This window comes from Arthrobacter sp. AFG20, assembly GCF_002892795.1.
Lineage (GTDB): Bacteria > Actinomycetota > Actinomycetes > Actinomycetales > Micrococcaceae > Arthrobacter.
Genome location: NZ_PJMC01000007.1, coordinates 1 through 56,360, shown reverse-complemented (window position 1 = coordinate 56,360; position 56,360 = coordinate 1). Strand labels below are relative to the sequence as shown.

Genomic DNA, 56,360 nt, shown 5'->3' with positions numbered 1-56,360 from the left:
GGGGCAGAGAGCGTGCGGATCCCCGTGACCGCTGACGGGCGCCATGACCTTGACGCCATGGCCGCGGCCGTGACCGCGCGAACCAGGGTGATCCTGCTCTGCACCCCCAACAACCCCACCGGCCCCATCCTGACCGCCGAAGAAACGGAGCGCTTCATCAAGGCGGTGCCGTCGGACGTTGTGGTGGTCATCGATGAGGCCTACCAGGAGTTCGTCCGGGCGGAAGACGCGGTGGACGGCATCCGGATGTACCGCGAGTACCCGAATGTGGTGGTGCTCAGGACGTTCTCCAAGGCACACGGCCTCGCCGGCCTCCGGGTCGGCTACAGCGTTTCCCAGCCCCAGCTCACCCAGCACCTGCGCGTCGCCGCCACACCGTTCGCTGTCTCACAGATCGCCGAACAGGCCGCCGTGGTGTCCCTGCAGAATTTTGGCCAGGTTGTAGAAAGGGTACAAAGCCTGGTGGCGGAACGGGACCGTGTAACGGCCGGTCTCCGGGACCTCGGCTGGTACGTTCCGGACGCCCAAGGGAACTTTGTCTGGCTCGATCTTGGCGAGAACAGTGCGGAGTTCGCCCAGCTCGCCGGGGAACGGGCGCTGTCCGTGCGTGCGTTCGGAAACGAAGGTGTCCGGGTCAGCATCGGCGAAGTGGAAGCGAACACGCGATTCCTGGAACTCTGTGCGGTTTACACAAAACCGCCACGCCGTTCCTAGCGCTTAACAAACAGCCGGCGCTACCTACGCCGGATAAAGTAAGGAACAGTAAGTCAAATACATATGCCTCGCCGGGAATGCATTCCTTGTGAGGCATATATCCCAGCGACATTGCAACGCATCCGCATGCGGCAGGCAAGGAGACGGTATGGGCGCAACACATCTGCCCTCCACCGAGTTCGATGGCACGGAACTGGACGACCAGCTCGAGGCGCAGGCCGAGGCGGCCCTGGGCGTGCCCTCGACTGAAATGATCCAGCTTCTGGGCCCCGATGGCACGTTGGGGACCGACTCCGTGTTCTCCGAGTATGCCGAGCGTCTCGACGCCGAAAAACTCCGGGGTTTCTACGCGGACATGGCGGCCATTCGCCGTTTCGACCAGGAAGCCACGGCGCTGCAGCGGCAGGGCCAGCTGGCGCTGTGGGTGCCGCTGACAGGCCAGGAGGCAGCCCAGATCGGGTCCGGGCGTGCCAGCCAGCCGCAGGACTACATCTTCCCCACCTACCGCGAGCACGGCGTCGCCCTGACCCGCAACGTCGACCTGGCCGAACTGCTGAAGCAGTTCCGCGGCGTCTCCAACGGCGGCTGGAACCCTAAGGACACCAACTTCCACCTGTACACGCTGGTGCTGGCTGCGCAGACGCCGCACGCCGTCGGGTACGCCATGGGCATCCAGCGCGACCAGCGGCTGGCCGAGGCTCAAGGAGTGGAGAGCGCCCAGGGCGTTGACGGTCCGGCCGAGCCGAAGGCCGCCGTCATGGTCTACTTCGGCGACGGCGCGAGCTCCGAGGGCGACGTCCACGAGTCCATGGTGTTCGCGTCCTCGTACAACGCCCCCGTGGTCTTCTTCTGCCAAAACAACCACTGGGCCATCTCGGTGCCCACCGCTGTGCAGACCCGCATCCCGCTCTCCAACCGCGCCAAGGGCTACGGCTTCCCGGGCATCCGCGTGGACGGCAACGACGTCGTGGCAGTCCACGCCGTCACCGAATGGGCGCTCGAGCACGCACGCCAGGGCAACGGCCCCGTGCTCATTGAGGCCTTCACCTACCGCGTGGGCGCCCACACCACGGCCGACGACCCCACGAAGTACCGCGAGTCCTCGGAAGAGGCCCTCTGGCGGGAAAAGGATCCGCTGGACCGGCTGGAGAAGTACCTCCGCGCCGAGGGTATGGCCGATGACGCCTTCTTTGCCCAGGTTGCCGCAGACGGTGACGAACTCGCCGCGTACATCCGCAAGTCCACGTACGAGTCGGACGCACCGGACATCAGGACCGCCTTTGCCAACACCTACGTCGAGGCGCACCCGCTCGTGGCCGAGGAACTGGCGTGGTTCGAAGAGTACAGCGCGGGCTTTGCCGGCGGGGACGAGGGAGAAGGGGCAGGCCGCTGATGACCACCATGACCATTGCCAAGGCCATTAATGAAGGCCTGCGCGCCACGCTCAGCAACAACCCCAAGTCCCTGCTCATGGGCGAGGATATCGGCCCGCTCGGCGGCGTCTACCGTGTCACCGACGGCCTGATAGGCGAATTCGGAGCGGACCGCGTGGTGGACACCCCACTCGCGGAATCCGGCATCATCGGCACCGCGATCGGCCTGGCGCTGCGCGGCTACCTCCCCGTTGCCGAGATCCAGTTCGACGGCTTCGTCTTCCCCGGCTTCAACCAGATCACCACCCAGTTGGCCAAAATGCGCTCGCGCAGCAACGGCAACCTCACTGTGCCCGTGGTCATCCGCATCCCCTACGGCGGCGGCATCGGCTCCATCGAGCACCACTCCGAGTCGCCGGAGGCGCTGTTCGCGCATACCCCCGGGCTGCGCATCATCACGCCGTCCAACCCCCACGACGCCTACTGGATGATCCAGCAGGCTGTGAACTGCCAGGACCCGGTGATTTTCTTCGAACCGAAGCGCCGTTACTGGCTCAAGGGCGAGGTTGACACCGCATCTGCCGGCCCGGCCGAGGATCCGTTCAAGGCACATGTGGTCCGGGAAGGAACCGACGCCACGGTGGTGGTCTACGGCCCGCTCGTCCCCGTGGCCCTCGCTGCCGCCAACGCCGCGGCGGAGGACGGCCGCAGCATCGAAGTGATCGACCTGCGCTCCATCTCGCCGATCGATTTCGACGCCATCGAGGCCTCCGTCAAGAAGACGGGCCGGCTGGTGGTGGCGCACGAGGCTCCCACCTTCGGCGGCATCGGCGGTGAAATCGCCGCGCGGATCAGTGAACGGGCCTTCCACTCGCTGGAGGCGCCGGTCATCCGGGTGGGCGGCTTCCACATGCCGTACCCCGTGGCCAAGGTGGAAGAGGACTACCTCCCGGACATCGACCGCATCCTTGAGGCGCTGGACCGCGCCTTCGCGTACTGACGTTGTCGCGCACCGGCACCTGCTGACTCTTTCGCCTACCGGCTCCGCACCTCCCGGAGCGCCCGAGCTTTCGAACCCGAGGATCCCATGACGCTTAACAAGTTCAACCTCCCCGACGTCGGTGAGGGCCTGACCGAGGCAGAGATCGTTTCGTGGAAGGTCAAGCCCGGCGATGAGGTGGCCATCAACGACGTCCTGTGCGAGATCGAGACGGCCAAGTCCCTCGTCGAGCTCCCGTCGCCGTTCGCCGGCACCGTCACCGAACTGCTGGTCCAGGAAGGGGTGACGGTCGACGTCGGGACCGCCATCATCAGCGTCTCCGACACCATGCACGGCGACCCCACACCGGCCGACGCGCCGGTGCCCGCCCTCGAGGCCACTGAGCCCGCACTGATGTACGGAAAGCTGCCAGCTGACGGCGACGCTGCCGCTGGTGAAGCTGCCGCCGGCGGCCTGGCCGCCGGCCCGCTGGTGGGTTCAGGCCCCAAAGCCGACGCCGTGAAGCGGCGGCCGCGCAAGACCAGGCCGGCGATTCCGGCAGATGCAGTCCACGGCGCTCCGGAAGTCGAACCTGTCCAGCCACGGTCCGCGAAGGATGCACTTTTGGACGGTCCGGCCAGCGCCGGGCCGGTGGCCGGGCCTGTCGTGACGAGGCGGCCCGAGTGGACGCCCGCTCTCGAGACTGACAAGCCAACGCTGGGCGGGGCCATTTCCGGGCTCATGAACAGGGTCCTGGCCAAGCCGCCGGTGCGGAAGATCGCCCGCGACCTGGGCATTGACCTGGCCGACGTCGTGGCCACCGGGGCGCGCGGCGAGGTGACCCGCGAGGATCTGGTCAGCTACCAGGCGCAGCGCGACGCGGAAGTGGACAAGGCGGACACCTTCTGGGGCACGTCAGGCCGTCCCCAGGAGCAGCGGATCGAACGGATCCCGGTCAAGGGCGTCCGCAAGGCCACCGCGAAGGCCATGGTGGAGTCGGCGTTCTCCGCGCCGCACGTGAGCATCTTCGTGGACGTGGATGCCAGCCGCACCATGGAGTTCGTCAAGCGGCTCAAGGCTTCGCGCGACTTCGAGGGCATCAAGGTCTCCCCACTGCTGATCCTCGCGAAGGCTGTCATCTGGGCCGCAGCGCGGAATCCGAGCGTGAACGCCACCTGGGTGGACAACACGGACGGCAGCGACTCCGCGGAGATCCACATCAAGCACTACATGAACCTGGGCATTGCCGCGGCCACACCGCGCGGGCTCATGGTACCGAACATCAAGAATGCCCAGGACCTGTCGCTCAAGGAGCTGGCGCTGGCCCTCAATGAGCTCGCCACCACAGCGCGCGCCGGCAAGACCCAGCCTGCGCAGATGCAGGGCGGCACGCTCACGGTCACCAACATTGGCGCCCTCGGCATCGACACCGGAACACCCATCATCAACCCTGGTGAAGTGGCCATCGTGGCGTTTGGAACCATTAAACAAAAGCCGTGGGTCCTGGACGGCGAGGTCATTCCGCGCTGGATCACCACGCTCGGCGGGTCCTTCGACCACCGCGTGGTGGACGGCGACCTTTCAGCCCGCTTCATGGCTGACGTCGCCGCCATTTTGGAAGAGCCGGCACTGCTGCTCGACTGACCTGCCCTGCTGCTCGACTGACGGTCCCTGGAGCGGTACCCTCCGGGGAAAGGGGGGAGGGCCGGACAGTCAGGGACGGGGTTTCCCATGGGTGAGGATCGCGGGATCATGAGCATCCGCGTGAAGAACCGCGTGGCCCGGGTCATCACGGAGGCCCTTCAGCCGCCGATCACCGTGGCTCTGCTGCTGCTCCTCAGCCCGGCCCTGGAACCCGGCTTTCCGGGCACCGTCTGGTTCGGCGCCGTGGCGGTGCTGTTTGTGTGCGTGCTGCCCCTGGCCGCCGTCGTCCTTCTGGTCCGTCTGGGCAAGGTGACGGACCACCACGTCAGTAACCGCAAGCAACGAGCGCCGGTGCTTGCCATGACGGTGGTGTCACTGCTCGCGGGGCTGGCGGTCCTCCTGGCCATCAACGCCCCGTACAGCGTCATTGTGGTGGTGCTGGCCATAGTGGGCGGTGTGGTGGTGCTCGCCGCCATCAGCCTGTTCTGGAAAATCAGTGGCCATGCCGGGGCCATCGCGCTGACCACGGTCATCGCGGTGCTGATCCTGGGCGTCCCGTGGATTCCGCTGCTGCTGCTGATTCCCGCAGTGGGCTGGTCCCGGGTGGTGCTGCGCGCCCATACGGTGGCGCAGGTGGTTGCGGGCGCCCTGGTGGGCGGCGGCGTCACCGCCGGCCTGTGGTGGCTGCTCCGCGAGGTGCTGGTCCGGATCGGCTGACGCCGGAGGCTGGCCTAGTAGGCGGCGTAGGAGCTGGCCAGCAGCTGGGCCATGGCAGGATCGGCGGACATGCCTGCCATGCTCACCGCGGCGGCCAGCATGACGCCAGCTACGGCGGCGATGCCGGAGCTCACCAGCGTGAGGAATTTCCAGTCCTCGCGCAGAACGCTCTTCAGCGTGTCCGGCAGCTGCAGGTCGGGGGAGATGAGGTTCGGGGCGCTGTCCACGGAGCCGTCGTCGAGGAGGGCGATCACGCGGCCGGCGGAGCGGTCCACGCGCATGGCACTGATGTGGTTGCCGTGGCGGGCAAGGAGGATGTCGTGGCCGACGAGGTGGCGACGCTGGAGTGTAAGCACAGTGTTCCCCTGAAAGGTAGATTTGGGTTTGTCCGCACCATCGGGGGCACCTCCAATTTTATCTTTCAGGCCACGCCGGATTGCCGGAAAACGTGGTGAGTCTGCCCACCAGCCGGGGTGATCCGTGTCAAGTCTGGCCTTGCGGTGGGCAGGCCTGCGGTGGGCAGGCCTGCCCAAGTCAGGCCGGCGCTGGGGCTAGTCGGCGCCGTAGGTATTCGCGATGTAGACGTCGCAGGACGCGCTGTGGGCAACGCTGTTCGCCACGCTGCCCAGCACACGCCCGAGGCCTTGCATGCGGCGGTTTCCCACCACGATCATGCTTGCGTCGAGCCGGTCCGCCTCCCTGACCAGTGCTTCGGCGGGCTTACCCCGCGCGGATGAGTAGGTGATCTGGAGCTCGCCGCCCGCCAAGGCTGCCGCCACATCCCGGGCCACCTTTTCGGCTTCCCCGGCGTCCGACACGATCCACCGGTCACTGCCGCTGCCGAAGACTTCGGTCCGGTCGGTATCGAACGCGGACACGACGTGGAGCCTGGCGCCCAGTCCCGCAGCCAGGTCCCGCGCCACTTCCGCTGCCTTGCGTGCGGTACCGCTTCCGTCCACACCCACAACAATTGTTCCCGCCATGGCCTTATCTCCTTTGTGTATCCCGAGTGATCTGATGTCCCGCCGCCCGCAGCTCAGGCCAGCGCGTCTATGGCTTCCCGCAGCACCGGGGCCAGGCGCCGCACGCCCTCGGCGATGGCCTCCGGCGGAACGGCGCTGAAAGCAAGGCGGAGTTTGTTGGACGGGGCGTCCGAGTGCGTGAAGGCCGCACCGGGAATGAAGACGACGCCGGCATCAATCGCCCTGTGGAGCAGGGGGTAAGTGTCCACGCCCTCCGGCAGCGTCACCCAGACGAAGAATCCGCCCTGCGGCCGGGTCCAGCTGAGCCCTTCAGGCATGTGCTTCTCGAGTGCCGCGAGCATCGCGTGGCACCGCTCGGCATACAGCCCGCGGTATGTCTCGATCTGGCCCTTCCAGTCGTAGTCGCGGAGGTAGGCCGAGACCAGCATCTGGTTCAGTGTGGGCGGGCAGAGCGTCACTGCTTCGGAGGCCAGGTAGTAGCGCCGCTGCAGGTGGGCCGGAACCAGGGCCCAGCCGATGCGTAAACCCGGGGCAAAGATCTTCGAGAACGAGCCCATGTAGATGACGTCGTCGGGGTTGCCTGCGCGCAGCGGAGCCAGCGGCTCGCCGTCGAACCTCAGCAGGCCGTAAGGGTTGTCCTCCAGCACCAGGATGTTGGCGCGGCGGCAGATGTCCACGATCTGCTGCCGGCGCTCCTGCGCCAGCGTGATGCCCGACGGGTTGTTGAAGTTGGGGATGGTGTAGAGGAACTTGATGTTTTTCCCGGCGGTCTGGAGCGCTGCGATCCTGGCCTCGAGGAGATCAGGCACCAGGCCGTCGTCGTCCATGGGCACGGCCTCCACCTGGACCTGGTACGCCTCGAACGTGTTCAGCGCCCCCACGTAGGTGGGTTCCTCCACAAGGGCCACGTCGCCAGGGTCACAGAACACCTTGGTGGCCACGTCCTGGGCGGACTGCGAGCCCGCGGTGATCACCACGTTCTCCGGCCGGGCGTCCAGGATGCCTTCGGCGGCCATGACTTCGCAGATCTGCTTGCGCAGTTCCTCGGTGCCCTGGCCCCCGCCGTACTGAAGTGCCGTGAGTCCGTCCTCGGCGATGATCCGTGCGGCCGTCTGCGCGAGCTTTTCAAGGGGCAGGGACTGCAGGTAGGGGCTGCCGCCGGCGAGCGAGACCAGGCCCGGCCGCATGGAGATGTCGAAAACATCCCGGACCGCCGACTGCTTGATGTTCGCGGCGCGCTCGGAGAAGAGTTCGTCGTGGCGGTGGGCTGATGTCGCGGCCCGCTCGATGGCGTCGATGGCTTCGGCGGGGAGGACGGCGGCGGCGTCGAGTGTCTCGTGGGTCACACCCCCAGAGTACAGCCATTGGTTGCTGATTAGGCAACAGCTGTTGACTACATTTTGCATCATTCGGAACTGGGGCCGCCGGGCACCTTTACCTCCGGCGGGGCAGGGCATGGAATGGAGCCATGACGTCACTCAAGCCCCAGCACGCACTGTCCCAGCCCGCCCAGGCTGACGCCTTCCGTCACATGCACGCGGGCGGTGCTGTTCCGCTGGTGCTCGTGAACGTGTGGGATGCCGCATCGGCCCGGCTTGTGGAGAAGGCCGGGGCGCGGGCCATTGCCACCTCGAGTTCGGCCATCTCCTGGAGCTTGGGGTACCCCGATGGCAGCCACGTGCCTCCGCGCCTGGCGTTCGACGCGCTCCGCAGGATCACCACGGCCACGAGGCTTCCGGTCACGGCGGATATCGAAGCCGGGTATGCCGGTGCGGACGGCGCTTTCGACGACGGGCTGCTCCGGCAGACCGTCACGGCAGTGCTGGAGGCCGGCGCAGTGGGCGTGAACATCGAAGACTCGGGCGGGATACGTCTCACGGACGCCGACGAGCAGGCCCGCCGGATCAGTTTGGTCCGCAGCATCGCAGCAGAGTCCGGCGTGAACCTCTTCATCAATGCCCGGACGGACACGTACCTGTCCGGGCAGTTCGGGGACACCGCGTTCGAGGAAACGCTGGAGCGGGCCGAACGCTGCCTTGCCGCCGGGGCCGACGGAATCTTCGTTCCCGGCGTGACGGACCTGCACATCCTGCATGAGCTCAGCAGGCGGATACCGGCGCCTGTGAATGCCCTCGCCGGCCTCGGATCGGCGTCGGTGGGAGAACTGCACGACGCCGGTGTGCGGCGGGTCAGTATCGGCGGCAATGCGGCGAAGGCGGCTTACGCAACGGTCTCCCGAGTGGCCGCCGAAATCCTGGGCGACGGCAATTGGTCGGAACTCGCCGGTTCGCCGAGCCACAGTGACATGGACGCGCTGTTCTCACCGGAAGGCGAGGGCTAGCGGAGGCCGAGAACTTCGGCCAGTGGCACGCCGCTGACGTAGATTTCCGCCCGGACGGCACCCACGGCCGTGACGGCTGTATGGGTGAGCTGTGCTTCGATCCGCGGAAGATCGCAGACGCCGCCCGGATGCACGGCGCCGGTCAGGTTCACCACCACGGTGGTGCCGTCGAGGTAGCCGGACACGTACTGGAGCGAGGATGCTGATAGGGCGTTGTACAGGCCGCTCGCGGGCGGTGCATCCGGGCCGGACAGCAGCCTGCTCATGGCAGCCTGCAATGGCTCGCTAATGGATGAGTCGGCCTGGTGCACGGCCACCAGGCTGTCATTGCAGCCGAAGCGCACGCCGGACGTGCCGCCGTCATCGAGTGCGACGTAGTAAACCGCAGTGCCCGCGCCTGCTTCGCCGGTCCCAGTCCCCGGCGACGTGGAGCCGGGTGCCGTGGAACCGGTGGTGGGGACAGCGGCAGCCGGGCCGGCCGCGGCCCCCGAAGCAGGCGCGGGCTGCTGTCCGGAGCCCGGCAGCTGTGCCTGAGTGTCCGGCCGGGCGTCCGGGCCGGCGACACCGCCGGACGGAAGCCCGCCCGGCCCTGATCCGCCGGCAGCCTGTCCGCCGGGGTTCGAGTCTCCGGACGGAGCAGCTGAACCGGCCGGAGGAACGGCTTCGGAAACTCCAGCCGCTGTTCCCTGACCCGTAGCGCCGGCACCAGCGGCACCTTGGCCGGAGGCTCCAAGCCCGGGCCCCGCGCTGGACCCGGGAGCGGTGGGCACGCCGGCTTCCTCGGGCGGGCTCACCGGAGGAGCCGGGCGGGGTTCGGGTGCCGCGGCGGGGGCGGGCCCCGCGTCGTAAGCATTTTGCTGGGACGGGGCGCAGGCACCGAGCCACAAGGGCAGCGTCAGACAGAAGGCGGCAACCGCCGTCGTCAGCGGTCTGACTCCCCAGCTCGACTTCATGACTGCACCGCACTCCCTGCCCCGGCACGTCCCGTACATCAACGTTACGGCGGGGCGGCGGGCCGGGGAACGGTGCCCGTGTGTCAGTTTGGCCGCAGCTCAGTCACGGATTGGTTTCAGCCGGTTGCGGCTGAGGGCCGGGGCTCAGGGTCCGGTAATGGCGCACGCCCCCGGCCGCTGGAGGGCCGGGGGCGTGCGAGGGGGGGAGTTGCTTAGGCGGCTGCGCCGGCGGGCTCGACGGCGGCAAGGGCAACGAAGAGTTCCTTGATCTGCTCAACGACCTCGGCGTCGTCCTTCGGGTGGGTTTCCGCGAAGCGGACCATGGAGCCGGGGACGGCGAGCTTGGCATCCTCCAGGACGCGGGCGCCGGCGATGCCAACGGCCTTGCGGGCCTCGTCCTGAGCCCAGACGCCGCCGAACTGGCCAAAGGCGGTGCCGACGACGGCGGTGGGCTTTCCGGCGAGGGCGCCGGCACCGTACGGGCGGGACAGCCAGTCGATGGCGTTCTTCAGCGAGGCGGGCATGGTGCCGTTGTGCTCGGGGGTGACCAGCAGCAGGGCATCAGCCTGGCCGGCTGCCTCACGGAGGGCGGTAGCGGCGGCCGGGACCTGGCCCTCGACGTCAACGTCCTCGTTGTAGAAGGGGATGTTGCCCAGGCTCTCGTGGATCACGATCTCGAGGCCTTCCGGGGCGTTCAGCTGGATGGCTTCGGCAAGCTTGCGGTTGTGGGAGTCGGCGCGCAGGCTTCCCACCAGGGCGAGTACGGTGCTCTTGGACATGTGAACTCCTTAGGTCTTGCCGCGGAACGCTCCGTGGCGAGTGGTTCTTGGAGGCGGTTGGCGCCTTCATCCAGACTAAACGGACTGCAGTCCGGATATTATTCCCAGGTCTAGAATGTTTCGTGTGAGCCTCATCCCAATCCGCTCCGGATCCTCCTCCGGCTCCCCGTCCTCGTCCGGCTCCGGAGCGGAACGCAGCGATGCCGCCCGGAACCGGGAGTTGCTCCTGTGTGCTGCCCGGCAGCTCGTGGAGGAATGCGGCGCCGACGGCGTGACCATGGATAAGCTGGCGGAGCGCGCCGGCGTGGGCAAGGGAACTGTGTTCCGCCGATTCGGCAGCCGGGCCGGCCTGATGATGACCCTGCTCAGCGACGCCGAGGCCGAGTTCCAGGGCCGCTTCATGTTCGGGCCGCCGCCGCTTGGCCCCGGGGCGCCCCCGCTGGAACGGCTGATCGCCTTCGGTGCCGAACGCATCCGGTATGTCATGGAATACGGTGAGCTCGCGCGGGCCGCCGAAGCGTCGCTGCACAACAGGTTTGAGGCCCCCGCTGCGGTGCTGTGGCACCGCCACATCGAGCATCTGCTGCGCTCGGCGGGCTTCGACGCGGACCCGTGGCTGATGGCCATGTCCCTCAGCGCAACCCTCGAACCCGAACGGCTGCTGCACGCCGTCCGCGTGCAGCACCTTTCGCCGGAGCGGCTTGAGGAGTCCTGGCGTGAGCTGGTCACCCGCGTCGCCGGAGGTGTGGAGGGCTGAAGCCCTGAGGGCCGAATGCTACGTGGCCGAAGGCGGCTGAAGCGGGGGCGGATCAGGGAGTAGCGTGGCACCATGAGCACCGATTCCTCTACCCCCTCCACTCCCATCCGCACCGCCGTGGTGGGCTTTGGCCTGTCCGGCCGGGTTTTCCATGCGCCGCTGGTCGCGGCGGACCGCGGCTACTCACTGGATGTCATCGCCACCTCTGACCCCGGCCGGCAGGCGGCCGCCGTCGGGCAGTACCCAGGCGTGAAAACAGTGCCCGACGGCGATGCGGTCCTTGCGCTGGCCGCTGACCTTGACCTTGTGGTGCTGGGGACGCCGCCGGCCACCCACTACCCGCTGGCGAAGGCCGCACTCGAGGCCGGGCTCGACGTCGTCGTAGACAAGCCGTTCGCCGTGACGAGCGGCCAGGGCCAGGAGCTGATTGCGCTCGCTGAGCGGCTGGGGCGGGTGCTGACGGTGTTCCAGAACCGGCGCTGGGACGGGGACTACCTCACGGTCAAAGCCCTGCTGGAGCGCGGTGTGCTGGGGGAGGTCACGCGGTTCGAATCGCGCTTTGAACGGTGGTCGCCCGAGGTTGCCAAGGCCTGGAAGGCGGAGGCCACCGCGGCCGACGGCGGCGGTGTGCTGTTCGACCTCGGTACCCACCTGCTGGACCAGGCGCTGCAGCTCTTCGGGCCGGGCGAGGTGGTCCATGCCGAGCTCCTGGCCCGGCGTCCGGGCGAAAAGACGGATGATGACTGCTTCGTGATCGTGCGGCACGGGAACGGCGTGCTCAGCCACCACTGGATGAACATGCTCTGCGCCCAGCAGGGACCGCGCTACCGGGTCCTCGGCACCGGCGGCGGTTACACCAAGCACGGCGTGGATCCGCAGGAGCCGTACATCGTCGCCGGCGGGAGCCCGCTGGATGCGGAGTACGGCGTGGAGGCCGCCGAATGGGCCGGACAGCTGGGCCGCGACGGGCACCTGGACCGGCTGCCGACCGAACGTGGGAACTACCCTGAGTTCTACCGGCTCCTCGCAGCCAAGATCGCCGACGGCGGCACCGCCTCGTCCCTGCCCGTCCCGGTAGACCCGGCCGGCCCGGTGGAAGTCCTGAAGCTGATAGAACAGGCCCGGTCGCTCTAAATACCAATCGACTGCTCCGTAGCCGCCGTTTTGGGCGTCCAATAGGGCAGTTACGGAGCAGTCGACCGGGTGGAACTTACGCGGAGACCAGTTCGTGCCAGTCCGCTACCAGGGGCAGGTTGTGTGCCTCGGAGACGGAGTGGTGGGCAACGTGGCCTGCCGCGATGTTCAGGCCGGCGGCGAGTGCGGGGTCCTTCTCGAAAGCGGCCTTGACGCCGAGGTTGGCCAGGGCCACGCCGTAGCGGAGCGTGACGTTGGTCAGCGCGTAGGTGGAGGTGTTCGGGACGGCGCCGGGCATGTTGGCCACGCAGTAGAAGATCGTGTTGTGGACCTTGTACGTGGGTTCCTGGTGCGTGGTGGGGTGTGTGTCCTCGAAGCAGCCGCCCTGGTCCACGGCAATGTCCACGAGCACGGAGCCGGGCTTCATGCGCGCCACGAGTTCGTTGGTCACCAGCTTGGGGGCCTTCGCGCCGGGGATCAGGACGGAGCCGATCACGAGGTCGGCGTCCACCACGGACTTTTCGATCTCGTACTTGTTGGATGCGACGGTCTTCAGGCGGCCCTGGTACTGGGCGTCGAGTTCGCGCAGCCGGTTGATGTTGATGTCCAGGATGGTGACGTCGGCGCCGAGGCCCAGGGCCATGGCGGCAGCGTTAGTGCCGGCGACGCCTGCGCCGAGGACCACGACCTTGGCCGGGCGGACGCCCGGGACGCCGCCGAGCAGCACGCCCTTGCCGCCCGCGGGCGCCATCAGGGAGGTGGCGCCGACCTGGACGGAGAGCCGGCCGGCCACCTCGGACATGGGCGCGAGCAGGGGCAGCGTGCGGCCTTCCTGGACGGTCTCGTAAGCGATGGCGGTGACGCCGGCGTTGATGAGCTCCTGGGTCAGCTCGGGCTCGGCGGCCAGGTGCAGGTAGGTGAAGAGGATCAGGCCCTTGCGGAAGCGGTGGTACTCGGCCTTGATGGGTTCCTTGACCTTCATCACCATGTCCGCGCGGGACCAGACCTCGTCGGCGTCGGCGACGATTTCTGCGCCAGCGATGGCGTACTCCTCGTCAGTGATGCCGGAACCCAGGCCCGCACCGCGCTCCACCAGGACCGTGTGGCCGTGCGTGCGGAATTCGTGAACGCCGGCAGCCGTGATGGCGACGCGGAATTCGTTGTTCTTGATCTCTTTGGGGACACCGATGATCATTTTTGGGCTCCAGATTCGATGGCTGCAAGGCCGGAATGTGTGGGGAATGTTGTGATTCCAGAATAGATCCGGCTGTGAGGCGCACTACATGAATCGGCTGCCTGGCCCGGAGCTAAACCGCGTGTTTCCGGGGTTTTCGAAGTCCGCCGTTCGACTAATGTCGACCGCCGGGGCGTCAGGTGTCGCCTGATGTCCGTTCGCCCGGGGCCCCATGGGGCACGTAGTCTTTCACCATGCAGCAGGATGTGGAGCAGCTCGTGGAGCGGGTAGCTGTGAAACTTGGCCGCGGGCTTTCCCTGGAGGACCTCGACGGTTTGCTGCTCGCCTACAGCTCCAACCAGTCGCACGCGGACCGGGTCCGGGTTAACTTCCTGCTCAGCAAGCGCGTGCCGCTGGACGTTAAAAACTGGCAGCTCTCGCACGGCATCGCCACCGCGGTGCGGCCCGTGGTGGTGCCCGCCAACGAGGAACTGGGAATGCTGGGGCGCGTCTGCGTCCCGCTGCTGGTCCGGGGGTTCCGCGTGGGCTACCTGTGGGTGCAGCAGGACCTGGAGGAGCAAAGTGCGACGGCGATCCTCGCCGAACTGCCCGGCGTCCGGGACGAGCTGGACCTGCTGTCCGGAATGCTGCTGGATTCCAACACCGCCGAATCGGAATTCCGGCGCAGCCGCGAACGGGAGTTCCTGGCAGCCTGCGCCGGGGAAGCGAATGCGGTTGCTGCCGTGGCGGGCTGGAAGGAAGTCCAGGACCGCGGGCCCTGGCAGCTGGTGACGGTCCTCGACGCCGACGGCTGGATGGCCGGCCCGGACCCGATCGCCTCGACGCTCATTCACCGGGCAGCCGCGTTGCAGGCCACCATCGGTGTGGACGCTGCCCTGTTCAGCGCCGGTGCCGAGACCCATTCGGTGGTCCTTTTCCGGGAGTCCACGGGCCGCGCGAGCCATGCCCAGGTCCTGGTGCACTACCAGCTGGAGCTCGCCAAACGTGCCGGCAGGTCCGTGGAGCGGATCATCCTGGGAACCAGTGAGGGATTCAGCCGTGTCAAAGACCTGGCCGAGGCTTACCGGCAGTCGAAGGTTGCCGCCCTGGCAGCCGCGGTTGATCCACGGCTCGGCGAGCTGGTGGACTGCCGGGCCACGGGCGTCTACCAGCTCCTGGCCTCTGCCGGCGGCGGGGCCGGGGTCTGGAGCGATGCAAGTTCGGTGAACTTCCGGGCCCTGGAGGACCACGACCGGAACGGTGAGCTGCTGCCCGTGCTGGAACTGCTCTACGACAACGACGGGTCGGTCCAGGACGTTGCGGAAAAACTGCACCTGCACCGCAGCAGCATCTACAACAGGCTGGGCCGCATCCGTCAGCTGCTGGGCGTCGACCCGCTCAAGGGGATGGTGCGGCTGGAGCTGCACGCCGCCCTGAAGGCGCGGCGCTGGGCTTCAAGGCCAAGGATCTGACGCCCGGCTTTGGGCCCACGCCGCCAGGGTTCCATGGCCGAGCTTGCGAGGCGAGGGAGGCGGCGGGGACTAGGCGGCGTTGCCTTCGCCGCTGCGCAGGTGCTCGGCCGGGTGTTCTGTAGTCCGGTCTCCGGTCCGTTCCAGCGTGACGCCGTCGGGGAGGTGTTTCGGAAGTCCCTGGAGTTGGGTGCGGAACTTCGTGAGGCGGCTCTGGACGCACAGGGATACTGCCACGTAGACCACGCAGCTGGAGGTAAAAACGGCGGTATTGTTCAGGTCCATGAGGATTCCCAGGGCAGCCGCCACACCCATGGCGACGATGCCCGCCACGATGTGCAACCCCCTGAATCTCACCACGAATAAAGAGTAACCCCGCGCGCCAGTCGGAAACCCTGGTTACGGGGGATCGTTGCTTGATCCTTATCACCCACCAGAGGGTCATCAGTTCGGCTTCGAGCTGAAGGGCGGCCGAGGTCAGCCTGCCGGACTGGGCGGCGATGCTGACGGCAACGTGGAACCGGCTGTCCATGCGGCGCCGGGCCCGGTGGCGCCTGGCCAGATCTTCGAGGTGCTCCACAGTCTTGACTTCCGCCCGGCCGGCGGCAAGCCGCGCGCGGGTGCGGTGTTACTTTCCGCTTCCCCCGTTGGACGTCCCGGCGTCGGAGGCTTCTCCGGCGGCGGCCGCGGCTTGCTTCCTTTTCTGCCCCTCAAGCCATGCCATGATGGCGGCCAGCCGGATGCGGCGGTGCGTGCCGCGGTATTCCACCGGGATCTCGCCCCGGTCCGTCATGTTCCGCAGGTAGGTGTGGGAGATGCCGGCCAGTTCGGCCGCCTTTGAGGTGGTGAGCATTTCCTCCACGCTGCTTACAGTCACCGCTTCGCCGCGGCTGAACCTTGCCAGGAGGTCGACGACGGCGTCCCTCGCCTGGGGCGGGAGGCGGTGGACGGTGCCGTCCACGAACACGGTGATGTCAGTGCCGCCCTCGAGCGCGCGCTGCAGCGCCAGCGCGTCTTCGGCAGGAAGGGCGGGCGCCACCCGGGGAGCAATCAGAGCCATGGCAGAAGCCTAACCGCTGCGGAACGGTGAGTTGGATATGCTCGGCGGATGAGATTGAGCGGTGGAGTAGCAGTGACGGCGAACGGCCTGACGGGCCGCCTCTACTCGTCGAACGAGGCGACGGCCGCCGGGCAGCCGGCCTATGTGCTGCTCCACGGCATCGGCGTCTCCCACCGCTACCTCGCCCGGCTGCACGTCGAACTGGCCCGGGGCCCGAAAGAGCAGAACCAGCAGGCGGAGGGCGCCGACCGGGGCGCTCCCGTCTACTCCTTCGACCTGCCGGGTTTCGACAGCACGCCGCGCCCCGGACGCCAGGTGACGGTGGGCGAATATGCGGCGTTCGTTGCGGCGGTTCTGGCGGAGTATGGCGTGGAGTCCTGCATCATGGTGGGCCATTCCATGGGCGTCCAGTTCGCAGTGGAATTGGCGCTCCAGGCGCCCGGGCTGGTGACCCGGACAGTGCTCATGGGCCCTGTGGTGGATCCCGAGCGCCGGAGTGCGGCCTGGCACGCGCTGGCCCTGACGCGGGATGCCCTGTTCTGCGAGCCGCCGTCCACCAATGCCGTGGTTTTCACCGACTATTTCCGGACGGGGTTTCGGTGGTATCTGACCGAACTGCCCGTGATGATGGAGTATCCGCTCGCCTCCCGGATCCGGGGCGTGGCCCAGCCGGTGCTCGTGCTACGCGGCGGAAGGGATCCGATCGCCCGCCGGCAGTGGTGCCAGCTCCTCGCCGCGCAGGCGCCGGACGGTGCGTTTGCCGAGGTACCCGGGTGCGGGCACGTTGTTCAGGACACCGCTCCCGAAGATGTTGCCCGGACCATCCGGCGCTGGGCCGGCGCCGCGGCCGAGGGCTCCGCGGCAGCCGGCGGCTCCACGGCCTGACCCCTAATTTGACGGTCTGAACGCCAGGAAGGCAGGCGCCGCCCGGTATTCCAAGCGCCTGCTTTCCGGCTCGCCGAACTACAGTCCGAGTTCCTCCAGGACCGGCAGCTTCTCCCGCACCCAGGCCCGGGCTTCCACCGCGCTTGGCGCGGACAGGGCCAGCTTGGCCAACTCCTGCGCCTCCGCTAGCGTGACGGTCTTCAGCACGGCGGCCACCGCCGCCAGCGACCGGGCAGTCATGGACAGCGTGGTGACGCCCAGGCCGGTCAGCACGACGGCGAGGGCCGGATCCGCAGCGGCCTCACCGCAGACGCCCACCGGCTTGTTGTGTCCCTCTGCCCGTGAACCCTCAACCGTCAGGCCCACGAGGCGCAGCACGGCAGGCTGCCACGGCGTGTTCAGCCCGGCGAGCGGACCCAGCTGGCGGTCGGCGGCCATGGCGTACTGGGTGAGGTCGTTGGTTCCCAGGCTGGCGAACGCCACTTCGCGCAGGATGGTGTCGGCAGTGAGCGCGGCGGAGGGGACCTCCACCATCACGCCCGGCGTCTTGATGCCGGCCTCGGCGCACATGGTGGCAAAGCGGGCTGCTTCCTCCGCGGTCGAAATCATCGGCGCCATGACCCAGACGTCAGCCTCCGACTCCTTCTCGGCCTGCGCAATCGCCTCCAGCTGCCGGTCGAGGACGCCCGGCGTGGTGAAGTCGGTGCGGTAGCCGCGCACGCCCAGGGCCGGATTGGGTTCGGTGGAGTCCGTGAGGAACGGGAGCGGCTTGTCCGCGCCGGCGTCCAGGGTGCGGAGCACCACCTTCTTGCCCGGGAAGGCATCAAACACGCCCTTGTACGCGGCGGCCTGTTCCTCGACGGTGGGCTCGGTGTCACGTTCGAGGAAGCAGAACTCGGTGCGGAACAGGCCCACGCCCTGGGCGCCGAGCTTCGCCGCCGCCTGGGCGTCCTTGGCCCCGCCCACGTTGGCGAGGAGGGGCACGAGGTGGCCGTCCGCCGTCGAACCCGTACCGCTGAACTCGGCGAGGAGGGAGGCCGTGGCGGCCCAGGCCTCGGCGGCTGCGCGCAGCGAATCGTCCGGGCTGGCCGTGATGGAACCGGCGGCGCCGTCGACGTAAACCTCGGTGCCGTCCGGGAGCTCGTCCACGCCGACGGCGGCCACGACGGCGGGCAGGCCGAGTGAGCGGGCGATGATCGCGGTGTGGGACTGCGGACCGCCGCCGGCGGTGACCAGGGCGAGGACCTTGTTGGGATCGAGGGTGGCGGTGTCGGCGGGGGCCAGGTCCTCGGCCACCAGGATGAACGGTTCGTTCGACGACGGGATGCCCGGTGCGGATACGCCACGGAGTTCGGCCACGATGCGGGCGCGGACATCCAGGACGTCGGTGGCGCGCTCCGCCATGTAACCGCCGAGGTTATGCAGCATTTCCGAAACCGAAGAGCCTGATTCCCAGATGGCCCGCTGCGGCGAGGTGCCGCGGGCGATCAGCTTAGCTGCGCCCTTGATCAGCATGGTGTCCTTGGCCATCAGGGCAGTAGCTTCCAGGACAGTCTTGCCATCACCGGTGGCGTGGTCCGCGCGGGCCTTCAACTCATCATGGACGGCACCCGCTGCGGCCTTTAATGCTGCCGTCGCCTCTTCGGGGGTGGTCCCGGCAGGCAGCTGTTCGCCGGCCGGAGGTTCGCTGATGGGCTTGGGCATCTGGCGGATCGTGCCGATGATGCGGCCGGGGCTGACGCCTACTCCTGGGAAGTTCTGCACTGAAGGTCCTCGTTCTCTGCCGGTAGCCAGGCCCGCCGGTATCTGCCCGGGTGGGAGCCCGGAAGCCCGGAACGGCTACGTCCGATGCTGCTTTGCGGTGCCTGAAAAAATTGTATGTGATTCAGTTCATATAGCGTTGCTATAGGTGCTAGGGTAGCGGTTATGAGTTTCGATGGCCAGCTTCCGCCCAAGTTGAGGCTGTTGCGTGCGGCAGCCGAATTGCTGGCCAAATCCGCGGGGGCCGCTGTTTCTACCCGCCAGATCACGCAGCTGGCGGGCGTCACGGCGCCCACCCTCTATCACCACTTCGGTGACAAGGAGGGCTTGTTTGACGCAGTTGTCGCCGCGGGTTTCGAAGAGTATGTGGCCGGCGAGAGGGACTTCGCCCCGTCCGGACAGCCGCTGGTGGACATCCGGCGGATGTGGGACAACCACGTGCAGTTCGGGCTCAAGCAGCCCGAACTTTATCTGGTCATGTTCGGTAACATCCGCCCCGAGAGCCGCCCCGCCATCGTTGCCGATGCGGAGGGCCTCCTGGAGGAGATGCTGAACAAGGCCGCTGCGGCCGGGCAGCTGAACGTCCAGCCACGGGAAGCCGCCAGGAGCATCCTGGCCGCCAACGTGGGCGTGACGCTCATGCTGATCGCAGAACCGGCCGCGGAGCGGAACCTGGAGCTGTCCACGATGACCCGGGACGCCATGATCTTTGCGGTGTCCAGGGACCAGGGGCGGGAGGCGGGATCGGAGGATTCCGGGAAGTCATCCGTGGTGGTGGCTGCCATCGCGCTGAATGCGGCGCTGCAGGCATCCCACTCGGACCAGCTCACCAGTTCGGAACTCAAGCTCTTCCTCGAATGGCTACACCGGATCTCCACCAGTTCCACCGGCTAGACGAAACTATCGGACCATCCTGCGGTGCAGCAGGGACCACGGTTAGGAAATCACATGGCAACAGAGACAGTTGCAAAACCGAAAACCAGCGCGCGGGTGCACGTCCAGAAGTTCGGGACGTTCCTGTCCGGCATGATCATGCCCAACATCGGTGCGTTCATCGCCTGGGGCATCATCACCGCGCTCTTCATCGAGAAGGGCTGGATCCCCGTACCGCAGCTTGGCGGCTTTGGCACCAACGCCGCGGGTGCCCCGAACACGGGCCTCGTCGGCCCCATGATCACCTATCTGCTGCCCCTACTGATTGCCTACACCGGCGGCCGGATGGTTTATGACGTCCGCGGCGGCGTCGTGGGCGCCATCGGCACCATGGGCGTGATCGTCGGTGCCGGTATTCCGATGTTCATCGGTGCCATGATCATGGGCCCGCTGGGCGGCTGGACCATGAAGAAGCTCGACTCGATCTGGGACGGCAAGATCAGGCCCGGCTTCGAGATGTTGGTGAACAACTTCTCCGCCGGCATCTGGGGCGCCCTGCTGGCCATGCTCGGCTTCTACGGCATTTCCCCGCTCGTGACGGCCTTCAGCACGGCTGCCGGCAACGTGGTCCAGTTCCTGGTGAACAACGGACTGCTGCCCCTGACCAGCATCTTCATCGAACCGGCCAAGGTGTTGTTCCTCAACAACGCCATCAACCACGGCGTGCTGACGCCGCTGGGCATCCAGCAGTCGCTGGAACAGGGCAAGTCCATCCTGTTCCTGCTCGAGGCCAACCCGGGCCCGGGGCTCGGGCTTCTGCTCGCCTACATGTTCTTCGGGCGCGGCGCCGCCAAGGCCTCAGCCCCCGGCGCCGCCCTTATCCACTTCTTCGGCGGCATCCACGAAATCTACTTCCCCTACGTCCTGATGCGCCCGATGCTCATCCTCGCCACCATCGCTGGCGGCATGACGGGCATCGCCACACTGGCCATCACCAACTCCGGGCTTGTTGCGCCGGCGGCCCCCGGGTCCATCATCGCGGTGATCGCCCAGACCTCTAGGGACAGCTACCTCGGTGTCATTCTGTCCGTCCTCCTTGCCGCGACGGTGTCCTTCCTCGTCGCCTCGCTGATCCTGCGCACCACGCACCACAGCGACGAAGGCGACCTCAACGCTGCCACGTCGAAGATGGAAGCCATGAAGGGCAAGAAGAGCTCCGTCGCCTCCACCCTCACGGGCGTGGGCGCCGGCGGCGGGGTGGGCGTTCTGACCGGCCCCATCAGCAACATCGTGTTCGCGTGCGACGCCGGCATGGGCTCCAGTGCCATGGGCGCCTCGGTGCTGCGCAACAAGATCAAGGCGGCGGGCTTCCCGGATGTCAAGGTCACCAACGCATCCATCGCCAACCTCAGCGACACCTATGACGTGGTGGTCACCCACCAGGACCTCACTGAACGAGCCAAGCCGGCAACGGCCAGCGCCGTCCACGTCTCCGTGGACAACTTCATGAACAGCCCGCGCTACGACGAGATCGTGGAAATGGTCCAGCGCAGCAATGCGGAAGGAGCGGAGGCTCCCGCCGAAGCCGGTACCAGTGCCGGAGCGCGCGCCTCGGCGGCAGCCGGTGCAACTGCCGGAACCAGCGCCGAAACTGCTGCTGCCCCCGAAACTGTCGCAGCGCCGTCGGACATCCTGGTGCCGGAGAGCGTGGTCCTGACCGGCTCCGCCTCCACCCGGGATGCCGCGATTGATGAGGCGGGACAGCTGCTCCTGGCGCGCGGGGCCGTGGACAACGACTACATCCTCGCTATGCACGAGCGAGAGGAGTCCGTGTCCACCTACATGGGCAGCTTCCTGGCGATCCCGCACGGCACCAACGCCGCGAAGGACCACATCAAGAAGTCGGCCGTCTCCGTGGTCCGCTACCCGGACGGCATCGACTGGAACGGGAAGCAGGTCAAGTTCGTGGTGGGCGTGGCCGGCATCAACAACGAACACCTCCACATCCTCTCCTCGATCGCCAAGGTCTTCACGAACAAGGCTCAGGTGGCGCAGCTGGAGGCGGCGACATCCGTGGACGAAGTGCTGGAACTGTTCGGAAAGGTCAACGCATAGTGAAGGCTGTACATTTTGGGGCCGGCAACATCGGCCGGGGGTTCGTAGGACTGCTGCTGCACGAGGCCGGGTATGAGGTGGTGTTCGCTGACGTTGCGGATGCCCTGATCTCCGAGCTGGCCGGGGCTGACAGCTACAGCGTGCACGAGGTGGGGGAGAACCCCGCCGTGCGCACGGTGGACAACTTCCGGGCGGTGAACTCCGGCACCCAGGAGCCGCAGCTCATCGAGGAAATCGCGACGGCGGACATCGTCACCACGGCGGTTGGGCCGCACATCCTGAAGTTCGTGGCCCCCGCGATCGCCAAGGGAATCGCCGCGCGCGCCGCAGGGCTGCCGCCGCTGCAGGTGATGGCATGCGAGAACGCCATCAACGCCACGGACATCCTGCGCGAGTCGATCGTCTCGTCCTGGGACGAGGCCGCCGGATCCTTGGCGGACTCGGCGGTGTTCGCCAACACAGCCGTGGACCGCATCGTACCCAACCAGGAACCCGGGCAGGGCCTGGACGTGACGGTGGAGACGTTCTACGAATGGGTCATCGACCGGACGCCGTTCGGGGGTGCCGCCCCGGTGATTCCGGGCGCCACCTTCGTGGACGAGCTGGGCCCGTACATCGAGCGCAAGCTGTTCACGGTGAACACCGGGCACGCGTCCGCGGCCTACTTCGGCTTTGAAGCCGGGCTGGAGAAGATCTCCGACGCCATGGCGGACGAGGACGTTGCTGCGGACGTGCGCGCCGTGCTCGACGAGACCAAGCAGCTGCTCGTGTCCAAACACGGCTTCAGCTACGACGAGCAGGAAGCCTACGTCCAGAAGATTCTGGGCCGTTTCACCAACCCGCACCTGCCGGACACGGTGCACCGCGTGGGGCGCGCGCCGCTGCGCAAGCTCAGCCGGCACGAGCGGTTCATCGGTCCGGCGGCGGAACTGGCCGAACGCGGCATCGTCCCGGAGGCCCTGCTCGGGGCCATCGCGGCCGCCCTGCGCTTCAACGACCCCGCCGATGCCGAAGCCGTGGAGCTCGGCCAGATCCTGGCCTCGTCCGAACCGGCCGCGGCCACGGAGCGCATCACCGGGCTGGGGCAGGACCACCCGCTCTTCGATGCGGTCTGCGGCCTCGTCGAGGAGCGCAAGGCGGAGGACGTCGCCGCCCCCGCCTAGCCTGGCCGGAGCCGCTGCCCTGCTGCGGGAGGGAACCGCGGCTTGACGGAACTACTGCACCGCGAAACTGAATACAGCCAAGCCGAACACAGCGCAACGCACGACGCCGGAACTCAACCGAGTTCCGGCGTCGTGCGTTTAACGGGTCCCTCAGACGCGTCCTCAGGTCTTGTCGCTTTTTTCCTGACGCGTCCTCAGGTCCTGTCGCCTTCGCCGGAACGCTTCCGCACTTGTTGAAGCCGGGTCATGCCAGACCCGTCTACGCCAACAGCGGAAGGGGTTTAGGGAAACCTGCAGGATGTGAGGAAGGGTTGCCCGGAAACCTGCAGGACGTGAGGGAGGGTTTGGTGAAAGCCTGCAGGACGTGAGGGAGCGTTTGCCTGGGTCAGCTCGCTGGGAGGGTCAGGGCGGCGGCCTGGACCGCCTCGCGCAGCGACGTGGTGGGCCGGCCGAGCAGGGTGCTGAGGTCTCCGCTGGTGACCAGGAGATCGCCGCGGGCGATGCCGAGGTCGCTGTCAGCCAAGATGGCCGCATATGGCTCCGGCAGTCCGGCGTCCACCAGGACCTCGGTGTACTGCTCTGCAGGCAGGTCCTTGTACGCCACAGGCTTGCCGGACGCCGCACTGACTTCTCCGGCCAGCTCAGTGAGGGTGAAGGCATTGTCGCCGCCCAGCTCGTAGACCTTGCCGCCCTGGTCATCCCGCAGCAGCACAGCCGCTGCCGCCGCCGCGTAGTCAGCCCGGGATGCGGCGCTTACGCGGCCGTCGCCTGCGCTGCCGAGAACGGCGCCGTGCTGGACCTGTACCGGGAGCTGGCCCGTGTAGTTCTCCAGGTACCAGCCGTTGCGGAGCAGGACGAACGGCACGCCGGAGTCCCGGAGAATCTCTTCAGTAGCGATGTGCTCGGCAGCCAGCTGCATGGCGGTGGTGTCCGCATTGGCAATGCTCGTGTAGCCAATCAGGCCGACGCCGGCCTCCTTGGCCGCATGAATCGCGTTCCGGTGCTGCTCGACGCGCTGGCCCACCTCACTGCCTGAAACGAGCAGGACCTTGTCCGCGCCGGCAAACGCCTGCCGAAGGGACTCCGGCTGGCTGTAGTCGATGGTGCGAACCTGGACGCCGCGCTCGCCGAGGTCCGCGATACGGTCCACGGTCCGTCCTGCGGCCACAATCTGCTCTGGGGGGAGGCCGCTTTCAAGCAGGGCTTCGACGACGAGGCGGCCGAGCTGGCCGGTGGATCCGGTGATGACGATGGTCATGGGGGTCCTTTCTGAGGTGAGTGTCAGTGGTGCCAACCCCGTTCGTTCCCGAATGCTTCCCAAAAGAGAGTACGCACTTTCAGGTAAGGTACTGCCATGAAGGTAAGTACCCCAGCCAAGGTCCCCGCTTTCCCCTTCTCCGACGGGATCTTCCCGGCGGGCTGCCCCAGCCGGACCGTGCTTGACCACGTCACCAGCAAGTGGGGTGTGTTGATCCTCGTGGCCCTCTCCGAGGGTCCCCAGCGCTGGAGCGAACTCCGCCGCCGGGCCGAGGGCATCAGCGAGAAAATGCTTGCCCAGACGCTGAAGACCCTCGAAGCCGACGGGTTCGTCCATCGCGACGCGCAGCCGATAATCCCTCCCCGGGTGGACTACAGCCTGACCCGCCGCGGGCAGGAACTAAGCGACCTGCTGCTGCCCCTGGTCGCGTGGGTGGCCGAGCACGCCGAGGCGATCGTGAACCGTCCGGCGAGCTAGGCCCATGTCCTAGGCGGTGCGGACCACGGTGTATTCGAAGGTCCCGGACCCCACGTCGTGCGGTTCCCGGCCCGGCAGCTCGACGCGTGCCGTGCTGCCGGTGGGGACTTCCACCGTCACGCTGTAGCCGCCGTCGTTGCTTTGCCATTCAATCGACGCCCGACCATACGGCGTCTCGTGGCTGGCGGCCGCTGAGGTCAGTCCTCCGCCGGGCTGGGGCCGGAACAGGATGCGGCGGTAGCCGGGCTCGAGCGGCGCGATGCCGGCCACCACCCGGTGCATCCAGTCCGCCACCGCGCCGAGCGCGTAATGGTTGAAGGATGTCATCTCACCCGGGTTGATGCTTCCGTCGGCGAGCATGGAGTCCCACCGTTCCCAGATGGTGGTGCCGCCCTGCTTCACTGCGTACAGCCAGGAGGGGCACTCCTTCTCCAGCAGCAGGTCGTAGGCCGCGTCAACGGCGCCCACAGCCGTCAGCGCATCTGAAATGACGGGCGTTCCCGCAAACCCGGTCCCGATGCGGTTCCCGCCCTCGCGCACCAGCTGGGCCAGCCGCTCACCGCCCTTGCGGGCCAGTTCCTCGTCCGGGTAGAGCCCAAAAACGATGGCCAGTGCATAGGCGGTCTGCGCGTCGCTGGTCATCCGGCCGTCTGGCCGGATGTACTCCCGGGCGAAGGCCTCGGCAGCGGCGCGGGCGAGCTCCAGGTAGTGCAGTTCGTCGTCGGTCTTGCCCAACACCCCGGCTGCCTTGGCGAGGTGGCGGGTAGACCAGGCGAAGTATGCGGAGGCGACCAGGTGCTTGTCCGTCATCGCCTGGGTAGGGTCCTCCGGCGGGGCGGTGGGGTCGAGCCAGTCGCCCAGCTGGAAACCGGTGTCCCAGAGATGGCTTTCGCCGGCCAGACGGTCCAGCAGGTCCACCCAGGCCTTGGCACTCTCATACTGGTCGGCCAGGATATTTGCATCGCGGAACCGCTCGTACAGCGCCCAGGGCGTGAGCACGGCGACGTCGCCCCACACTGCGCCCGGGCGGATCGGGGTCCAGTAGTTGCCGCCGGGAATGACCGGGACGTACCAGGGAACAGTTCCGTCCGCCAGCTGTTCGGCGGCGACGTCCTTGAGCCAGGAGGAAAGCATGCCCGAGCAGTCATAGAGGAAGCTTGCCGTGGGGGCGAAGACCTGGATGTCTCCCGTCCAGCCCAGCCTTTCGTCACGCTGCGGGCAGTCGGTGGGGATGTCCACGAAGTTGCCCTTCATGCTCCACAGCACGTTGTCGTGGAGCCGGTTCAGGTCCGGATCGGAGCACTCGAACCAGCCCGTGCGCTCCATGTCGGTATGGTAGACGCGCGCCACCACGTTTTCGGCAGCATCCCCGCCGGTCCAGCCGTCGATCTCGGCGTAACGGAAGCCGTGAAGCGTGAAGCGCGGCTCCCAGGTTTCCGTGCCGGCGCCGGCAAGCGTGTAGCGGTCGGTGGCATCGGCCAGCCGCAGCGGGCGGGTGTAGAGCTCGCCATCCTGGAGGACCTCCGCATGGCGCAGGGTGACCACGGACCCGGCCTGTCCGCTGACGGTGATCTGCAGCCTGCCCACGAGGTTCTGCCCGAAGTCAAGCAGGACCTTCCCCGACGGCGAGGTCCGGACGGTCACCGGGCGCACCTCACCGGTGCAGCGCACCGGCGGCCCCTCGGGAGCCACCAGAGTTGCGGGATCCCGTTCGACGCCGACGACGGGCTGCCAGCCAGAGTCATCGAACCCAGGCCGGCTCCACCCGTTTGCCAGCTCCCGGGCATCGAAAATCTCACCCTTGTAGAGGCTGCTGAACAGGATGGGTCCGAAGGAGGCCTTCCAGCTCTGGTCGGTGCCAACGACGGTGACGGAGCCGTCGTCGTGCGTCACGTGAAGCTGCGCCAGCAGGGCGACGTTGTCCCCGTAAAGGTTCGCATGGCCGCCGTTGAAGCCGATGCGGCCCCGGTACCAGCCGTCGCCGAGCCAGGCGCCGAGCGCGTTCTCGCCCTCCGCCAGCTGGCCGGTGACGTCGTAGGTGTAGTAGCGCAGCCGCTGGCCGTAGACGGTCCAGCCCGGCGACAGGGCGTCGTCGCCGACGCGCGATCCGTTGATCTCCATCTCGTACAGGCCGTGGGCGGTCACGTAGAGCCGGGCCGAGGCAACCGGCCGCCGGAGGGTGAACCCGCGGCGCAGCAGCGGCGGCCGGCGGTCGGCGTCGGCGTCCTCTTCCCAGCTCGGCGAGATCGGTGTGGCCGTCCAGTCGCCAGCGTTCAGGAGTCCGGTTTCCACGGCCGAAGCCAGGCTCCATTCGCTCGGCTCCTCCTGGCCGCCGCCCCAGACGCGGACGCTGACGTCCGCCCGCTGCGCCGAGGTGAGGGGAGCGGCGGGCCACGGAACCAGCACTGATTCGGGGGAGTCAACGCGTTCACTCGTCCACGTGCCCTCGGAGGTGGCCACCGTCAGCTGGTAGGCGTCCTGCGTCCAGCCCTCCTCGGCGCTCGCCTTCCACGAGATCCGGGGCGTCGGGGTGCCGATGCCGAGGGCGCCGGGAAGGTGTTCAAAAGTCACGGGTCGGACGGTGGCAGGCATGGAGGAAGTCTCTTTCTGGGGGTTCGACTGGCTGGCTGTATCCGGCCCGGTCCTGTGGACCGTTGGGACTTAGCCCTTGACGGCGCCGGCGGTCATGCCGGCGACGATCTGGCGGTTGAAGAACAGGTACATGATGAACGGCGGGATGGTGATCAGCAGGATGTTCATGAAGAGCAGGTTGTAGCTGGTGGTGAACTGGCTCTGGAAGTTGAAGAGCGTCAGCTGCACGGTGGCGTTGGCATCGCCCGGGAGGAAGTACAGCGGATTCTGGAAGTCGTTGAAGATGTGCACGGACTGGACCACGATGACGGTGATGATGACGGAGCGCAGCAGCGGGAAGATGACCCGGAAGAACAGGCGGACCGGGCCGCAGCCGTCGATGACGGCGGCCTCGTCGAGTTCCTTCGGGATGGAGGCGATGAAGGCGCGGAAGAGCATGACACAGAAGGACAGGCCGAACGCCACTTCGATCAGGATCAGGCCCGGGAGGGTCTTGAACAGGCCCATGCTTTGCAGGACCCAGATGGTGGGAACCACGGCGGGCGGGATGATCAGGCCCGAGAGGATGAGGAAGTTGGCCACTCCGTTCCAGCGGGAACGGCGGCGCTGCAGGATCCAGGCGACCATCGCGGCGAGGACCACCAGGATGGTGACACTCACCACCGTGAGGATAGTGCTGTTGATGAAGGCCGTCACGAGCATGAACTTGCGTGCGGACAGGACGTCCTGGAAGTTCTCCAGGAAGTTGAAGGTGGTGGGCCAGGAGAAATCGAGCTTGGCGGCCTCCCGGCGGTCCTTCACGGCGGTGAGCGCCATGAAGGCCAGCGGGATGATGAAGACGACGATGGTGACGGCGATGGCCAGGGCGCCCAGCCCGTAGCGCTTGAGTGCGGTGGTCACTGCTCGACCTCCTTGCGGTTCAGGAACATGGACAGTGGCAGGATGATCGCGGTGACAATCAGGAACAGGACGACGTTGCCCGCCGTGGACAGGCCGTAGAAGCCGGCCTGGTACTGCTTGAAGATGACCGAGGCGATCACGTCCGAGGTGAACCCCGGGCCGCCCTTGGTCATGGCCCAGATCAGGTCGAAAGACCGGAGCCCGCCGATCAGGGACAGGATGATCACGGTCGCCGTGGCCGGGCGGGCCAGGGGGAGGGTGATGTTGAAGAAGCTCTTGAAGGAGCTGGCCCCGTCCATCTTGGCGGCCTCGAAGTACTCGGCCGGGATGGAGACGATGCCGGCGATGTAGATGACGGTGGCGAGGCCCACGCCCTTCCAGACGTCCACCAGCGCGACGGACACCAGCGCCCAGGCGGGATCCACGAGCCACGCCGGCCCCTCGATGCCGATGACCTCGAGGGCCTTGTTGATCATGCCCTTGGACGGGTCCATCAGGATGGTGAAGACGATGCCGACGCCGATGCTGCTCAGGAGCACGGGGAAGAAGATCACGGACCGGAGGTAGCCGCGGGCGATGATCTGCGAGGTCAGCAGGACGGCCAGGAGCATGCCCAGGACCACCTTGAGGACTGAGGTCACCGCGCCATAGATGAAGGTGTTCGTCAGGCCCTTCAGGAGGGCGGGCTCCTGGAAGAACTGGACAAAGTTGTCCAGCCCGATGAAGGTGAAGTCAGTAAGGGTCCAGCGCGTAAAGCTGAAGAAGAACGACGCGAAGGTCGGGATCAGGAACAGCGCCGTGTAGACCACGGCGGCGGGAAGGTAGAACCAGTAGGGGTACGCGGACTTTCCCTTGCGGCGCTTGGGCGCCACGGCCTGGCGCGGCCGCGCGGCCGAAACTGTCGGTGCGGTGTTGACTGTCATGGGAATCTCCCTCAGGGCCGTCCGGGCCGGTAGCGGCCCGGACGGCGGGTTGGGTTAGGAGGCTAGTTCCAGCCCGGCAGGTTCAGCTGCTTGGCCTGCTTCTTGACGTCCTCGTCGTAGAGGGCGGCGGCGTCCTTGGCGGACCGGATGCCCGAGCCCACCTCGACGGTAATCTGCTCGAGGGCGGGGCCCTTGACCGGGGAGAGGTATTCCAAGGCCGGGCTGTTCTTGGACTGGTCCTCGAAGTAGGGGAGCATGTCCTTCACTGCGGCGGGCACGTCCTCGGGCAGGTCGCAACCCTTGACGAGGTAGGGGCCGTTGGCTCCGACGGCCTTGGTCTGGGAGTCGCAGCCGGCCTTGCTCGCGATGAACGCCTGGAGCTTCTTGGCCTCATCGAGGTTCTTTGTCGACTTGGGAATGTAGACGCCGCCCGGCAGCCAGACGGTCAGGGCGTTCTTGGACGCGTCGTCACCCGGGAGCGGGAAGAGGCCGATGTCGTTGAGCTTGTCAGGGAAGGTCACCTTGAGCTCCGGCAGGGCGAAGCTCAGGATCGGGTACTGCGCGCCCTCGCCGTTGGCCAGCTTCTCGAGCCCCTGTGCGTAGGTGGCGGAGGCGTAGTCCTTGTTGAACAGGCCGGCCTTCGCAGCTTCCTCGAGGTGCTCGAAGCCCTTGACGGCCGCGGGATCGGTGGCGTACTTGGCCTTGTTGGCCGTGTAGTTGGCGGCGAAGTCCGGGTCCGCCTTGGCCACGTTGGCGAAGTCACCGAGGACGAACAGCTGGGAGGTCCACGTGGTCTGGTACGTCTGGATGATCGGGTCGGTGCCCGCTTCCTTGATCTTGCGGCTGTTGGCCAGGAACTCGGACCAGGTCTTGGGCACGGACAGGCCCAGCTTTTCGTAGACCTTCTTGTTGTAGAGCACGGCGCCGGCGTTGCCGGTGCCGACCGGGACGCCATAGATCTCCTTGCCGGCGGTTACGACGGGCTTGAACGAGTCGGAGACGTTGGCCATATAGGGCTCGCTGGTGACGGGTACCAGGTTCTGCTCCGGCGAGATCTGGTGGAACAGGGAACCGGAGTTGTACGAGAACAAGTCAGCCATGTCCCCGGTGGACAGCCTGGTCTTGACGATGTTGTCACCTTCGCCGCCCTGCGGGCGGGTCTCGACCTCGACCTTGATGGTGGGGTTCGCCGCGGTGAAGTCTTTGGCGATCTGTTCCGCGTATGTGACGGTGTTCTCGGTATTGTCCACGAGCCAGGTGATGGTCTTTTCGCCGCCACCGCCTCCGCTGGCGTTTCCGCCGCCGCAGCCTGTCAGCGCCACTGCCAGTGCCGTCACGCCCACGGCCAGGGACGTCCAGCGCCGCCTGTTCGATGTGGTCATCTTTACCTCCTCGTAAAGCCCCGGGCATAGCTCGCGTGGAACGTTTCAAGAATCGTTCTGGGTGGGCTCGGCCGACGGGGTCGTGTTTGGTGTAGATCGGTCTACGTTCCAACCACTGTAAGGCATGTCACAGCGTGCAGCAAGGATTTTCGTAGATCAGTCTACAATTTTCCCTAGGACGGCCTTAATGTGTACCGGAAGGGGGGCGATGTCCGAGCAGATTAAGCGGGCGACCATCAGTGATGTTGCCCTGCACGCCGGCGTTTCCAGGGCGGCGGTCTCGAAGGTGCTCCGCGGCGCGTACGGCGTTAGCGGCACCATGAAAGCCCGGGTTGAAGCCTCAATGGTCGCTTTGGGCTATCGGCCCTCGGCGCTGGCTCGCGGCATGCGCGGCAGCAGCTTCACCCTGGGCGTCTTTGTGGTGGACCTGCAGAACACCTTCATGTCAGTGCTCATCGAGGGCATCCGGGCCGAAGCCGAGGTCAGCGGATACCAGGTGTTCATTGGCGAGGCGAGCCGGGGGCTCAGTCAGCAGCGGCAGATGATCGAGGCCATGCTGGACCGAAAAATGGACGGGCTCCTACTGATCGCGCCCTTCGGTACCGCAGGCGACCTCGAGGAGATAGGCCGCGCGACACCGACCGTTGTCCTGGGCCGGCACGGTCCCGGTCAGTCCTATGACACCGTGGCCAGCGACGACATGGCGGGCAGTGCGCTGATCGTGGATCATCTCGCCGCACTCGGCCACCGCCGCATTGCACACCTGAAGCACGTCGGCCGGGAGAACAACGAGGACGGCATGCCGCAGGTCGTGCGAGCCCAGGGGTACATTGACGCCATGGTGCGCAATGGGCTCGAGCCCGAAGTCGACGTGATCGAAGGCCGGTGGCACCAGGCCGGCGGCCAGCATGCCTCGGAGCTGATGCTGCAGCGACCGCACCCCCCGACGGCTGTGCATGCCGGCACCGACATGGCTGCCCTCGGCGTCCTCGCCGGCCTCTATGAGGCGGGTATCAGTGTGCCCGGCGACTTCTCTGTGGTGGGCTACGACAACGTCTTCGCTGCATCCCTGCCGCAGGTTGCCCTCACCAGCGTGGACCAGTCCGGCGTCGAGATGGGTTCCATGGCGGCGAGGCTGCTCGTGGAGCGCATCCAAGGCCGGCGGGAGCCGGTTTCGACCGTCGTGGCACCGAGCCTCGTCGTCCGCAGGACCACAGGCCCCGCCCCCGCCGGCCCCACTCGGAACTGAAGCGGCGGAGCTCACCCCTCCCGCTCCACGGTTGCATTTAGGTTACCTAACTATTAGGATACCTAAGTATGACATCCAAGAATGCTCCGGCCTTGCAGGAGCTCGCGCAGGACTTCCGCGAGGCGCTGCGGCACAGCGTGTACCTGGTCCGCCGCCTTGATGCGGACGGTGAACCCAGCGCCGCCCAGCTGAGCACGCTCAAAATGCTGCTCGAGGACGGCGTCCGGGTGGGCGAGATCGCCAGGAACCTGGGCGTCAGGGTGCCCAGCGCCACCGAACAGGTCATCAAGCTCGAGCGGGCAGGACTGGCCCGCCGGGAAGCGGATCCGGACGACTCCCGCGCGGTCCGCGTTGTGCTGACCGCCCAAGGCCGTGACGCCGTCGAATCCGCCAACCGGCGCCGGAACGCCGTCATGGCCGGCATTCTCGAGTCCCTGACCGATGACGACAGACGCGCCCTGGCGGCCGCCCTCCCGGTCATCGAAAAGATCAACAGCACGCTCCAAAACTGACAAGCCCTTCAAAACCGACAAGCGACCCAGAACTGATCAACGACACTTAGGAGTTCCCTCCATGGACGGCCAGCTCGCAGACACCCTGCCGGCACCACAATCCACCCTCGAGGCTGAGAAGGCCTCATTCCTCAAGCAGCCCAAGGCGGTCTGGGCCACGGCCCTCGCGGCCGTGTTCGCATTCATGGGCATCGGTCTGGTGGACCCCATCCTGCCGGCCATCGCCAAAAACCTGGATGCCAGCCCCAGCCAGGTCTCGCTGCTGTTCACCAGCTACTTCCTGATCACCGCTGTGGCGATGCTCGTCACCGGTTTCATCTCCTCGCGGATCGGCGGCAAGCGGACCCTGCTGGCCGGGCTGGCCGTGATCGTGGTGTTTGCCTCACTCTCGGGCATGTCGGGCAGCGTTGGGGAACTGGTCGGTTTCCGGGCCGGATGGGGGTTCGGCAACGCACTCTTCGTGGCCACCGCGCTGGCCGTCATTGTCGGCGTCGCCAGCGGCGGCGCGGGCACGGCGATCATCCTCTATGAGGCCGCCCTTGGCCTCGGCATCTCACTGGGGCCGCTCCTCGGCGCCCTCCTCGGGGGATGGCAGTGGCGCGCCCCGTTCTTCGGCACCGCAGCGCTGATGGCGGCGGCCTTCATTGCGCTCACCGTGCTGCTTCCGAAGACCCCGTTGCCAGCCCGCAAGATAAGCCTGGCGGATCCGCTGCGGGCCCTCGGCCACAAGGGGCTGCGTACGACGGCGGCCAGCGGCCTGTTCTACAACTACGGCTTTTTCACTGTGCTCGCCTTCACCCCGTTTATCCTGGGCATGGACGCGTACGGCATCGGCGGGGTGTTCTTCGGCTGGGGCGTCGCGGTCGCCGTCTTCTCTGTCTTCGTGGCTCCGGCGCTGCAGAACCGCTTCGGCGCCACGAAGGTGCTCCTCGGCACGCTGTTCCTGCTGATGCTGGACCTGGCAGGTCTTGGCCTGGCCGCGGGCCACTCCGTGCCGGCCGTTGTTGCGCTCGTGGTGGTCTCCGGCGCGCTGCTGGGCGTCAACAACACCATCTTCACCGAGCTGGCCATGGGCGTCTCTGACTCGCCGCGACCGGTCGCCTCGGCGGGGTACAACTTCGTCCGCTGGATGGGCGGCGCCCTGGCGCCCTTTGCAGCGGCGCAGCTTGGCGAGCACTTCGGGCCGCAGGTGCCGTTCTTTGCCGGCGCGGCGGCAATGATTGTTGCCATGGCCGTGGCGGCCGGCGGGCGGCGTTACCTCGCCGCCCACGAACCGCACGTGGTCTGAGCCGCGAGCCCGTCAGCCGGAAGGCACGCACAAAGCAAAAGACGCCCACGCTCCCGGGAACACAGTCCCGGGGAACGTGGGCGTCTTCCGTCATGCCGGAGGAGCCAAAAGCCGGTCAGACCTTGACGGACCCCTTCGGAACAAACAGGGTCTCAGCCTGTTCCAGCGACATGCCGTTGGTCTCCGGCACCTTGTACATGACGAAGAAGAACGAGGCTGCCGCGAAGAGTGCGTACATGGCGTAGGTCAGCGGCAGCGAGCCTGCGGCCATCACGGGGAAGCTCAGAGTGATGGCAAAGTTGGCGATCCACTGGGCTGCGGCGGCCAGCCCCAGGGCACGGGCGCGGATCCGGGCCGGGAAGATCTCGCCCAGCAGGACCCACACCAGCGGTCCCCAGGATGCGCCGAAGCTGATCACAAAAACGTTCGCGGCCACCAGGGCAACGGGGCCCCAGGCGCCGGGCAGCGTGATGTCGGAGCCGGTGCCCGTGGCCGAGGCGAACGCCAGGGCCATGGCGCCGAGGGAAACGGCCATGCCGATGGAACCGGCCAGCAGGATGGGGCGGCGGCCGATCCTGTCCACGAGGGCGATGGCCACGAGCGTGACCAGGATGTTGGTGATGGACGTGGTCACCGAGATGGTCAGCGAGTCCTTCTCCTGGAACCCAACGGCCTTCCAGAGTGTGGTCGAGTAGTAAAAAATCACGTTGATGCCCACGAACTGCTGCAGGACGGACAGGGTGATGCCGATCCAGACCACTGCCTGCAGGCCGAACGCCTTGCCGCGCAGCGAGCCCTTCCTGCCCGCGAGCTGGTCCTCCTCGATCGCCTCGCGGATTTCCCGCAGGTGGCGGTCGGTGTCCTCATCAGGGGCGATGGAGTCGAAGACCTTCCGGGCCAGGTCCTCCTTGCCCTGGACCACCAGGAAGCGCGGGGACTCGGGGAGCGTGTAGGCGACCACGCCGTAGAGCACCGCCGGAACAGCGGCAGCCAGGAACATCCAGCGCCAGGCCTCGATGCCCAGCCAGAATGCCTGGTGCGCACCTCCGGCGGACGTGGCGAACAGGGCGTCGGACAGCAGGGCGGCGAAGATACCCGTGGTGATGGCCAGCTGCTGCAGCGACGCCAGCCGGCCGCGGACGTGGCGGGGCGAAATTTCGGAGATGTACGCCGGCGCTATCACCGAGGCCAGGCCGATGCCGAGCCCGCCCACCAGGCGCCAGAAGATGAGGTCCCAGACGCTGAAGCAGAAGCCGGTGCCGATGGCGCTGATGAGGAACAGCAGTGCCCCCAGCTTCATCGCGGGGATGCGGCCGTAGCGGTCCGCCACCTTGCCGGCCAGGTACGCGCCCGCCGCGCAGCCCAACAGTGCTACGGCCACCGCGAAACCGGTGACGGCCTCGCCGAGCGCGAACTCGTCCTTCATGGCATCCACGGCGCCGTTGACCACGGAGGAGTCAAAGCCGAACAGGAAGCCGCCCACGGCGCCAGCAAGCGCCAGCCAGATCACCCGCTTGGGGATCTTGGCGGTTGTCTGCTTGTCGGTGGACATGGCTCTCCCTTGGTTCGGGGGTGGGTGGATGCGGTGCAAACGTCGTCGGCTGCGGAAACCGGCCCTGTCGGCCGGCGCACACGCGCCTAACAGTGTGCCACGTCACCGGGCGCTGATCCACTCCGGGACGGATGACGACGACGGCGGGAGGTCCCGCCGTCGTCGTCGTCCTGTGCCGCGAAGGGCCGGGGACTCCGGGGAAACAGAACGGCAGGCAGCCCGAAAGGCTGCCTGCCGTGACGTGCAGGTGTGGCTAGTGCGCCGAAACGGATTCTGATCCTGCTCGCTGAGCTACTGCCTTCGGATCCGTGAGCTTCTTCTTCGGCAGCGCGAAGCTGATGAGGAAGGCGATGCCGGTAAGGGCGGCGGCGGTGAGCATGACGGTGTCGATCGACTGGGCAAAGCCCTCGGTGATGGGCCGGGTGAGCACGGGGTTCGCGGTGTGCAGCCAGCTGGTGTCGTTGAGGGAGTCGTTGCTGGCGCCGTTCTTGAAGAACTCGTAGAGCTTGGCGTTGGCGGGATCCGCGGCGACGGCGGGGTCCTTCAGGACCTTGAGGTAGTCGGCGTTCTGCACGGCGTCCTTCATGCCGCTGGCGATTTTGTCCGCGGCCAGGCTGAAGAGCAGGGAGATGAACACGGCCGTTCCTACGGCGCCGCCCATGGAGCGGAAGAACGCGGCGGTGGAGGTGCCAACACCCATGTCCTTCGAGGGCACCGAGACCTGCATCGCGAGGGTGAGCGGCTGCATGCAGAAGCCCAGGCCCAGGCCGAAGAAGACGGCGATCAGGCCGGGGACCCAGAGCTCGGTGTCAGCGCCAAGCGACAGCCCCATGACGATGGCGGCGCTGGTCAGGATGGCGGTGCCGAGGATCGGGAAAATCCGGAAGGTGCCCGAGGCCGAGATGGTGCGTCCGGCGGTGATGGAGCCGGTCAGGATGCCGATCGTGAAGGTGATCATCATCAGGCCGGCCTCGGTGGGCGTGAGGCCCTTGACCAGCTGCAGGTACATCGGCAGCATCGCGATGGCGCCGAACATGCCGATGCCGATGATGAAGTTCAGCAGCGAGGACAGCCCAAAGGTGACGTTCCGGAAGAGGCGCAGCGGGATGAGCGCGTAGTCCCCCGCGCGGCGTTCGGCCAGCAGGAAGGCAACGATGCCGACGATGCCCAGGCCGTAGCAGATGAAGGAATTGGCCGAGGTCCAGCCCCAGCTGCGGCCCTGTTCGGCCACGAGCAGCAGCGGCACGATCGCCAGGGTGATGGCGGCGGCGCCCCAGTAGTCGATCCGCTGCTTGACGTGCTTGGCGGGCAGGTGGAGGTAGAGGAACACCACGGCCAGCGCGGCCAGGCCGATGGGCAGGTTGATGAAGAAGACCCAGCGCCAGCCGTCGAAGCCCAGGATGCTCTCGGATCCGGCGAAGGCGCCGCCAACGACGGGGCCGAGGACCGAGGAGATGCCGAACACGGACATGAAGTAGCCCTGGAACTTGGCGCGGTCCTTGAGCGGGACGATGTCGCCGATGATGGTCAGGGCAAGGGCCAGGAGGCCGCCGGCACCCATGCCCTGGATGCCGCGGGCGATGGCCAGCTCGGTCATCGAGTGCACCGAGCCCGCGTACAGCGAGCCGGCGAGGAAGATGATGATCGCGGCGAGATAGAGCGGGCGGCGGCCGAAGATGTCGCTGAGCTTGCCGTACAGCGGCGTTGTGACCGTGGACGTGATGAGGTACGCGGTGGTCGCCCACGCCTGGAGTGAGAGCCCGTCCAGGTCGTTGGCGATGGTGTAGATGGAGGTGGACACGATGGTCTGGTCCAGCGAGGACAGGAACATGCCGAGCATCAGCCCCACCATGACGGTGATGGTCTGCCGCTGCGTCAGGGCCTCTCCGGGCGCGGGTCCGGCGGTGGTTTTGGACATGGCTGCTCCAGGGTCAAGAGAAAGGGGGATCGCATTCGATAGTTGCTTTCAGTAACTATGTTACTTCCTGCTTTGTTCCCCGGAGCAACGGAAATTTTTCCGCGGGCTCTTCGCGTGTGTTCCTTAGCGTTAGCGCCTGATGAGGATTCCATCCGGATCGCACCAGATCGTGGCGCCGGTTCTGATGGTCACGCCGTCGATCAGCAGGTCCACGTCAGTCTCTCCCGCCCCGGCCTTGGCGCTCTTGCGGGGGTTGCTGCCGAGGGCTTTGACGCCGAGGGGCAGCTCCGCGATGGCCTCACGGTCGCGGATGGCGCCGTTGATTACGACGCCGGCCCAGCCGTTTGCCACGGCGCTTGCGGCGATCAGGTCCCCCATCAGCGCGGTCCGCAGCGAACCGGCGCCGTCGACGACGAGCACGGCGCCATTCCCGGGTGTGGCGAGGACGGACTTGACGAGGGCGTTGTCCTCAAAGCAGCGCACGGTCCGGACAGGGCCGCTGAAATGCGAGTGGCCGCCCAGGGACTGGAACTGCAGGGAAACGGAGTCCAGCTCCTCGCCGCGCTCATCGTAGAGATCGGCGGTGTTAACGGCGGCATTGGCAGGCGAAGCGGTCATTGTTTCTCCTCGGGCAGTCTTTGGCCTCGGTATAAAGCAACGCGGGGTCAGTTAACGCCGGATGCGGTGCCCGGATTGGGCCGTAAGTGACCCCGCCTGCACCCTAACCTCGCAAGCTCGGCCAGGGAACCCTGCAGGCGTGGGCCCACCCGCGTTGCTGTTGGCTCCCACGATAGTCTGATTCCACCATCACAATGTTCCAGGGGGAGACCGCCATGAGCCTGTCCGACATACCCGGTGCGGTACCCGACCCCGGCCTGGTGGGTAGCCGGCAGTCCGCCGCGCTCGCCGAACCGGAACGGAAGGTCACCGCGCGCTGGGTCACCGGCCTGGTCCTCGTCAACATCGGCATCAACGCGGCCTTCTTCGGGCCCATCAACGTCTTCATTAGCCAGCAGGCCATCAGCATCGATGCACCCAGCAAGGAAGCGATCTTTTCGATCGTCACCAGCTGCGGTGCCGCGGTTTCACTGGTAGCCAATCCGCTGTTCGGCGCCCTGTCCGACCGTACGGTCTCAGGGTTCGGCCGGCGTGCCCCGTGGGTCCTGGCAGGGGCCATCCTGGCGACGGCGGCACTGCTGGCAATGTCCGGGGCCACCACCGTTGCCTTGATGTTGCTGTTCTGGTGCCTGGTCCAGCTCGGTGCGAATGCCGCTTACGCCGCCATCACGGCGGCCATTCCGGACCGCGTTCCGGTGCCCCAGCGCGCCACCGTTGGCGGGATGGCCGCCATGGGCCAGACTGTTGGCATCCTTCTCGGCGCCGTCTTTGGTGCGGTGGTCTCCGGGAACTACATGGTGGGGTACTGGCTCTGTGCCGCGGCCCTCGCGCTGTCAGTTTTGCCGTACCTGTTTCACCGGAACGATCCTGTGCTGCCACTGTCCGCCCGCCCACCATTCCAGCTGAAGGCGTTCGCTCGGGGTTTCTGGATCAGCCCGGCACGGCACCCGGACTTTGCCTGGGCCTGGCTCACGCGCTTCCTGATGAACGTGGGCAACCAGCTGACCATCGTTTACCTGTTCTTCTTCCTCCGGGACATCATCGGCCACGAGAACCCGGCCCTGGGCGTGCTGGTCCTTACCGGCATTTACGCAGTCCTGCTGATTACCACCGCCGTGCTGGCCGGACCGTGGAGCGACCGCGTAGGCAGGCGCAAGCCCTTCGTGATCGCGTCTTCCGTAGCCATCGCCATGGCAGGACTCATCATGGCCTTCTTCCCTGTCTGGCCCGGTGCACTGGTGGGCGCTGCCGTGCTGGGAATCGGCTTCGGCGCCTACCAGGCGGTGGATTTTGCCCTGCTGACGCAAGTCCTGCCGCAGGCCGCCGACCGGGGCAAGGACATGGGTGTTATCAACGTGGCCGCCTCCCTGCCGCAGGTGTTTGCCCCGACGCTCGCCTTCCTGTCCATCCAGTACTTCGGCGGCTATGTCACACTGTTTTCCGCCGCCGCCGTCATCGGCCTGCTGGGCGCCGTCTTTGTGGTCAAGATCAAGGGTGTTGCCTAGCGTCGGGGACATGTACGGCTCCCACGGGGCCCAGAAGCCTGTGCCGTATAGTGGAGTGCGAATTGCGGCAGGACCGGGAATGGGGCTCTCCCTGACTGCACCAGGAATCTCAACCTCCGGACTGATGATGCTTGACTCTATGCCTGATCTTCCGCCCATGGCCGCCCCGCCCTCCCTTCCCCGGCAGCAGCGCCGCTTTAACCGGATTCTGGAGGCGGCGGCCGGGTTCGCGCGGAAGGGCCTGCAGTCCGTTACCCTGTCCGAGGTTGCCGCCCAGGCCAACGTCCCCCTCGGCACCCTGTACCGCTACTTCCCCTCCGCCACTCACCTGATGCTGGCCTTGTACCGGCATCAGCTCGGCGAGCTTAAGGCGGGGGCAGGGCCGGGCGCTGTCCGAATCCATGCGCTCTCCGGTGTGGCCATGGAAATATTCCACATGCGCGTCATGCAGCCCGCCGTCGAACAGTGCCTCAGCCAAGCTGTGTACCTCAAGGACCGGGACACCACCGGCCTGCTGCGCGAGATCGATTCCCTGGCTGAACGCGCCGTCACCGCCGTGTGTGGCGACCCTGCTGTCGCCCGGGTCCTGCTGCCGACCCTCACCGGTCTAGTCCAGTCGGTGCGCTGCCGTCGATTGTCTCTGTTTGAGGCTGAGGAAGACCTGAAGAAGGCGTGCACCCTGCTGGTGTCGGCGCCCCGTCTGGTGCGGCATACCGCGTAACCGGTCTAGACCGGTGGCGTCATAAAAGGTGCGAAAGCGGTGAAGTGGGCCACAAATCAGCTTTAAGTGCGTTCCGTTCGGTCCAACAGGTCCGAAATGGCAGGAGGCGGGCCTTTGTCCTGTCTAACATGGCAGTAGCGGAGTGGCCAGCACCCACCAGCTCCACTGGCTTTCTGACGGAACCCGCCACCTTTGGGCCGTCAGCGGAAGCGCGTATCTGACCATCTTGAGCCTCGAATGCTTGAGCCATACTGTGCCGTGCGCCCACGGCTAGCCACAGGAGACAACGACGTGTCCACTGAAACTATCGCTACCAATGACACCAGCGCAGCCGCAGAGCTGACTGACCAGGAAATTTTCGCTGCCCACGAGGGCGGCAAGCTTTCCATCGCCAGCACCGTCCCCCTCAGCAACAAGCGGGACCTTTCCATCGCCTACACGCCCGGCGTTGCCCAGGTCAGCCGGGCCATCCACGCTGACCCGGAACTCGCCAAGAGCCACACCTGGGCCCAGCGCCTCGTGGCCGTCGTCAGCGACGGCACGGCCGTTCTCGGACTGGGAAACATCGGCCCCAGCGCCTCGCTGCCCGTCATGGAGGGCAAGTCCGCCCTCTTCAAGGCCTTCGGCGAGCTGGACTCCATCCCGCTGGTCCTCAACACCACCGATGTGGACGAGATCGTGGAAACCCTCGTCCGGCTGCGCCCCAGCTTCGGCGCCGTCAACCTCGAGGACATCGCCGCCCCGCGCTGCTTCGAGCTGGAAGAAAAGCTCATTGAAGCCCTGGACTGCCCCGTCATGCACGATGACCAGCACGGCACCGCCGTCGTGGTCCTCGCCGCGCTGACCGGCGCAGCCAAGGTCACCGGCCGCGGGTTCGAGGAGCTCCGCGTGGTGATCTCCGGTGCCGGCGCCGCGGGCATTGCCATCGCCGAAATCCTGCTCACCGCGGGCATCGAGGACGTGGTGCTGCTGGATTCCCGCGGCGTGATCAACTCCGAGCGTGCCGACATCGCCGCCGATCCCGCCAGCAAGAAGGCCCAGATGGCGCAGCGCAGCAACCCGCGCGGCATTGCAGGCGGCCCCGGGGAAGCCCTGCTGGGCGCTGACGTCTTCGTCGGTGTTTCCTCCTCCAAGCTGGACGAGGAGCACCTGAAGCTGATGAACCACAGCTCCATCGTGTTCGCACTGTCTAACCCGGACCCCGAAGTCCTGCCCGAGGTCGCCTCCAAGTACGCCGCAGTGGTGGCCACCGGCCGCAGCGACTTCCCCAACCAGATCAACAACGTCCTGGCGTTCCCCGGCATTTTCCGCGGCGCCCTGGACGCCGGTGCACGCCGCATCACGCCCGCGATGAAGGTCGCCGCGGCCCGCGCCATTGCTGAACTGGCCGATGACAAGCTGTCCGCGTCCTACATTGTGCCCAGCCCGCTGGACCCGCGCGTGGCGCCGGCCGTCACGGCCGCTGTTGCCGCGGCGGTCGAAGCCGAAGCTAACTAAAGGCGCAGGGCTCACTAGAGCCCGACGGCGGTGCCTCCCGTGCTGGGGAGGCGCCGCCGTCGTCGTTCCCGGCAAAGTCCGCGTTCCGCGGACCAAGCCCCGGGCTGCCCCGCCCTAGACTGGGGGCATGAACGCCCAAACGCTCGTGACCGTCCTCTGCGGCCTGGCAATCCTGGTTGGCGTTGCCGGCACCGTCATCCCTGTCCTGCCCGGCAGTTTCCTCATCGGTCTGAGCCTGTTGGCGTGGGCAATCTGGGGCGGCGAGGGCGTGACCGGCTGGGTGGTTTTCGCCGTGGGCATGGTGTTTGTGTTGGCAGGCATGGCGGCCAGCGCCGTCCTCGCCGGCCGCAAGCTGAAGGAGCACCGGATTCCCAACCGGAGCGTCGCCGTCGGGGTGGTGCTGGGTATCGCCGGCATGTTCGTCATTCCCGTGGTGGGCCTGTTCGTTGGCTTTGCCGCCGGGCTGCTGCTCAGCGAAGTCCAGCGCACGCGAAACTTCCGGGCAGCGCTGACCTCCAGCTGGGCGGCCCTGAAAGCCACCGGGCTGGGAATGCTCGTGGAGTTCGGCCTGGCCTGCCTCGCGGCCAGCACCTGGGTGGTGGGCGTGTGGGTGGGTGCCGCTTCGGCGTAGTTCCGGCCCGCCGTTAGCATGGAGGAATGAGCGCGGGGCAGTTTTCAGGACCGATCTACCGCGACACGCGCGACCTGACCCCCTTCGGCGGCGGCAGGGTCCGCACCCCGGTACGGGAAATAGCCGAGGGCATGGGCGGGCTGATCCACGGCGTGCTCGGGGGAGGGGACTCCCGGATCAGCGTGGACGGCAGCGTTCCGCGGCTCAAGTTGCTGCCCGGCAAAGCTGCCAGGACCGTGTACGACGCCATCTTCTCCAACACCGACCCCAACCGGCTCATCGCCGCCGGCCGCGCCTATCCAGGCTGGGCCGGGCTCTGCTGCGTGATGGCCGGTCTCCTCGCCTACAAGCAGGGCGGTTACCTGCGGGCCGCGGAGCTACTGCAGCGCGGGCTTTCCATCAGGAACGACGACGAGGCGAACCAGTTCGCCGCCAATTACCTCACGCACGTGGTCACCCGTGTGGAGGTGGCCGAACGCATCGTGGTGCCGGTGCTGTTCAGCGAGGAGTCGGTATTCCTTGCGCTCTCCCATTCCCTCCGGGAAACGGGCCAGACCGAGGCGGCATTTGAAACACTGGTCAGGCTGCCGCCATCGTTGCCCACCGCACTGGCGAGGTGCGCACTCGCTGCCGCCCTGGGCAGGGACCAGGAGGTGGTGGTCTGGACGGAGGGCCTGCTGAACGCCGACGACCTCTCCGCGGCGCTGCTCCTGGTCCGGGCGCGCTCCCTCCGCCGGCTCGGCGCGTACAGCCAGGCCCAGCAGGCACTCAAGGAAGTCCTGCGGCGGCAGAAGACCAGCATGTCGCTGCGCAACGACGCCCTGACCGACCGTGCCCTGATACTGCTGGACAACGGCCGGAAGTCCCTCAATCCGCGGGACTGGCAGCGGGGCAAACAGGCGGAGCTCGAAACCTTCGAGGTCATCCGCAAGGACATCGAAGCGCGCCGGGCGTGGGAACAGAAGTGGAAGCAGTTCGGCGGGGACTGAGGCGGGCTCCTGTGGGCGGAAGCCTCTTGTGGGTAGTGCGGGGCCGCGATACAACGGACCCATGACTGACCCAATCAGGCAGTGGATGGACAAGTACGTAGCGGCATGGACCACGAACGACGCAGAAGACATCGGGGCCCTCTTTACCGAGGATGCTGTGTACGCCACGCGGCCCTACGACCCCGACCCGTGGCGCGGCCGCGAACAGATCGTGGAGCGGTGGATCGGCTCTGCGGACCAGCCCGGGGACTGGAGGTTCGAATGGTCGCTGCTGGGGTCCGACGGCGACCTCGCGTTCGTGCAGGGCCGCACCACGTACCTTGATGACCGCCCGAACTACGAAAACCTGTGGGTGATCCGGCTCGATGCCGACGGGCGGGCCTCGGGCTTCACCGAGTGGTTCATGGAGCAGAAGGTCTGAGCCTGCCGCCGACCCGGCTTCTGGGCGGACCGGGTCCCGGGCGGACCCTCCCCTAGATAAATCGGGCCAGGGCCGGCAGCAGCTGCTCGGAGAGCAGCGCGGCGCCCAGGAGCACCATGATGATGCCGCTGGTCAGCGTCACGCGGCGGGCCGCGTTCGGCCGGGACTGCAGCAGTTTCCGCGACAGCAGGGCAACGCAGGTGTACACGAGGGCCGCGAGCAGCACGAAGGTCAGCCCCAGCAGTCCGGACTGTACCGGCACGGGCAGCGGCGCGTCGGCGCTGACGAACTGCGGCACGAGGGCCAGGAAGAACAGCAGGCCCTTGGGATTGATGCCGCTGGTCCCCATGCCCTGGAGGAAGGACCGCAGCTGATTCTGCCCCGGATTCCCGACGGCGGCGGCTGCCGTGAAGCTTGCCCCGCGCCATGACCTGATGGTGACGGTCCCCAGCCACAGCAGGTAGACGGCACCAGCCACCGTGATCCAGCCCAGCAGACCCGGCATGCTTGCCAGGACTGCGGCGAGCCCGGCGACCATGAGGACGGTGTGCAGCACGTAACCGCTGCACAGCCCCGCCACGGCGGGCACGAAACTGCGGCGGCCGAGGCCCGCAGTGATGGAGTAGGCCCAGTCCACCCCCGGGGTGCAGGCGAGGGCGGCTGCGACCAGGATAAAGGCGAGGAAAAGCTGGGGATTCATGGCGGGCTCCTGCGTGTTTGGCTGTATGAAAAGCCTAGGCAAATTGGCGCCAGAAGTGCTGTCGGATTTCGCGCGGATCACGGTGCCGGGAGTAAGATTCTTGCGTGATTGACCATATCGACAGAAGCATTTTGCGCTACCTCAAAGAAGACGGCAGAATGACTGCCACGGCGCTGGCCGCCAAGGTGGGACTCACCGTGGCCCCCTGCCACCGCCGGCTCCGGGATCTAGAGCAGTCCGGCGTGATCCGGGGCTATAAAGCGGACATTGACCCGGCCGCCGTCGGGCTTGGTTTTGAGGCGATTGTGTTCGTGACGCTCCGGCAGGTGGACCGCCCCACCATGGAGATCTTCGAGAACCGGGTGGCGGAGAATCCGAACATCGTGGAGGCGCAGCGGCTCTTCGGTTCCCCGGACTACCTGCTCAAGGTGATCGCGGCGGACCTGCCCTCCTACCAGCGTTTCTACGACAGTGAGCTGACGGTCCTGCCGGGCGTCGAACGGCTGACCTCAACCCTGGTCATGAAGAACCTCAAGTCCAATGCAGGGCCGCCGGTCTGACGAGGCCCGGCCGCCGTCGTCCCCGAGCGCCAACATTCCACTGGCGCGAACGGACATTTGGGGCCCCGGATCCGAGTGGATCAGGGGCCCCAAATGTCCGTTCGCGTGTAACTGTCTCCCCTGCTCAGCGGGGGTTCAGGGTCGACGCTTGGAAGTTCCCCCGGCTGTTGCCCGAGTAAAGCCACAGCAGCCCATCCGGTGCAAGGGCGATCATGCCGGGGCTACTGGTTCCGGCCAGGCGGCCAACATTAGCTATTGCTTTGTACATGTTCCAGGCACTGCCGAGCTGCGTGCGCGGAAGGAATCCGCCGGTGCCATTACCCGGATAGAGCCACAGGACGCCGTCGGTGGTTCGGGCCATGATGTCGTTCTTCCCATCCCCGGTGAAGTCGCCGGCGGCAGCAATCTGGTTGAAGGCGTTCCACCCCAACCCGAGTGATCGCGCAGCCTGGAGGCCTCCGGTCCCGTTGCCCGGGTAGAGCCAAAGCCTGCCGTCGGCCGACTGGGCGAGCAGATCGCTCCTGCCGTCGCCCGTGAAGTCGCCGGGCGAAAGAAACCGGGTGAATTCCTTCAAGGACGTCGCCAGCAGTTTTCTCGGAAAGAGTTTGCCTTTCCCATCGGTGGGGTAGGTCCAGAGCACCCCGTCGGCCGCCCTGGCAATCAAGTCAGGACCGCCTGCTCCGTCAAAGTTTCCGGCAGTAAAAATCTGGTCGTAAGTCTGCCATCCGGAATTCAGCTGCCTGGCCGGCTGGAAGCTCCCGGAACCGTTGCCGGGGTGAAGCCACAAGGTGCCTTGCGTTGTCAGGGCGAAGACATCGGGAATGCCGTCACCAGTGGCGTCACCGGCCTCCCACACCTGCCGGAACTTATCCCAGCCGGTACCCACAGGAATTCGGGTGGCAAAACGGCCGGTTTCATTGCCCGGATACACCGTCATGGAGCCCGCTGAAGTCGTAACCAGAAGGTCCGTCTTCGCGTCCCCGTTGAAGTCGTTGCCTCCGATGAGGTCCTTGAATGAGGCCCATCCGCCGCCGAGTCGCGTGGGCGCGAGGAATCCTCCGATTGCGTTGCCGGGATAGAAGTAAAGTGTCCCGTCCTTGGTGCGGGCCACCAGCCCTCCCCGGTTGCCGTCGAATCCGCTGGCTGGTGCAACTGCCGTGAAGGTGTTCCAACCGGATCCCGCCTGCTTTGTTGTGGGAAAGCCGCCGGCTCCCGTGCCCGGGTACAGCCAGAGCGTGCCGTTAGGCTTGATGCCCGCCAGGTCGCGTTTCCCATCGCCCGTCAGGTCGCCGGGCGCAACTATACGCTCAAATATCTGCCAGCCAGCACCAATCCGGATGCGGGGAAGGAAGCCACTCTGTCCGTTGCCTGGGTATAGCCACAGGACACCGTCAGAGGTGCGCCCGAGTACGTCCGCGTGACCGTCTCCTGTGTAGTCAGCATCCCCGATCACAGTGTTGAAGATATTCCAGCCGCCGCCCAGCCTTGCTGCCGGGCCGATTTTGTTTCCGGCCAGGCCGGGCAGCAGCAACAGCGAACCGTCGGCTTCGCGGGACATGACATCTGCCCGGCCGTCCCCGTTGAAATCACCGGCCGAGAATTGGATCTTGGTGTGCAGGGCGGGGTCGGCGTCGATGGTGACTGTGGCGGACGTTGAGGTCACGGATTTGATGGTGACGCGTGTTCCCGCGTGCGTTACAAAAGTCTGGCCGGCCTGCCAGGTGTGATTGGTGGCGTAGTACCCGCTGAATGGAACGGTAGACGGCATCAGGTCCAGCGAGGACGAGGGGGTGGCGCCGCCCCGCTGGACCACCTTTACGCCCCGGTTGCCCGCGGGCCCGCTGGCCAGGTAGGCGTCGTAGCCGACCGGCTGGCGGAGCTCCAGGTAGTAGACCTCCCGGCTGACCGGATCGGTGAACTTGACCGCGCGGTAGGCCAGCTTCGTGTCGCCCCAGGGCTTCAGCGTGTAGCTCTTCACGCCGGAAGCCACGCCGAGGTCGCGGACGTCGGTGCCGTTGCCCAGGCCCCTGGCTTCCCAGAACGGCGAACTGATCACCGGCATGCTGTAGCTGGACAGCCCCATCAGGTCGGTGCTGTCGCCGTATTCCCGGATATAGCAGGACGAGTCGGTGAACTGCCCGGTGCTGGTGACGCCCACATCCGAAACGCCGCTGCTGCACTGCAGGGCGTCGGCGTGCATGGATCCCAGGACGTGCCCGAACTCGTGCGCGATCACGCTGCTGGTAAAGCCGCTGATCTTCGGCATCAGCACCCGTCCGCTGTTGCCGTTGCTGCTGTAGCCGGCGCCTAGGGCGCCGCCGGAGAGCGTGGCGCTGGGCACAAAGATCACCAGCGCCTTGTTCGCGCTGTAGGTCCACTTCAGCTCGCTCGTGATCTTGTTGATCATGTCGTAGTACGAGTCCGTCGACCTCGCCGTCTTGGAGTCCCAAGTGGCCCGCTCCGTGACGGTCATGGAGATGCGGCCGGCGGACATCGCCTTCCAGTAATTGCTGGAGGCTGTCACGGCCGTTTCGGCCTGGGCCATCGGAACGACGGACTTGTTATCGACCAGGGTGGCCACGACGAGTTTGACCGTGATTGGAACGGGAGCGGTCACGCCCGCCTCGGTCTGCAGGGCCAGCCCGGCAGGCGGTCCGTCCGTCGGCACACCGGGCGCGGATTCGTATCCGTGGTGCTCCTGCTCCGCCGGGGACTCCACCGGCAGTGTGGTGCTGCCCGCGGCAGGATCTGTGGCAGCCACCGAGGCGGCGGCAGGAAGCGAGACGAGGCCTGCGGCGAGAACCAGCAAGCCGGTGACCGACGCGATTGAACGGGAAAAAGAGCGCATTGAGTTCCTTATTGAGACCGACCCCCCGGCGGAGACCCCGAGTGAACAATGCACCCGCTGCGTGCCCAGCGCTGCGGCAGATGCTGAATCAGGTTACAGTTGCCACCGCAGGACAGCCGCCGGAATATCCGCAGTTTTCCCCAATGATTTGCGCAGTATCGGAGCGGCGCTCCGAGGGGGCCAGGTCAGTGCTCTAGGAGGCCCGTAGTCCGGTAGGGAATCACCTCGCGCAGGAACATGCTGGTGGACGTGCGCACGATTCCCGGGCACAGCCGGATCTCCTCGGAAACCCGGTACAGGTCGTCAGGGCTGGTGGCCACGACCCGGATCAGCAGGTCCGTGTCGCCAGCCGGGGCGTGGCACTCCAGTACTTCCGGGATTTCCCGCAGTGCAGCGATGGCCTCGTTGAGATGGCTCTGGTCCAGTTCGGCGCTGACCGCGGCGGCAACGCCGCGGCCCAGCGCTGCAGGCAGCACACGGCTGCTGTTGGGCCGGAGGGCACCCGACGCCGTCATCCGCTCCAGGCGCGACTGTACTGTTCCGCGGGCCAGGCCCAGCCGCTGGGACAGGACCATGATGGGCAGCCGCGGATCCTCGTCCAAGGCGGAAAGGATCCTTCGGTCGGTGGCGTCGAGCTGCTGCAATCTGATCAGTTCCTGTCCTGTTTCGGTGCGAGCGAATAGTCAGATTGACCAGTCGGCGGCGTGCCCGTTGCGCCTACTGTAGGTCTTCTGCTCAGATAGTGGCAACGCAGGCGACGGTTACCCCCGCAGCCAGCAGGCTACAGGCCCCCGGCACACCACCCGGCCCCCTGGACCATGCTTCCCGCAAGGAGGCAGCCGCTGATTGACACTTGTTCACGCATTCGTCTTTCCGCAGTGCCTCGGTTTCCGGAACGCAGTTCCCACCAGAACAGGCACGGCAAGAGCCCCTGAGCCACCGATCCCCGGCCAACGCCCGGAGCGCGGTAGCTGAGGGGCTCTTGTGGTGTTCGGCATAGGGTGGATGGCATGACTTGCGCTGGCCGCTTCGCACCGAGCCCGTCCGGTGAGCTCCATGTGGGAAACCTCCGGACGGCAATCCTTGCTTGGCTCTTTGCCCGTTCAACCGGACGGCGGTTTCTGCTGCGCGTCGAGGACCTCGACCGTGCGCGGGCAGGGGCTGAGGCCGTGCAACTGCGGGACCTCGCCGCCGTCGGCGTGACCTGGGACGGTGCGGTGGTGCGGCAGACGGATCGCGAGCTGCTGTACACGGCGGCCATCGGAGAGCTGGCCACGGCCGGGCTGACGTACGAGTGCTTCTGCACGCGCCGTGAGATCCAGGAGGCACCCTCCGCGCCGCACGCGCCCCAGGGAGCCTATCCCGGAACGTGCAGGGGACTGTCGGCGGCGGAGCTCGAGTTCAGGCGGTCCACCCGGCCGGCGGCCATCAGGCTGCGCTCCTCCGTGGTCGAATGGACCGTGGAGGACGTGCTGCACGGGACATTCACTGGAGTAGTGGACGACTTTGTCCTGCGTCGGAACGACGGCGTGACCGCGTACAACCTGGCCGTCGTCGTGGATGATGCCGAGCAGGGCATAGACCAGGTGGTGCGCGGCGATGACCTTCTGCCGTCCACACCCCGGCAGGCATATCTGGCGTCGCTTTTGAATATGCCCGTTCCGGAATATGCGCACGTTCCATTGGTGGTGAATGCCGACGGCGCACGGCTGGCCAAGCGGGACGGCGCTGTCACCCTGGGTGACCTGGCCGCCGTCGGACTTCCCGCGAAGGCCGTGCAGCGGACGATTCTGGAGTCGCTGGGCCTGCCGGGCGAGTCCCTGGAGGCCGCCCTCGAGGGCTTTTCGCCCGCCGGCCTGCCGCGTGATCCGTGGGTCTGGCCGGGGGCGTAGCGGAGCGCGTCAGGCGGTCTCGGACCGCTGCTCCAGCTTCGCCAGCGCCGCGTGAAGCAGATCCGTGCTCCGGCGCTCATCGATGACGATGGAGGCCCCGAGCGCCGCAACAATGACAAGCAGGCAGACGGGAACCGAGACGCCCGCGGCCGCCAGTGCCACGCTTCCCCCGAGTACAACCAGCACCCCGGTGGTGACGGCGATGAGGGTGCGGTCGACGCACGTCATGACGCTGAAGACTGCCGTAAGCGAGACCTTGAACAGCGCCACGGGAACGGCGATGCTGGCCACGGCGACGGCGGCGCTGATGTGGGCGGCATGGTCGACATAGTACGCGGCGACGTGCAGGCCAGCGCCCGTGGCGGCGATTGCGGCGAAGACAGGGATGTGGCCGTAGCCGAAGAAATAGGAACGGTGCCGCTGCAGGTGCAGCGCCCGGCCGGCGGGCAGAATGAAGTAGATCCACCACATGCTGAAGGCCAGCGCGGTGCCGCCGAAACCCACCAAGGCGGCATCAACCGACCAGCCATGGTTGGCCACGATGGCCCGGAGTGTCTCGACGGCGCCGATAAGGCATTCGCCGAGGGCGATGATGGCCAGCAGACCGTAGCGTTCGGCGATGTGGTGGGCGTGCCAGGGCGTGGTGGCGTTCCGCTCGGCGGCGTACGGAGTGGCCAGCTCCAGGACATACAGCGGTGCAATCATCAGGAAGGTAGTGACGACGTCCGCCTGGATGAACAGCACAGCGATCCAGCCAAGTTGGACCACCGCCAGGTATCCCGCGTAGCGCAGGCACGTCTGCCTGCGTGCCGGGTCCTGGCGTGCGGCGCGCAGCCACTGGAAGACCAGAGCCAGCCTCATGATGACGTAGCCGCCGACGATGGCCGTGTTCTCCACGTGCCTCCCCTCCACCAGGGAGTGGAACATGGGCTCGATGCCCATCGCCAGGATCAGGACACCGAGCAGCTGAACCATGGTGACCACCCGGAACACCCAGTCGTCCGTGTCATAGGCGCTGGCGAACCACGTGAAATTGATCCACGCCCAGATCACGGCGAACATCGCGAAGGAAAAGCCGAGCAGCCCGGCGCCGAAGTGTCCCTCCGCGATCTCGTGGGCGAACTGGCTGCCGGCCACCCCGAAGGCGATTACGAAGGTCAGGTCGAAGAAGAGTTCCAGTGGGGTCGCTGTCCGGTGCGGCTGGTGCGGATCCCGGCCGCCCATGCGGGCCGCTGCGTGCCGAAGCGGATTAGAGGGCATGAATCAAACAGTAGCGCGTCCACGCACCCGCCGGAGCAGGGCAATATCACGGCGACGACGGGCGACGATTGGCAACGCGGGGTCACTTACCGCCCAATCCGGGCCCGGAATTGGGCCGTATCTGACCCCGCGTTGCTTTGGGTACGCCGCTGCGGCTACACCCGGCCGAGGGCGTCGATGTCCTCCAGGAACTCCTGGTGCACCTCATCGCTGACGGTGGTGCGGGTGTCCGCGATGGCGTCGAGGTAGTCCTGGGTGGCGGGACCCTTCCGGACCGCCTCGCGGACGGACACGCCGCCCCCGGAAGCCAGCCCGCCGTCGTCGTACACTGCCTTTTCCAGCGCACGCTGCGAGGCGCTGCGCGCGGCAAACTCGATGTCCGCCGGGGAGAATCCCTTGGTCCGGTCCACGAGCTGCTCCACGTCCACGTTGTCCACGACGGCGGCGGGGATGAAGCGCTGCCACATGGCTTCGCGGGCCTGCCGGTCCGGGAGGCCGATGGGGATCACGTAGTCGAACCGGCCGTGCCGAAGGAAGGCGGAGTCGAGGGCGCGGATGAAGTTGGTGGCGCAGACCAGGATGCGGCCAGGCTGTTCGCGGAAGGCCGGGATGATCTTGAGCAGTTCGTTGGTGACGCCCTGCAGCGGTGACGGCGGGTCCCCGGCGCGCTGGGAGGCGATCTCCTCCACCTCGTCGATGAACACGACGGCGTGCTCCAGTTCCGAGATCTCCAGGAACGTCTCCCGCAGTGCGCCTGCCAGCCCCTTGGGGTCGGAGGCCAGCCGGGAGGGAAAGACTTCAACAAAGGGCCACTCCAGCCGGGAGGCGATGGCCTTGGCGAAGGTGGTCTTGCCGGTCCCGGGGGGCCCGAACAGCACCACGGCGCGCGGCGGCACCACACCGAATTCGTCGGCCAGGTCCGCCTCGGCCAGCGGCAGGACCAGGCGGCGCTCCAGGAGCTCTTTTTCCCGGCGCATGCCGGCCACGTTCTCCCACAGGTCCCGGGCCAGGATGCGTCCGCCCAGCAGGCCCAGGGGTTCGAGTTCCTGGCGCTGCACGGGGATGGTGCGCTCGAAGTAGCGCAGGTTTTTCTTGAGCACGAAGCCGCGGCTCAGGAAGGCCTCCACCCGGGTCTCCGACTCGGGCATCAGGGCCGAAAGCTTGTTCAGTCCGTGCGGCGCCATCCGGTTTTCGACGGCGGCCAGCAGGGACGTGCCGATGCCCCGGCCGCGGAATTCCGGCAGCGTGGCCAGGAAAACGACCCAGCCCTGGTCATGCGCTGCACGGCCGACGGCGGCACCCACCACCTGGTCGCCGAGGACGGCCACCACGGCGTGGTCCTTTTCGCAGGATGCCAGCACCTCGGAGAGCGCGTAGACCGGCTCGACGTTGGTGGCCTTCAGCGACTCCCAGAGGTGCAGGATGCCGTCCAGGTCCGCGGAGTGGAAGTCCCGGATCCGCCAGTTGGTCATGAGGTTGTCTCCCGTGGTTCGACGTTGAGCCAGTTTTGAGCTGCTGAGCCGAGCATAGGCGATGGCGCGCCGGCAGGGGGTTGCAGGTGCGTTGCGTTACGCGGTGGGGTCAGCGCGTGGCCGTGTCCACGGATGCGTCGCTGCCCGCGTCCCTGTGTGCGTCCTTGGAAGCGGCGCCCCTGCGGAAATGGTGGATGCGCTCGTGGTCATCCTTGGTGTGCACCACCAGGACCGGGCATTCGGCGTGCGCAACGCAGGCAGTGCTCACCGAACCGAGGTGCAGGCCCATGAATCCGCCGTGGCCCCTGCGCCCCACCACCAGCATCGCCGCTCCGGCGGCCGCCTCCACCAGCGTGGCCGGGGCCGGACCCCGCACCAGCTCACTGGTCAGGGTCTCCGGGACGTCGGGTCCGAATGCCTTCTCTAGGGACTGGGCCAGGACCTTGGCGGCGGAGGTTTCGAACGCCTCGAAATCCGGGGGGATGTATCCGGCATACATTTCCGGGAAATGCCAGCAGGCCACGGCGTGGACGCGGGCGCCCAGGCCCGGTGCCAGCCGCGCCGCCAGACGGAGGGCCTCCACCGAGGACTCGGAGCCGTCCACGCCTACAACCACTTTGCCTTCAGCATCCATCGCTGTTCTCCTTTGCACCCTAGACTTTGCAATTTCGACCGGAATGCCGGTCATGGACAGGCGGGTCACCGCCGCTGCAGCGGCTCCATCTGCAAGGTGACGCCGGCGGCTGCGGCGTCCCGGAACCGGGTATCGATCTGCACCACGTCCCGCCCTGCCCGCTGCAGCAGGCTGGCCGCAACGCCGGCGCGGTAGCCGGTGGCGCAGTGCACCCAGAGGCACCCTGGCGGCAGCTCGCCCAGGCGGTCCAGCAGTTCGTGCAGGGGCACGTTAATGGCGCCTGCCACGTGCGAGGCGGCAAACTCGTCGCTGCGGCGCACGTCCAGTACGGGGTCGCCGTCGGGCTTTTCATGAACGACGGCGAGCCAGCCGGCCCGGGGATAAGAGGCGACGGGAGCTCCCGGCGCGAGTTCCCCGGGTTCAGTTCCCACCGCCGTGTCGGGGCGGTCGATGCCGATGCGGGAAAGGTCGCGGATGGCGTCTTGCAGGTCCTCGCGGCTGCCGACGAGCGTCAGCTTTTCGCCCCAAGGGAGAACCCAACCGAGGTAGGAACTGAAGCTTCGTCCCGAGCCGTATTCGAAGCTGACGGTGCCCCGCAGGTGATTGCTGGCGAACAGCACGCGGTGGCGCAGGTCAACCACCCATTCGCCGTTCGCCAGCCGCTCCGTCAGCTCCGCGGCGCCGAGCGACTCCGGCAGGCCCAAGTCCGCAGGCTCGGGGCCGGTCATGTTGATGGGGGCCATGTGGGCGTAATAGGAAGGGTACGCGGAGAGATTGGCCATGAGCTCGGCCGCGAAGTGTTCGGGATCCGGGTCCGCCAGCGCGTGGTTGGCGTCCCGCTGCTCCGCAATGGTCGACGTCTCTGCACGCGCGGCAGGTCCGACCGAGCAGAACGAGCCGAAGCCGTGGGTGGGGTAGAGCGCAGCATCGGGTCCGGCTTCGTCCGCGAGCCGGTGGACGGATATGTACTGGTCCCTGGTCAGCCCGGCGGTGGCTCCGGGACCGAGAAGATCGGTGCGGCCCACGGAGCCGAAGAGCAGGCTGCCGCCGGAGAACACGGCCCGGCCCGGACCGTGCGTGACGATGTAGGACAGGTGCGTGTGGGTGTGCCCGGGAGTGGCCACTGCACGCAGCGTGAGCCCGCCGATCTGCAGGGTTTGGCCGTCCTCAACCGGCTCGCGCTCGTAGGCAACCTGGTCCGCGGCGTTCACCAGGTACTTGGCGCCGTGGGCGCGGGCGAGGATCAGGCCGCCGGTGAGGTAGTCGTTGTGGACATGGGTTTCAGCCACGTGGGTGATCCGCACCCCGGCGTTCCTTGCGGCCTCCTCGATGCGGTCGGTGTCCCGCTGGGCATCGACCACCAGCGCCACGCGGCCATCATGGACCAGGTAGCTGCGGTCCCCGAGCTGCGGGGTTTCGATGACAACGACGTCCATTAGTCCGGCCCTTCGACGCACCGGAGAGGCGCCGCTCATCGCGGGCCTCGCCCCGGATGCCTCCATGGTAGGCCGAATGGCGGCAGAAGGAGCCTGCCGTTCGGGAGCCGGCGCGGAAACGGCAGGTTGTGCGAAGTGTCAGCCGGCAGGCTTGATGTTTTGGTTGATGTGGAAGAGGTTGCCGGGATCGTACTTGGCCTTGACTTCGGCCAGGCGTGCGTAGTTCCCCGCGTAGGTGTCCTTGATGTGCGATTGGTCGTCGGCGTCGAGGAAGTTGACGTAGCCCGCGCCGGATCCGAGGGGATGGAGCTCGGCATAGTAGTCGCGCACCCACTTCGTGTTGGCTTCGTTGTGGGCCGGATCCTCCCAATGGCAGGCAATGTCCACGGCGAAGTTGACGTCGCGGTACGGGAATGCGGTCTCGTCCCGCCCGACCCGCTGGACGGCGCCGTTAAGCGGGTAGAAGTGGTTGGCTGTCTGGACGCTCGGAATGGCCTCGCCGAACTTCTCGGCGACCCGGACGACGTCGTCGGTTAGGCGGGGCAGGAACTCTGACTTCCAGTAAGCCTGCAGGCCCTTCGTGTACATGGGGTCGAAGAGTGTGTTGAGAACCGTGTAGGGAAGGGGGCCCAGGAAGGAGCCGGCCACGGGCGCAGCATCAAGGAACGGCTGCCATTGACGCTCACCCTCGTTGAGGGGGCCGGCCCAGCCGCCCACCAGCACCACCACGGGCTTCCCGTGATATTCCTCAGGCAGGAACGGGACCGGCGGGCCCTGGTGGAAGCCCAGGAACACGCCCATTTCCTCCGGTGCCGTGGCGATGTAGTCCCTGTAGAGCCGTGCCACCGCGTCGGCGTGCTCCAGGAGGTAAATGACCACTCCGCCGTAGAGAACATCCACGGGGTGCAGGTTGAACTCCAGGGAAGTCACGACGCCGAAGTTGCCGGTGCCGCCGCGAAGCGCCCAGAAGAGATCCTCATTTTCCACAGTGCTGGCGACGAGGAACTTCCCCTCGGCGGTCACCACGTCCGCGGATTTCAGGTTGTCGCACGACAGCCCGTACTTTCGGGCGAGGTAGCCGATGCCTCCGCCGAGAGTTAGTCCGGCAACGCCCGTTGATCCAATGATGCCTCCGGTGGTGGCGAGACCGAATGCACCCGTGGCATGGTTGAAGTCCGCCCATGTCGCTCCGGCTTCGACCCGTGCTGTTCCACTGGCAGGGTCCACTCGCACTCCCCGGCAGCTCGCGAAGTCGATGACGAGGCCGCCGTCGCAGGTCCCGAACCCGGGCGCGCTGTGGCCCCCGCCGCGAAGGGCCAGGTCCAAGGCTGTATCACGTGCGAAATTGACGGCGGCAATGACGTCCGCGACTTGTGACACGCGGAGGATGGCTGCAGGGCGTTTGTCGATCATTCCGTTGAAGACGGCCCGCGCGTCGTCGTAGTCCGCCTGGTCGCTGGTGATGACCTGGCCCCGCACTTTCTCCTGGAGGGCCTGAAAAGAGCTGTTGTCCACCGTGTACTCCGATTCACCCGGGCAGGCATGCCCGGGCAACTGGGCGCGGCCGCACGACGGTCGTGCCGGGTGATTTGTTTAGCAGCCGATGGGGCCCTGCATCTTGGAGGGCAAGAGCCAATGCCGCAGGCTTCCACAGCGGAGGAGACCGGATGCACCTTGGCAACGCAGCAACGTCGCGCGGTTTGCCTTGGCGTGTTTAGAACGAGGTTCGCCCTCGTGTCGGCGGGTTAGGGCCAGTGGCCCAGCGGTTACAGCACGGCTAGTCGTAAATTACTCCCGCCCCAAACGCCGGTCAACAGCCTGAAGCCCGGCACCGGCATTAAATGCGAACGGACACTTGCGGCCCCCGGGAAGCGTTTCCCAGGGGCCTCAAGTGTCCGTTCGCGCAACCCGCGCTGAGGTGCTGAGGGTGAGTTGCGGGTTAGATCCGGTCCGCGGAACCCGGGGTGGGGCGGTTGGCGATGACGGGGGACATGCCGGTGAAGCCTTCTCGGGCTTCGGCGATTTCGTGGATGCGTTTGCGGCAGGCGTACCAGCCGGCGACCATGAGCGCGATGGCGATGAGGGTGACCAGGAGTGTGAGTGGTGAGTCGATGAAGACCATGACGAGCACGCCGACGAGGAAGAGCAGGGAGAGGTAGCCGGTGTAGGGTGCGCCGAACATCCGGAATGAGGGGCGTTTGAGCCAGCCTTTGTCTGCCCAGCGTTTGAGTTGGATCTGGCACAGGACGAT

General features: G+C 66.8%; 50 protein-coding genes and 1 pseudogene (1 of these 51 running past the window's edge). 25 read left to right on the top strand and 26 right to left on the bottom strand.

What is annotated here, in order from left to right; all coding sequences use genetic code 11:
• The 5 genes from CXZ05_RS10080 to CXZ05_RS10060 form a co-directional block, all read left to right on the top strand.
• Positions 1-714, top strand: partial view of a histidinol-phosphate transaminase gene (locus CXZ05_RS10080; RefSeq protein ID WP_102972476.1) — the 3' portion only. Its footprint begins 405 nt before the window's first position; the window shows 714 of its 1,119 coding nt (coding positions 406-1,119); its start codon lies off the left edge, out of view; the stop codon is at positions 712-714.
• A 148-nt stretch (positions 715-862) separates the two neighbouring features.
• Entirely contained in the window at positions 863-2,107 is a 1,245-nt protein-coding gene (pdhA, locus tag CXZ05_RS10075; RefSeq protein WP_102972475.1) for a pyruvate dehydrogenase (acetyl-transferring) E1 component subunit alpha, read from the top strand.
• Positions 2,107-3,087, top strand: a complete 981-nt coding sequence (locus CXZ05_RS10070) for an alpha-ketoacid dehydrogenase subunit beta (protein ID WP_102972474.1) — start codon at positions 2,107-2,109, stop codon at positions 3,085-3,087. The genes pdhA and CXZ05_RS10070 overlap by 1 nt, the downstream gene beginning before the upstream one ends.
• An 87-nt stretch (positions 3,088-3,174) precedes the next feature.
• Positions 3,175-4,710: a dihydrolipoamide acetyltransferase family protein gene (locus CXZ05_RS10065; RefSeq protein WP_102972473.1), complete on the top strand. Its 1,536-nt coding sequence runs from the start codon at positions 3,175-3,177 to the stop codon at positions 4,708-4,710.
• Positions 4,711-4,818: 108 nt separating this feature from the next.
• Positions 4,819-5,427: a phosphatase PAP2 family protein gene (locus CXZ05_RS10060; protein ID WP_246468663.1), complete on the top strand. Its 609-nt coding sequence runs from the start codon at positions 4,819-4,821 to the stop codon at positions 5,425-5,427.
• Between the two features lie 14 nt (positions 5,428-5,441).
• Here CXZ05_RS10060 and CXZ05_RS10055 read toward each other — a convergent pair whose 3' ends face one another.
• From CXZ05_RS10055 to CXZ05_RS10045, 3 genes are all read right to left on the bottom strand, one after another.
• Positions 5,442-5,783: a hypothetical protein gene (locus CXZ05_RS10055; protein ID WP_102972471.1), complete on the bottom strand. Its 342-nt coding sequence runs from the start codon at positions 5,781-5,783 to the stop codon at positions 5,442-5,444.
• Positions 5,784-5,978: 195 nt separating this feature from the next.
• Positions 5,979-6,410: a universal stress protein gene (locus tag CXZ05_RS10050; protein WP_102972470.1), complete on the bottom strand. Its 432-nt coding sequence runs from the start codon at positions 6,408-6,410 to the stop codon at positions 5,979-5,981.
• Positions 6,411-6,463: 53 nt separating this feature from the next.
• On the bottom strand, positions 6,464-7,756 hold the full coding sequence (locus CXZ05_RS10045; RefSeq protein WP_102972469.1) for a PLP-dependent aminotransferase family protein: 1,293 nt from the start codon (positions 7,754-7,756) through the stop codon (positions 6,464-6,466).
• Positions 7,757-7,878: 122 nt separating this feature from the next.
• Between CXZ05_RS10045 and CXZ05_RS10040 the strand changes: the two genes are divergently transcribed.
• The gene (locus CXZ05_RS10040; protein ID WP_102972468.1) at positions 7,879-8,751 is read left to right on the top strand and encodes an isocitrate lyase/phosphoenolpyruvate mutase family protein; all 873 of its coding nucleotides are present in this window, start codon (positions 7,879-7,881) and stop codon (positions 8,749-8,751) included.
• Here the strand turns inward: CXZ05_RS10040 and CXZ05_RS23395 are convergent.
• Complete coding sequence (locus CXZ05_RS23395; RefSeq protein WP_258006529.1) at positions 8,748-9,521, bottom strand: GerMN domain-containing protein; 774 nt, start codon at positions 9,519-9,521, stop codon at positions 8,748-8,750. The two genes, CXZ05_RS10040 and CXZ05_RS23395, sit on opposite strands and share 4 nt — an antisense overlap.
• Positions 9,522-9,916: 395 nt before the next feature.
• Positions 9,917-10,483 (bottom strand): NAD(P)H-dependent oxidoreductase, encoded by a 567-nt coding sequence (locus CXZ05_RS10030; protein WP_102972467.1) that lies wholly within the window; start codon positions 10,481-10,483, stop codon positions 9,917-9,919.
• A 124-nt stretch (positions 10,484-10,607) separates the two neighbouring features.
• Here CXZ05_RS10030 and CXZ05_RS10025 point away from each other — a divergent pair, with 124 nt between their 5' ends.
• Both CXZ05_RS10025 and CXZ05_RS10020 read left to right on the top strand, forming a co-directional pair.
• Positions 10,608-11,240 carry a TetR/AcrR family transcriptional regulator gene (locus tag CXZ05_RS10025; protein WP_102972466.1) on the top strand — a complete coding sequence of 211 codons (633 nt, stop codon included), beginning with the start codon at positions 10,608-10,610 and terminating at the stop codon, positions 11,238-11,240.
• Between the two features lie 72 nt (positions 11,241-11,312).
• The gene (locus tag CXZ05_RS10020) at positions 11,313-12,374 is read left to right on the top strand and encodes a Gfo/Idh/MocA family oxidoreductase (protein WP_102972465.1); all 1,062 of its coding nucleotides are present in this window, start codon (positions 11,313-11,315) and stop codon (positions 12,372-12,374) included.
• A 76-nt stretch (positions 12,375-12,450) separates the two neighbouring features.
• Here the strand turns inward: CXZ05_RS10020 and ald are convergent, their stop codons facing one another.
• Entirely contained in the window at positions 12,451-13,569 is a 1,119-nt protein-coding gene (gene ald / locus CXZ05_RS10015) for an alanine dehydrogenase (protein ID WP_102972464.1), read from the bottom strand.
• A 233-nt stretch (positions 13,570-13,802) separates the two neighbouring features.
• Between ald and CXZ05_RS10010 the strand changes: the two genes are divergently transcribed.
• Positions 13,803-15,020: a CdaR family transcriptional regulator gene (locus CXZ05_RS10010; protein WP_102972463.1), complete on the top strand. Its 1,218-nt coding sequence runs from the start codon at positions 13,803-13,805 to the stop codon at positions 15,018-15,020.
• A gap of 69 nt (positions 15,021-15,089) precedes the next feature.
• Here CXZ05_RS10010 and CXZ05_RS10005 read toward each other — a convergent pair whose 3' ends face one another.
• Positions 15,090-15,377, bottom strand: a complete 288-nt coding sequence (locus CXZ05_RS10005; protein WP_146033081.1) for a hypothetical protein — start codon at positions 15,375-15,377, stop codon at positions 15,090-15,092.
• Positions 15,378-15,645: 268 nt separating this feature from the next.
• Positions 15,646-16,077, bottom strand: a complete 432-nt coding sequence (locus CXZ05_RS10000; protein WP_102972461.1) for a helix-turn-helix domain-containing protein — start codon at positions 16,075-16,077, stop codon at positions 15,646-15,648.
• Between the two features lie 48 nt (positions 16,078-16,125).
• Here CXZ05_RS10000 and CXZ05_RS09995 point away from each other — a divergent pair, with 48 nt between their 5' ends.
• Entirely contained in the window at positions 16,126-16,962 is an 837-nt protein-coding gene (locus tag CXZ05_RS09995) for an alpha/beta fold hydrolase (RefSeq protein ID WP_258006528.1), read from the top strand.
• A 78-nt stretch (positions 16,963-17,040) separates the two neighbouring features.
• On the opposite strand, the gene ptsP is transcribed toward CXZ05_RS09995, so the two are convergent.
• Entirely contained in the window at positions 17,041-18,726 is a 1,686-nt protein-coding gene (gene ptsP, locus CXZ05_RS09990; RefSeq protein ID WP_102972459.1) for a phosphoenolpyruvate--protein phosphotransferase, read from the bottom strand.
• A 162-nt stretch (positions 18,727-18,888) separates the two neighbouring features.
• Between ptsP and CXZ05_RS09985 the strand changes: the two genes are divergently transcribed.
• From CXZ05_RS09985 to CXZ05_RS09975, 3 genes are read left to right on the top strand one after another with little or no spacing between them, the layout of a single operon-like run.
• The gene (locus tag CXZ05_RS09985) at positions 18,889-19,617 is read left to right on the top strand and encodes a TetR/AcrR family transcriptional regulator (protein WP_102972458.1); all 729 of its coding nucleotides are present in this window, start codon (positions 18,889-18,891) and stop codon (positions 19,615-19,617) included.
• Between the two features lie 54 nt (positions 19,618-19,671).
• Positions 19,672-21,711, top strand: a complete 2,040-nt coding sequence (locus CXZ05_RS09980; protein WP_102972457.1) for a PTS mannitol transporter subunit IICBA — start codon at positions 19,672-19,674, stop codon at positions 21,709-21,711.
• Positions 21,711-22,874, top strand: a complete 1,164-nt coding sequence (locus tag CXZ05_RS09975; protein ID WP_102972456.1) for a mannitol-1-phosphate 5-dehydrogenase — start codon at positions 21,711-21,713, stop codon at positions 22,872-22,874. Before CXZ05_RS09980 ends, CXZ05_RS09975 begins: the two co-directional genes overlap by 1 nt.
• 385 nt (positions 22,875-23,259) lie before the next feature.
• Here CXZ05_RS09975 and CXZ05_RS09970 read toward each other — a convergent pair whose 3' ends face one another.
• Positions 23,260-24,132, bottom strand: a complete 873-nt coding sequence (locus CXZ05_RS09970; RefSeq protein ID WP_102972455.1) for an SDR family oxidoreductase — start codon at positions 24,130-24,132, stop codon at positions 23,260-23,262.
• 96 nt (positions 24,133-24,228) lie between these two features.
• Between CXZ05_RS09970 and CXZ05_RS09965 the strand changes: the two genes are divergently transcribed.
• Positions 24,229-24,609 (top strand): helix-turn-helix domain-containing protein, encoded by a 381-nt coding sequence (locus CXZ05_RS09965; protein WP_102972454.1) that lies wholly within the window; start codon positions 24,229-24,231, stop codon positions 24,607-24,609.
• 9 nt (positions 24,610-24,618) lie between these two features.
• On the opposite strand, the gene CXZ05_RS09960 is transcribed toward CXZ05_RS09965, so the two are convergent.
• The 4 genes from CXZ05_RS09960 to CXZ05_RS09945 form a co-directional block, all read right to left on the bottom strand.
• Positions 24,619-27,180: a glycoside hydrolase family 78 protein gene (locus tag CXZ05_RS09960; protein ID WP_308410998.1), complete on the bottom strand. Its 2,562-nt coding sequence runs from the start codon at positions 27,178-27,180 to the stop codon at positions 24,619-24,621.
• A gap of 90 nt (positions 27,181-27,270) precedes the next feature.
• Positions 27,271-28,101: a carbohydrate ABC transporter permease gene (locus tag CXZ05_RS09955; RefSeq protein ID WP_102972452.1), complete on the bottom strand. Its 831-nt coding sequence runs from the start codon at positions 28,099-28,101 to the stop codon at positions 27,271-27,273.
• Positions 28,098-29,024 carry a carbohydrate ABC transporter permease gene (locus tag CXZ05_RS09950; protein WP_102972451.1) on the bottom strand — a complete coding sequence of 309 codons (927 nt, stop codon included), beginning with the start codon at positions 29,022-29,024 and terminating at the stop codon, positions 28,098-28,100. Before CXZ05_RS09950 ends, CXZ05_RS09955 begins: the two co-directional genes overlap by 4 nt.
• Before the next feature lie 62 nt (positions 29,025-29,086).
• Positions 29,087-30,406, bottom strand: coding sequence for an ABC transporter substrate-binding protein (locus CXZ05_RS09945; protein ID WP_102972450.1), 1,320 nt, complete (start codon positions 30,404-30,406; stop codon positions 29,087-29,089).
• 208 nt (positions 30,407-30,614) lie between these two features.
• Between CXZ05_RS09945 and CXZ05_RS09940 the strand changes: the two genes are divergently transcribed.
• The 3 genes from CXZ05_RS09940 (at position 30,615) to CXZ05_RS09930 (ending at position 33,455) form a co-directional block, all read left to right on the top strand.
• On the top strand, positions 30,615-31,655 hold the full coding sequence (locus CXZ05_RS09940; protein WP_102972449.1) for a LacI family DNA-binding transcriptional regulator: 1,041 nt from the start codon (positions 30,615-30,617) through the stop codon (positions 31,653-31,655).
• A 68-nt stretch (positions 31,656-31,723) separates the two neighbouring features.
• A complete protein-coding gene (locus CXZ05_RS09935) occupies positions 31,724-32,167 on the top strand; it encodes a MarR family winged helix-turn-helix transcriptional regulator (RefSeq protein WP_102972448.1) in 444 nt (147 codons plus the stop codon).
• A 61-nt stretch (positions 32,168-32,228) separates the two neighbouring features.
• On the top strand, positions 32,229-33,455 hold the full coding sequence (locus CXZ05_RS09930) for an MFS transporter (protein ID WP_102972447.1): 1,227 nt from the start codon (positions 32,229-32,231) through the stop codon (positions 33,453-33,455).
• Positions 33,456-33,570: 115 nt separating this feature from the next.
• Here the strand turns inward: CXZ05_RS09930 and CXZ05_RS09925 are convergent, their stop codons facing one another.
• From CXZ05_RS09925 to rraA, 3 genes are all read right to left on the bottom strand, one after another.
• Positions 33,571-35,007 (bottom strand): sugar porter family MFS transporter, encoded by a 1,437-nt coding sequence (locus tag CXZ05_RS09925; protein ID WP_102972446.1) that lies wholly within the window; start codon positions 35,005-35,007, stop codon positions 33,571-33,573.
• Positions 35,008-35,260: 253 nt separating this feature from the next.
• Entirely contained in the window at positions 35,261-36,925 is a 1,665-nt protein-coding gene (locus tag CXZ05_RS09920) for an MDR family MFS transporter (protein ID WP_102972445.1), read from the bottom strand.
• Positions 36,926-37,054: 129 nt separating this feature from the next.
• Complete coding sequence (gene rraA / locus CXZ05_RS09915; protein WP_102972444.1) at positions 37,055-37,543, bottom strand: ribonuclease E activity regulator RraA; 489 nt, start codon at positions 37,541-37,543, stop codon at positions 37,055-37,057.
• A 215-nt stretch (positions 37,544-37,758) separates the two neighbouring features.
• Here rraA and CXZ05_RS09910 point away from each other — a divergent pair, with 215 nt between their 5' ends.
• The 6 genes from CXZ05_RS09910 to CXZ05_RS09885 all read left to right on the top strand — a co-directional run bounded on the left by CXZ05_RS09910 (position 37,759) and on the right by CXZ05_RS09885 (position 43,307).
• The gene (locus CXZ05_RS09910) at positions 37,759-39,048 is read left to right on the top strand and encodes an MFS transporter (RefSeq protein WP_102972620.1); all 1,290 of its coding nucleotides are present in this window, start codon (positions 37,759-37,761) and stop codon (positions 39,046-39,048) included.
• Positions 39,049-39,187: 139 nt separating this feature from the next.
• Positions 39,188-39,769, top strand: a complete 582-nt coding sequence (locus CXZ05_RS09905; RefSeq protein WP_258006527.1) for a TetR/AcrR family transcriptional regulator — start codon at positions 39,188-39,190, stop codon at positions 39,767-39,769.
• A gap of 291 nt (positions 39,770-40,060) precedes the next feature.
• The gene (locus CXZ05_RS09900) at positions 40,061-41,266 is read left to right on the top strand and encodes an NADP-dependent malic enzyme (RefSeq protein ID WP_102972443.1); all 1,206 of its coding nucleotides are present in this window, start codon (positions 40,061-40,063) and stop codon (positions 41,264-41,266) included.
• 127 nt (positions 41,267-41,393) lie between these two features.
• On the top strand, positions 41,394-41,897 hold the full coding sequence (locus CXZ05_RS09895) for a DUF456 domain-containing protein (RefSeq protein ID WP_102972442.1): 504 nt from the start codon (positions 41,394-41,396) through the stop codon (positions 41,895-41,897).
• Positions 41,898-41,923: 26 nt separating this feature from the next.
• The gene (locus CXZ05_RS09890) at positions 41,924-42,886 is read left to right on the top strand and encodes a hypothetical protein (protein WP_102972441.1); all 963 of its coding nucleotides are present in this window, start codon (positions 41,924-41,926) and stop codon (positions 42,884-42,886) included.
• Positions 42,887-42,947: 61 nt separating this feature from the next.
• Positions 42,948-43,307: a nuclear transport factor 2 family protein gene (locus CXZ05_RS09885; RefSeq protein ID WP_102972440.1), complete on the top strand. Its 360-nt coding sequence runs from the start codon at positions 42,948-42,950 to the stop codon at positions 43,305-43,307.
• Positions 43,308-43,359: 52 nt separating this feature from the next.
• Here the strand turns inward: CXZ05_RS09885 and CXZ05_RS09880 are convergent, their stop codons facing one another.
• Positions 43,360-44,007 (bottom strand): LysE family translocator, encoded by a 648-nt coding sequence (locus tag CXZ05_RS09880; RefSeq protein WP_102972439.1) that lies wholly within the window; start codon positions 44,005-44,007, stop codon positions 43,360-43,362.
• Between the two features lie 104 nt (positions 44,008-44,111).
• Here CXZ05_RS09880 and CXZ05_RS09875 point away from each other — a divergent pair, with 104 nt between their 5' ends.
• Positions 44,112-44,567: an Lrp/AsnC family transcriptional regulator gene (locus tag CXZ05_RS09875; RefSeq protein ID WP_102972438.1), complete on the top strand. Its 456-nt coding sequence runs from the start codon at positions 44,112-44,114 to the stop codon at positions 44,565-44,567.
• Between the two features lie 124 nt (positions 44,568-44,691).
• Here CXZ05_RS09875 and CXZ05_RS09870 read toward each other — a convergent pair whose 3' ends face one another.
• The gene (locus CXZ05_RS09870; RefSeq protein ID WP_102972437.1) at positions 44,692-47,415 is read right to left on the bottom strand and encodes an FG-GAP-like repeat-containing protein; all 2,724 of its coding nucleotides are present in this window, start codon (positions 47,413-47,415) and stop codon (positions 44,692-44,694) included.
• A 185-nt stretch (positions 47,416-47,600) separates the two neighbouring features.
• Positions 47,601-48,059, bottom strand: coding sequence for an Lrp/AsnC family transcriptional regulator (locus tag CXZ05_RS09865; protein ID WP_180987347.1), 459 nt, complete (start codon positions 48,057-48,059; stop codon positions 47,601-47,603).
• 366 nt (positions 48,060-48,425) lie between these two features.
• On the opposite strand from CXZ05_RS09865, the gene gluQRS reads away from it, so the two are divergent.
• On the top strand, positions 48,426-49,307 hold the full coding sequence (gene gluQRS, locus CXZ05_RS09860) for a tRNA glutamyl-Q(34) synthetase GluQRS (RefSeq protein WP_102972435.1): 882 nt from the start codon (positions 48,426-48,428) through the stop codon (positions 49,305-49,307).
• Positions 49,308-49,316: 9 nt separating this feature from the next.
• Here gluQRS and CXZ05_RS09855 read toward each other — a convergent pair whose 3' ends face one another.
• From CXZ05_RS09855 to CXZ05_RS09830, 6 genes and pseudogenes are all read right to left on the bottom strand, one after another.
• Positions 49,317-50,567 (bottom strand): low temperature requirement protein A, encoded by a 1,251-nt coding sequence (locus CXZ05_RS09855; protein WP_102972434.1) that lies wholly within the window; start codon positions 50,565-50,567, stop codon positions 49,317-49,319.
• Between the two features lie 155 nt (positions 50,568-50,722).
• Positions 50,723-52,039 carry an ATP-binding protein gene (locus CXZ05_RS09850; RefSeq protein ID WP_102972433.1) on the bottom strand — a complete coding sequence of 439 codons (1,317 nt, stop codon included), beginning with the start codon at positions 52,037-52,039 and terminating at the stop codon, positions 50,723-50,725.
• 109 nt (positions 52,040-52,148) lie between these two features.
• Positions 52,149-52,673 carry a universal stress protein gene (locus CXZ05_RS09845; RefSeq protein ID WP_102972432.1) on the bottom strand — a complete coding sequence of 175 codons (525 nt, stop codon included), beginning with the start codon at positions 52,671-52,673 and terminating at the stop codon, positions 52,149-52,151.
• A gap of 65 nt (positions 52,674-52,738) precedes the next feature.
• Complete coding sequence (locus tag CXZ05_RS09840) at positions 52,739-54,109, bottom strand: rhodanese-like domain-containing protein (RefSeq protein WP_102972431.1); 1,371 nt, start codon at positions 54,107-54,109, stop codon at positions 52,739-52,741.
• Between the two features lie 138 nt (positions 54,110-54,247).
• Positions 54,248-55,624, bottom strand: coding sequence for an FAD-binding oxidoreductase (locus CXZ05_RS09835; protein WP_258006526.1), 1,377 nt, complete (start codon positions 55,622-55,624; stop codon positions 54,248-54,250).
• A gap of 424 nt (positions 55,625-56,048) precedes the next feature.
• A pseudogene (locus tag CXZ05_RS09830) lies at positions 56,049-56,360 on the bottom strand (L-asparagine permease); the annotation flags it as partial.

What these genes read in the sequence shown, in the direction of transcription:
- CXZ05_RS10020 (WP_102972465.1), top strand. Translation starts at nt 11,313, where the DNA reads ATGAGCACCGATTCCTCTACCCCCTCCACTCCCATCCGCACCGCCGTG.
- CXZ05_RS09940 (WP_102972449.1), top strand. Translation starts at nt 30,615, where the DNA reads ATGTCCGAGCAGATTAAGCGGGCGACCATCAGTGATGTTGCCCTGCAC.
- CXZ05_RS09905 (WP_258006527.1), top strand. Translation starts at nt 39,188, where the DNA reads ATGCCTGATCTTCCGCCCATGGCCGCCCCGCCCTCCCTTCCCCGGCAG.
- pdhA (WP_102972475.1), top strand. Translation starts at nt 863, where the DNA reads ATGGGCGCAACACATCTGCCCTCCACCGAGTTCGATGGCACGGAACTG.
- CXZ05_RS09935 (WP_102972448.1), top strand. Translation starts at nt 31,724, where the DNA reads ATGACATCCAAGAATGCTCCGGCCTTGCAGGAGCTCGCGCAGGACTTC.
- rraA (WP_102972444.1), bottom strand. Translation starts at nt 37,543, where the DNA reads ATGACCGCTTCGCCTGCCAATGCCGCCGTTAACACCGCCGATCTCTAC.
- CXZ05_RS09870 (WP_102972437.1), bottom strand. Translation starts at nt 47,415, where the DNA reads ATGCGCTCTTTTTCCCGTTCAATCGCGTCGGTCACCGGCTTGCTGGTT.
- ald (WP_102972464.1), bottom strand. Translation starts at nt 13,569, where the DNA reads ATGATCATCGGTGTCCCCAAAGAGATCAAGAACAACGAATTCCGCGTC.
- CXZ05_RS10010 (WP_102972463.1), top strand. Translation starts at nt 13,803, where the DNA reads ATGCAGCAGGATGTGGAGCAGCTCGTGGAGCGGGTAGCTGTGAAACTT.
- CXZ05_RS09855 (WP_102972434.1), bottom strand. Translation starts at nt 50,567, where the DNA reads ATGCCCTCTAATCCGCTTCGGCACGCAGCGGCCCGCATGGGCGGCCGG.
- CXZ05_RS09970 (WP_102972455.1), bottom strand. Translation starts at nt 24,132, where the DNA reads ATGACCATCGTCATCACCGGATCCACCGGCCAGCTCGGCCGCCTCGTC.
- CXZ05_RS10040 (WP_102972468.1), top strand. Translation starts at nt 7,879, where the DNA reads ATGACGTCACTCAAGCCCCAGCACGCACTGTCCCAGCCCGCCCAGGCT.
- CXZ05_RS09845 (WP_102972432.1), bottom strand. Translation starts at nt 52,673, where the DNA reads ATGGATGCTGAAGGCAAAGTGGTTGTAGGCGTGGACGGCTCCGAGTCC.
- CXZ05_RS09910 (WP_102972620.1), top strand. Translation starts at nt 37,759, where the DNA reads ATGAGCCTGTCCGACATACCCGGTGCGGTACCCGACCCCGGCCTGGTG.
- CXZ05_RS09930 (WP_102972447.1), top strand. Translation starts at nt 32,229, where the DNA reads ATGGACGGCCAGCTCGCAGACACCCTGCCGGCACCACAATCCACCCTC.
- CXZ05_RS10000 (WP_102972461.1), bottom strand. Translation starts at nt 16,077, where the DNA reads ATGGCTCTGATTGCTCCCCGGGTGGCGCCCGCCCTTCCTGCCGAAGAC.
- CXZ05_RS09980 (WP_102972457.1), top strand. Translation starts at nt 19,672, where the DNA reads ATGGCAACAGAGACAGTTGCAAAACCGAAAACCAGCGCGCGGGTGCAC.
- CXZ05_RS09925 (WP_102972446.1), bottom strand. Translation starts at nt 35,007, where the DNA reads ATGTCCACCGACAAGCAGACAACCGCCAAGATCCCCAAGCGGGTGATC.
- gluQRS (WP_102972435.1), top strand. Translation starts at nt 48,426, where the DNA reads ATGACTTGCGCTGGCCGCTTCGCACCGAGCCCGTCCGGTGAGCTCCAT.
- CXZ05_RS10030 (WP_102972467.1), bottom strand. Translation starts at nt 10,483, where the DNA reads ATGTCCAAGAGCACCGTACTCGCCCTGGTGGGAAGCCTGCGCGCCGAC.
- CXZ05_RS09885 (WP_102972440.1), top strand. Translation starts at nt 42,948, where the DNA reads ATGACTGACCCAATCAGGCAGTGGATGGACAAGTACGTAGCGGCATGG.
- CXZ05_RS09950 (WP_102972451.1), bottom strand. Translation starts at nt 29,024, where the DNA reads ATGACAGTCAACACCGCACCGACAGTTTCGGCCGCGCGGCCGCGCCAG.
- CXZ05_RS09890 (WP_102972441.1), top strand. Translation starts at nt 41,924, where the DNA reads ATGAGCGCGGGGCAGTTTTCAGGACCGATCTACCGCGACACGCGCGAC.
- CXZ05_RS10050 (WP_102972470.1), bottom strand. Translation starts at nt 6,410, where the DNA reads ATGGCGGGAACAATTGTTGTGGGTGTGGACGGAAGCGGTACCGCACGC.
- CXZ05_RS10070 (WP_102972474.1), top strand. Translation starts at nt 2,107, where the DNA reads ATGACCACCATGACCATTGCCAAGGCCATTAATGAAGGCCTGCGCGCC.
- CXZ05_RS10065 (WP_102972473.1), top strand. Translation starts at nt 3,175, where the DNA reads ATGACGCTTAACAAGTTCAACCTCCCCGACGTCGGTGAGGGCCTGACC.
- CXZ05_RS09880 (WP_102972439.1), bottom strand. Translation starts at nt 44,007, where the DNA reads ATGAATCCCCAGCTTTTCCTCGCCTTTATCCTGGTCGCAGCCGCCCTC.
- CXZ05_RS10060 (WP_246468663.1), top strand. Translation starts at nt 4,819, where the DNA reads ATGAGCATCCGCGTGAAGAACCGCGTGGCCCGGGTCATCACGGAGGCC.
- CXZ05_RS09850 (WP_102972433.1), bottom strand. Translation starts at nt 52,039, where the DNA reads ATGACCAACTGGCGGATCCGGGACTTCCACTCCGCGGACCTGGACGGC.
- CXZ05_RS09920 (WP_102972445.1), bottom strand. Translation starts at nt 36,925, where the DNA reads ATGTCCAAAACCACCGCCGGACCCGCGCCCGGAGAGGCCCTGACGCAG.
- CXZ05_RS09840 (WP_102972431.1), bottom strand. Translation starts at nt 54,109, where the DNA reads ATGGACGTCGTTGTCATCGAAACCCCGCAGCTCGGGGACCGCAGCTAC.
- CXZ05_RS09965 (WP_102972454.1), top strand. Translation starts at nt 24,229, where the DNA reads ATGAAGGTAAGTACCCCAGCCAAGGTCCCCGCTTTCCCCTTCTCCGAC.
- CXZ05_RS09945 (WP_102972450.1), bottom strand. Translation starts at nt 30,406, where the DNA reads ATGACCACATCGAACAGGCGGCGCTGGACGTCCCTGGCCGTGGGCGTG.
- CXZ05_RS09985 (WP_102972458.1), top strand. Translation starts at nt 18,889, where the DNA reads ATGAGTTTCGATGGCCAGCTTCCGCCCAAGTTGAGGCTGTTGCGTGCG.
- CXZ05_RS09895 (WP_102972442.1), top strand. Translation starts at nt 41,394, where the DNA reads ATGAACGCCCAAACGCTCGTGACCGTCCTCTGCGGCCTGGCAATCCTG.
- CXZ05_RS09995 (WP_258006528.1), top strand. Translation starts at nt 16,126, where the DNA reads ATGAGATTGAGCGGTGGAGTAGCAGTGACGGCGAACGGCCTGACGGGC.